This window comes from Escherichia sp. KTE114 (assembly GCF_000407765.1).
In the GTDB taxonomy this organism is placed as follows: Bacteria; Pseudomonadota; Gammaproteobacteria; order Enterobacterales; family Enterobacteriaceae; genus Escherichia; species Escherichia ruysiae.
On the sequence record NZ_KE136626.1, the window covers coordinates 3,644,924 to 3,702,380 of the forward strand.

The following is a 57,457-nucleotide window of genomic DNA, read 5'->3' on the forward strand; positions in this document are numbered from 1 at the left end:
CCATGAAAAAAGCCTTACCGCAGAACGATAAGGCTTTTGTTTTCAAGCAAAAAATTACTTGCTGGTATCCAGTTCTTCGAAACCTTTCACCAGATCATCAATCGCTTTCATCTGCTTGAGGAACGGTTCCAGTTTAGCCAGCGGCAGCGCAGATGGGCCATCGCATTTTGCGTGTTCCGGGTCCGGATGCGCTTCAATAAACAGCCCCGCCAGACCTACCGCCATACCAGCACGTGCCAGCTCAGCCACCTGAGCACGACGACCACCAGAAGCTGCACCAAACGGATCGCGGCATTGCAGTGCGTGGGTCACGTCGAAAATCACCGGCGAGTTGCCAGAAACTTTCTTCATAATGCTGAAGCCCAGCATATCGACAACCAGGTTGTCATAGCCAAAGTTAGCGCCGCGATCGCAAAGAATCACTTTATCGTTGCCGCCTTCTTTGAATTTATCAACGATGTTACCCATCTGACCCGGGCTGACAAACTGCGGTTTCTTGACGTTAATTACCGCACCGGTTTTCGCCATGGCTTCCACCAGGTCAGTCTGACGAGCGAGAAATGCCGGTAACTGGATCACATCCACAACATCAGCAACTGGCTGTGCCTGGCTTGGTTCGTGAACGTCGGTGATAATTTTCACGCCAAAAGTTTGCTTCAATTCCTGGAAGATTTTCATCCCTTCTTCCAGGCCCGGTCCACGATAAGAGTGGATAGAGGAGCGGTTGGCTTTGTCAAAAGAGGCTTTGAACACGTAAGGGATACCCAGTTTCTGGGTCACGGTTACGTAGTGTTCGCAAATGCGCATCGCCAGATCGCGAGATTCCAGCACGTTCATACCGCCAAACAGCACGAACGGCAGGTCATTTGCTACGTTGATGTCGCCAATGCTAACCACTTTTTGTTTCATAGGATCGCCTTAATCTTAAGTAAAATGTCGATTAATTAATGCAGCACAATATGTTTATGCGCGATGTTATTAATTTGCGCACGGATCATTTCGCTGATCGGGTCTTCCGGACACTGTTCAACGAAATAACTTAAATCATTTAACGCAACGTGTTCGCAATCCAGTTGCGCGTAAATCAACCCACGATCGCGAATTTCATACGGATCTTCTGGGTTGAACTGTAATAAGGCCTCGCTGGTGCGTAATGCCAGTTCCATCTGATTTTCTTCCATCAGCGACGCTTTCAGCGTATCCAATAGTTTGCGGATAACCTCAATGTTATCGGCTTCATCCAGGTCTTCATAAAACAGTTCCGCTGACGGGCTGATATTTCCCTTTAACCATACATCCAGCATATGTTCGCTTAACGATTCACCGTTAAAAGGGTTAATCAACCAAATTTCGCCATCCGGACATTCAATGCGCAATATAAGCTGCGTCGGGAATATCACCGGCATCAGCGGCAAATCAAGACGATTAGCGACCCACACCAAAACGGCGCCTAATGATACCGCACTGCCCTGCCGATTTTTTAACACCTGATCCAACCATAATGCATCGGAAAGACGATAAACACCGCGTGAGGCTTTAAATCCCCATTCGCCGTAAAACAACGCGATCAATTTTTCCAGCTGCTCTTCTAAAGGCAGAAGCTGGCTAATTTCTTCCTTCGCCAGATTAACGAGACGCTCCAGTTCGTCGTATACATCTTGCGAGGGAAAATCGCGGCGGATTGCTTCGCAAGCCAGGATCATGCCTTCGCACAGCGGCGCTTTATTAAATTCGAAATCAGCTAACGATCTCATGACTTACCCCAGTAACGGTACTTTTGTGGTGGCGAGTTTAATGATGATGTACAGCACCACCAGCGCCAGCGGGAAGGCAATAATGCGCACCTGCTGACTGTGCACCCGACGATAATCGAGAGCAATAAAACCCAAAACGATATAAATGATAACTCCAAACAGCTTTTCAGTCAGCCATTGTGCCTGCCCGGAAAATGGCAGGATGTGCGCTTTAGCCATTAGCGCAACGCCGCTTAACAATAACACCGTGTCGATAACCGGCGGCGTAATGCGCGTCCAGCGAGCAAATGCCTGAGGATGCTCCTGATAACGTAGCCAGAAACGTAAGGTTAGTAGCCCAACAGAAAGCGCGATGCTAATGAGATGAACGCTAAGCAGCGTAGTAAAACTTGTCATCGATAATAGCGACCAAGCGTCACGCGCTCGTTATCACCGTAGTCCCGGCAGGTTTCGACATTACGATAACCCGCCTGCATAAATGCCTGTCGAACCACTTCGCCCTGCTGCCAGCCATGCTCCAGAAGCAGAAATCCGCCAGATGTCAGTGCGTTACGAGACTTTTCGATGATGTGAACGATATCCGCCATACCGCTGTCTGCCGCAACCAACGCCGACAGCGGCTCAAAGCGGACATCGCCTTGTTGAAGATGGGGGTCCTGCTCGTCAATATATGGCGGATTGCTGACAATCATCGCAAATTGCTGCTCGCCAAGCGCACTAAACCAGTCGCTTTGCAGGATATGGATATTTTTAATCGCCAGATGCTGCGCATTACGCTTCGCAAGGGCAACAGCATCCGGCATTCGGTCAACGGCGGTTACCTCACAATCTGGACGCTCGCTGGCCAGCGCCAGCGCAATTGCCCCGGTGCCCGTACCGAGATCGAGAATACGACAAGACTGTTCAGGCAACCGCGCCAGAGCCTGTTCCACCAGACATTCGGTGTCAGGACGGGGAATTAAGGTCGCTGGCGAAACAAATAACGGCAACGACCAAAATTCACGCACACCGGTTAAATGAGCAATAGGTTCACCCGCACGACGACGCGCCAGCAGTACGTCGAGTTGCTCACACTGCGCATCAGTCAGCAGTGTTTCGCCAAAAGCGAGAATGAAGGTGCGTCCCTTGCCGGTAACATGCTCCAGCAAGATTTCAGCATCGCGACGCGGACTTTCGCTCGCCTGAAGTTGGGTTATTGCGTCACGCAACCAGTGTTGATATTCCATTATTCTTGCTCGGACAACGCCGCCAGTTGGTCAGCCTGATGTTCCTGGACGATCGGCTCAATCAGCATATCCAGCTTCCCTTCCATCACTTCATCCAGACGGTAGAGCGTCAGGTTGATACGGTGGTCGGTGACGCGCCCCTGCGGGAAATTGTAGGTACGGTTACGGTCGCTGCGATCGCCACTGCCCAGCAGGTTACGACGGGTAGACGCCTCCGCCTGCTGGCGTTTTGCCATTTCTGCTGCGTGGATGCGAGCACCAAGTACAGAAAGAGCTTTAGCTTTGTTTTTATGTTGTGAACGTTCGTCCTGACATTCAACAACAATACCGGTTGGTAAGTGGGTAATACGGATTGCCGAATCGGTGGTGTTAACGTGCTGCCCGCCTGCCCCTGAAGAGCGGAAAGTATCAATGCGCAAATCTGCCGGGTTGATATCCGGCAGTTCCGCGTCAGGCAGTTCTGGCATTACAGCAACGGTACAAGCAGAAGTATGAATACGCCCCTGAGATTCAGTGGCCGGAACACGCTGCACGCGATGACCGCCGGATTCAAATTTCAAACGACCATATACACCATCACCACTGATTTTGGCGATGATCTCTTTATAGCCACCATGCTCGCCCTCGCTGGCGCTCATGATTTCCACGCGCCAGCGACGGGCTTCTGCGTAACGGCTGTACATACGGAACAGATCGCCGGCAAATAATGCGGCTTCATCACCACCGGTTCCGGCACGCACTTCGAGGAAGGCGTTGCGTTCGTCATCAGGATCTTTTGGCAGCAAGAGAACCTGAAGTTGTTGTTCCAGTTGCTCGCTTTTTTCTTTAGCTTCGCGCAGTTCATCCTGCGCCATTTCACGCATTTCAGGATCGTCGAGCATCATCTGTGCGGTTTCGATATCTTCCTGAACCTGTTGCCAGTCGGTGAAACAGCGCGAAACATCACTTAGCTGCGCATATTCACGAGATAATGCGCGAAAACGTTCCTGGTCAGCGATGGTTTGCGCATCACCCAGCAGCGCCTGAACTTCTTCATGGCGTTCATGCAGGGCTTCCAGTTTGGCAACGATAGAAGGCTTCATAGGCGTAAATGCACCCTGTAAAAAAGAAAATGATGTACTGCTACTCCAGCCCGAGGCTGTCGCGCAGAATATTCAGGCGTTCGTTATCCCCGTCACGGGCGGCCTGTTGAAGTGATTTCGTTGGCGCATGGATCAGGCGGTTAGTCAGTTTCCATGCCAGATCCTGCATAATGGCTTGCGCGTCTCCGCCCTGCTCAAGGGCGGCTAACGCTTTGGCGGTTAACTCATCGCGAACCTGCTCTGCCTGACTGCGATACTCGCGAATGGTTTCGCTGGCGCTTTGTGCGCGCAGCCACGCCATAAATTCGCTGGTTTCCTGAGCGACGATAGTTTCCGCCTCAACTGCTGCAGCTTTACGCTGCGCCAGGTTATGCGAAATAATACTTTGCAGATCGTCAACGCTATAAAGATAAGCATTCGCCAGTTTGCCGACTTCCGGCTCAACATCGCGCGGAACGGCAATATCCACCAACAGCATCGGTTGGTTGCGACGGCTTTTTAATGCGCGCTCCACCATACCTTTACCGATGATCGGTAACGGGCTTGCAGTGGAACTAATGATGATATCGGCTTCACGCAGACGTTCGTCGATATCGCTCAATGCAATCACTTCCGCACCGACTTCATCTGCCAGAATTTGGGCACGTTCACGAGTACGGTTGGCGATAATCATCTTCTGAACTTTGTGTTCGCGCAGGTGACGCGCCACCAGCTCGATGGTTTCACCCGCACCAACCAGCAAAACCGTTACCGTTGAGAGCGATTCAAAGATCTGCCGCGCCAGCGTACAAGCCGCAAAAGCGACAGATACGGCACTGGCGCCAATATCCGTTTCAGTGCGGACGCGTTTTGCTACAGAGAAAGATTTCTGAAACATGCGTTCCAGCTCGCTCGCCTTCATATGGCCTTTTTGCGAATCAGCAAACGCTTTTTTCACCTGACCGAGAATTTGCGGCTCACCAAGAACGAGAGAATCAAGTCCGCTGGCAACACGCATCAGATGGCTGACCGCGTCGTTATCCTGATGCCAGTAGAGGCTATTACGCAGATCTTCTTCGTTGAGATTGTGGTAATCGCACAACCAGCGAATGAGCGCCTCTTGCAGGTTATCCTGCTCTTCAACGCTAAGATAAAGTTCCGTGCGGTTACACGTCGACAGCACCACGCCGCCCTGCACCATCGGCTGCGCGAGCAGGCTGTCAAGCGCCTGATCGAGCTTGTCCGGCGAAAACGATACACGTTCTCGTAGCGATACAGGTGCCGTTTTATGGTTAATACCGAGTGCTAAAAGGGTCATGTCTGCGGGAAATAATACCAACGTTGATATGGTTAGTCTGCTCGCATCATACAGGATGCGTGGGATCAATAAAAGAGAGCGCCCCCTTTTGGAGTAATTGCCAAAAGCCGTTAGATTCTGGCAATTAAGACAACTTGAACATAGACGATAGCGGACGGTAACGCTAGCATTAAGGGTTATAACTGCAACGTATCTCAAGGACTTGTCATCACTATGCCCCTGCCCGATTTTCGCTTTATCCGCCTGCTACCGCTGGCTGCCCTCGTGCTCACTGCATGTTCCGTTACCACGCCAAAAGGCCCCGGCAAAAGCCCGGATTCCCCGCAGTGGCGTCAGCATCAGCAAGACGTTCGTAACCTCAATCAATATCAGACACGCGGTGCATTTGCGTATATTTCCGACCAGCAGAAAGTGTATGCCCGCTTCTTCTGGCAGCAAACTGGCCAGGATCGCTACCGTCTGCTGCTGACTAACCCATTGGGAAGCACCGAACTGGAGCTGAATGCTCAGCCGGGTAACGTGCAGCTCGTAGATAACAAAGGTCAACGTTACACCGCCGATGACGCCGAAGAGATGATTGGCAAATTGACAGGAATGCCGATTCCGCTCAACAGCTTGCGTCAGTGGATTTTAGGTTTGCCTGGTGATGCGACCGACTACAAACTGGACGATCAGTACCGCCTGAGCGAAATCACCTACAGCCAGAACGGCAAAAACTGGAAAGTCGTATACGGTGGTTATGACACCAAAACGCAACCTGCGATGCCAGCCAATATGGAACTCACCGACGGTGGTCAGCGCATCAAGTTAAAAATGGATAACTGGATAGTGAAATAATGCGGACACAGTGGCCCTCTCCGGCAAAACTTAATCTGTTCTTATACATTACCGGTCAGCGTGCGGATGGTTACCACACGCTGCAAACGCTGTTTCAGTTTCTTGATTACGGCGACACCATCAGCATTGAACTTCGTGACGATGGGGATATTCGCCTGTTAACACCCGTTGAAGGCGTGGAACACGAAGATAATCTGATCGTTCGCGCAGCACGGTTGTTGATGAAAACAGCGGCAAACAGCGGGCGTCTTCCGGCGGGAAGCGGTGCAGATATCAGCATTGACAAACAATTACCGATGGGCGGCGGTCTGGGCGGTGGTTCATCGAATGCCGCGACTGTTCTGGTGGCGCTGAATCATCTCTGGCAATGCGGCCTGAGCATCGATGAGCTAGCGGAAATAGGTCTGACGCTGGGCGCAGATGTTCCTGTATTTGTCCGTGGTCATGCCGCTTTTGCTGAGGGAGTGGGTGAAATATTAACGCCAGTGAATCCGCCAGAGAAATGGTATCTGGTGGCGCACCCTGGTGTAAGTATTCCGACACCGGTGATTTTTAAAGATCCCGAACTCCCGCGCAATACGCCAAAAAGGTCAATTGATACGTTGCTAAAATGTGAATTCGGCAATGATTGCGAGGTTATCGCAAGAAAACGTTTTCGCGAGGTTGATGCGGTGCTTTCCTGGCTGTTAGAATACGCCCCGTCGCGCCTGACTGGGACAGGGGCCTGTGTCTTTGCTGAATTTGATACAGAGTCTGAAGCCCGCCAGGTGCTAGAGCAAGCCCCGGAATGGCTCAATGGCTTTGTGGCGAAAGGCGTCAACCTTTCCCCATTGCACAGAGCCATGCTTTAAGCCGGGCAAGCTGAGTTTCGGTGACAACGTCACCTTGTTCCAGACGTTGCATCGCGCTCTTTAATACACCGCCTGGAAAGAATATTGCCTGGCCCGCACAGTTTTCGGCAGATTCTTTCCACCAATGGACGCATGCCTGAGGTTCTTCTCGTGCCTGATATGAAGCTTTTTGCTGGTAACGCCACCCCGGAACTAGCACAACGTATTGCCAACCGCCTGTACACTTCACTCGGCGACGCCGCTGTAGGTCGCTTTAGCGACGGCGAAGTCAGCGTACAAATCAATGAAAATGTACGCGGTGGTGATATTTTCATCATCCAGTCCACTTGTGCCCCTACTAACGACAACCTGATGGAATTAGTCGTTATGGTTGATGCCCTGCGTCGTGCTTCCGCAGGTCGTATCACCGCTGTTATCCCCTACTTTGGCTATGCGCGCCAGGACCGTCGCGTCCGTTCCGCTCGTGTACCAATCACTGCGAAAGTGGTTGCAGACTTCCTCTCCAGCGTCGGTGTTGACCGTGTGCTGACGGTGGATCTGCACGCTGAACAGATTCAGGGTTTCTTCGACGTTCCGGTTGATAACGTATTTGGTAGCCCGATCCTGCTGGAAGACATGCTGCAGCTGAATCTGGATAACCCGATTGTGGTTTCCCCGGACATCGGCGGCGTTGTGCGTGCCCGCGCTATCGCTAAGCTGCTGAACGATACCGATATGGCAATCATCGATAAACGTCGTCCGCGTGCGAACGTTTCCCAGGTGATGCATATCATCGGTGACGTTGCAGGTCGTGACTGCGTACTGGTCGATGATATGATCGACACTGGCGGTACGCTGTGTAAAGCTGCTGAAGCTCTGAAAGAACGTGGTGCTAAACGTGTATTTGCGTACGCGACTCACCCGATCTTCTCTGGCAACGCGGCGAACAACCTGCGTAACTCTGTAATTGATGAAGTCGTTGTCTGCGATACCATTCCGCTGAGCGATGAAATCAAATCACTGCCGAACGTGCGTACTCTGACCCTGTCAGGTATGCTGGCCGAAGCGATTCGTCGTATCAGCAACGAAGAATCGATCTCTGCTATGTTCGAACATTAATCGAATCCGGCTCAAAGACCCGCTGCGGCGGGTTTTTTTGTCTGTAATATCCATTTGTATGACCTATGCCTCCTTCACCTGCCATTTAGTTGACAGATGATGCGCTCACGGATGAAACATTATTGTGAACAAAATATTCTTCTCACATGTGATGCCTTTCCGCGCTCTGATCGACGCTTGCTGGAAAGAAAAATACACTGCCGCACGGTTTACCCGTGACCTGATTGCCGGGATTACCGTCGGGATTATCGCTATTCCGCTGGCGATGGCGTTGGCAATTGGTAGTGGCGTAGCTCCGCAGTACGGTTTATATACCGCTGCTGTTGCAGGGATTGTCATTGCTCTGACGGGTGGGTCGCGTTTTAGCGTTTCCGGTCCGACTGCGGCATTTGTGGTAATTCTCTATCCTGTTTCGCAACAGTTTGGACTGGCAGGCCTGCTGGTTGCGACGTTGTTGTCGGGGATCTTTTTGATCCTGATGGGGCTGGCGCGCTTCGGTCGCCTGATTGAGTATATTCCGGTTTCCGTTACCTTAGGCTTCACTTCGGGTATCGGGATCACCATCGGTACGATGCAGATTAAAGATTTTCTCGGTCTGCAAATGGCACATGTCCCGGAACATTATCTGCAAAAAGTTGGCGCATTATTTATGGCGCTACCGACCATTAACGTGGGCGATGCCGCAATTGGTATTGTAACGCTTGGGATACTGATTTTCTGGCCGCGTCTGGGCATTCGTTTACCTGGTCATCTTCCGGCCTTGCTGGCTGGTTGTGCGGTGATGGGTATTGTTAACCTGCTCGGTGGACACGTTGCTACCATCGGCTCGCAATTCCACTACGTCCTCGCCGATGGATCTCAGGGTAATGGTATTCCGCAACTGCTGCCGCAACTGGTACTGCCGTGGGATCTACCTAATTCAGAATTCACGCTGACCTGGGACTCCATACGCACACTGCTGCCTGCGGCATTCTCAATGGCAATGCTCGGCGCAATCGAATCTCTGCTCTGCGCTGTGGTACTGGATGGTATGACCGGGACTAAACACAAAGCGAACAGCGAGCTGGTCGGTCAGGGTCTGGGGAATATCATTGCCCCGTTCTTTGGTGGTATTACCGCTACAGCCGCGATCGCGCGTTCTGCCGCTAACGTCCGTGCCGGTGCAACCTCGCCCATCTCGGCGGTGATCCACTCGATTCTGGTTATTCTCGCCCTGCTGGTACTGGCACCGCTGCTCTCCTGGCTGCCGCTTTCCGCCATGGCTGCCCTGCTGTTAATGGTGGCATGGAACATGAGTGAAGCACACAAAGTGGTCGACTTGCTGCGCCATGCGCCGAAAGATGACATCATCGTCATGCTGCTTTGCATGTCGCTGACCGTGCTGTTTGATATGGTTATTGCCATCAGTGTGGGTATCGTACTGGCATCGCTGCTGTTTATGCGTCGCATCGCCCGTATGACTCGTCTGGCACTTGTGGCGGTAGATGTTCCTGACGATGTACTGGTTCTGAGAGTTATTGGTCCGCTGTTTTTCGCTGCGGCTGAAGGCTTATTCACCGATCTTGAATCGCGTCTGGAAGGCAAACGAATTGTTATTCTGAAGTGGGATGCAGTTCCGGTGCTTGATGCCGGTGGCCTTGATGCGTTCCAGCGTTTTGTGAAGCGCCTGCCTGAAGGGTGTGAACTGCGGGTGTGTAACGTGGAATTCCAGCCACTGCGCACCATGGCTCGTTCTGGTATTCAACCGATCCCTGGACGCCTGGCGTTCTTCCCGAATCGCAGCGCAGCAATGGCTGATCTGTAAGAAAGGCATTAAATTGACCAGTCAGCGCAAACTGACTGGTCAGCAAACTACATTATGCGTTAGCTATGACGACGATTATCGTTACGGCGGCAACGTTTGTCATAGTGGCGAACCCACCAGTAACGGTCACACACCTGTTCATGCCCGCCAACACGGGCACCCGCCAGCCAGAGAATGGCACCGACGAAAATACTCAGCACTGCACCATGTGCGAAATACTGGGGCATATTAAACTGTGGTAACTGGTTGAGGATTGAATACCCCACGCCGACCACCATGACCACCAGACCCAACCCCATGAGCACGTTACCGAGTAACGAAGCGTTTTTGCGTTTCATATGTCACCTCCGGAACTTTCTGGGTTGTAACAGGGAATACCCCTCTTCCTTATGTGTAAAGTATAGACAACACCCTGTAGGTTATGTGCGGGCGTGATCACAATTACAACCCTTATTTCAACAAAACTTTACAAATAACCGCCTGAACACCCTGACTTTCTAATAGTTCGCAGAGGCAATGATTGTGTTGTCTGCGTATAAGGTGCTGTTTTTTGTCAAGCGAGGCCACAACCAGTAAACTACGCGCCAGTTATGCACTCACTCAGGACAAAAAACGTGACGATTAAATTGATTGTCGGCCTGGCGAATCCCGGCGCTGAATACGCCGCAACGCGACACAATGCTGGCGCCTGGTTCGTTGACTTACTGGCGGAGCGTTTGCGCGCCCCCCTGCGCGAAGAAGCTAAATTTTTTGGTTATACCTCGCGAGTTACCGTTGGAGGCGAAGATGTCCGCCTGTTAGTCCCGACCACATTTATGAATCTCAGCGGCAAAGCCGTCGCGGCGATGGCCAGTTTTTTCCGCATTAACCCGGACGAAATTCTGGTCGCCCACGACGAACTGGATCTGCCCCCTGGCGTCGCCAAATTTAAGTTGGGCGGCGGCCATGGTGGTCACAATGGACTGAAAGATATCATCAGTAAATTGGGTAATAACCCTAACTTTCACCGTTTACGCATTGGAATCGGTCATCCGGGCGATAAAAACAAAGTTGTCGGGTTTGTGTTAGGCAAACCTCCTGTTAGTGAACAGAAGTTAATTGATGAAGCCATCGACGAAGCGGCACGTTGTACTGAAATGTGGTTTACAGATGGCTTGACCAAAGCAACGAACCGATTGCACGCCTTTAAAGCGCAATAAGTCGTTGTCTGCGGCATTTTTGCCGCGTGCCGTGTATAATAGGCAGAGTTATTTCCATTTCTACAATCTGTTTACGATAACAGGTTGATTATTAAGATATTAAGGTGATTTAAATCATGGGATTCAAATGCGGTATCGTCGGTTTGCCCAACGTCGGGAAATCTACCCTGTTCAACGCGCTGACCAAAGCCGGTATTGAAGCGGCCAACTTTCCATTCTGCACCATCGAGCCGAACACAGGCGTTGTGCCAATGCCCGATCCGCGTCTGGATCAACTGGCTGAAATCGTAAAACCGCAGCGTACGCTTCCCACGACCATGGAGTTTGTCGATATCGCTGGCCTGGTAAAAGGCGCATCGAAAGGCGAAGGTCTGGGTAACCAGTTCCTGACCAACATCCGTGAAACCGAAGCGATCGGTCACGTTGTTCGCTGCTTTGAAAATGACAACATCATTCACGTTTCCGGCAAAGTTAATCCGGCAGACGATATTGAAGTTATCAATACCGAGCTGGCTCTGGCGGATCTCGACACCTGTGAACGTGCGATTCACCGCGTACAGAAAAAAGCCAAAGGTGGCGATAAAGACGCGAAAGCCGAGCTGGCGGTACTGGAAAAATGCCTGCCACAACTTGAAAACGCAGGTATGCTGCGCGCGCTGGATTTAAGCGCAGAAGAAAAAGCAGCTATTCGTTACCTGAGCTTCCTGACGTTGAAACCGACGATGTACATCGCTAACGTCAACGAAGACGGTTTTGAAAACAACCCGTATCTGGACCAGGTGCGTGAAATCGCGGCGAAAGAAGGTTCTGTTGTCGTTCCGGTTTGTGCTGCTGTTGAAGCCGACATTGCCGAACTGGACGACGAAGAACGTGACGAATTTATGCAGGAGCTGGGACTGGAAGAGCCGGGTCTGAACCGTGTGATCCGTGCCGGTTATAAACTGCTGAACCTGCAAACTTACTTCACCGCCGGGGTGAAAGAAGTGCGCGCATGGACCATTCCGGTTGGTGCAACCGCGCCGCAGGCTGCTGGCAAAATCCACACTGATTTTGAAAAAGGCTTTATCCGTGCACAAACCATCGCGTTTGAAGATTTCATCACTTACAAAGGTGAACAAGGCGCGAAAGAAGCAGGAAAAATGCGTGCAGAAGGTAAAGATTACATCGTTAAAGATGGCGATGTGATGAACTTCCTGTTTAACGTTTAATTCCGCGTCATCTCCTGACGGTTAATAATGAGCCATTATGTGAATCGCACATAATGGCTTTTTTACGCCTGCTACGCTGCTTCTTTCAATTCTGAGCTACCAAAACTCATAATCAGACTTCTGGCAATATTAACAATGCGGTCTTTATGTGATAACAATCACAGTGCATTGACTGTTCAAGAGTTTGTCATGAAAAAAACATTTACCTTCAGCCTGTTAGCAATTGTCTTTGCGAGCCTGTTAAGTGCTTGTGTTCCTCACCATCATCACCGCCACAGTGATGGCCTGCGTGGTCCTGCGGCTTCCGGTAAGCCAATGCCACCTTCAAATGGTGGGCCAAATCATGGCAGTCATGGTCGCTATTAATTAGCAAGTCATACGCGGAAGAGTGCATACTCCCGCTATCCCCGGCGCTTAAACTGACCCGCATCAATGCCATATTGTTTCATTTTTCGCCACAGCGTGGTGCGACCAATTCCAAGTAACGCCGACATTTCCAGAATACGTCCGCCAGTCACCTGGGCGGCGTTAATAATCGCTTCTTTTTCGACTTCCGCAAATGACAGACTGGTGGAAAGACGCGTGGCGCTGATATCTTCTGTCGCCTGTTCGGTAAACAGATGCTCAGGCAAATTACTGACGCGAATACGCCCGTTGTCGCTGCTCAGGGCAAGGTTCTCAATGACGCTATACAGTTCAAAATCATTACCGGGCCATGCGCAGGAGACCAAACGAGCAAGCGCATCATCATCAATCTTCAAACGGGTTGAGAAGCGTTTTTCGAGATTACGCAATTTATTATTCACCAGCGCCGGAATACTGCCGCGCCGCATACGCAGAGGCGGGATGGTAATTTCAAATGCATGGAGCGCGTAATAAAGCTGGCGACTAAAGCGATTTTGTTCCACCAGCATTGCCAGATCTGCGGTCGTTGTGGCAATCACTTTGACATCAATCGGGATTAAACGCCGCGCATCCAACCGCGTGATAACGCCCTGCTTGATGACCTGAAGCAATGCTGACTGTAACTCCATCGCCAGATACTCAATCTTTTCGAGAAACAGCGTGCCGCCGTGTGCCAGTTCCAGACGACTCAGACGGCCATTTTTATTCTCCGTGCGATCGCCGCCAATAAATTCTTCCACCAGCGTCGCATCACCATATAACTCGCAATTGACGGCGATATAGGGACCTGCGGCGCGTTCGCTTTCATTATGAATCGCCTGGCTTAACAGGGCTTTACCAACGCCTTCTTCTCCACAAAGTAACACCGGAAAACTGCTGCGCGCCGCCTGACGACCAAAATGAATCAAGCGGCGGGTTTGCGGATCATCCTGTGGCATATGAGCAAAAGTATGACTAACTTTGCCTAATTGACTGGTCATCAATTGCCGCATCTGTTCCACCGGATGCAGCAGCAGAATAAAGCTGGTTCCCTGAGCTTCAACTATCGGTTTAAGGGTAATGACCGTATCAATAAACTGGTGCTGACTTTCAAAGGTCGCTTCCACATGTTTGAGCGGATGTGCCTGTTTTATTGCCTGTTGCAACACGGCGGGTAACGTTAACAGTTCCGTGATTGCTCTTCCCTGACTTGCCGTCACATCCAGACGTAAAACACGCGCCGCCTGAGCATTGATAAATTGCAGATTACCCTGCTCATCCCAGCTAATCACGCCATCGTCCATACTTTCTAACAGGGCGTTAAGCTGATTTAAATGCCGATTAGTTTCAGCCAGCAAACTGTCCGTTAGCAGTAAGTTTCCCACCTCGCGAGCAATTGCCAGCGTCAACGGCAAATCGGCTGCTGTCGATTGTTCCGCCGGACATGCCAGGGCTATCGTCCCCGTCAATCGCCCCTTGCTGTCAAACAGCGGCGTTGCACAAAATGCCCATTTCCAGAGCGCCTGTTTAAAATGTTGATCGGCTATCGTTTTCACCGCCTGACCAGAGATAGCCGCTAACGATAACGCACAAGTACCGATGATTCCTTCGGCACAATAAGTGCCGTCATTAAATCCCAACGCACTAAGCTGCTCCATAGTCTGCGGATCACCATAACGGCTAAGGATGCAGGCAGTTTCATCAAGAATAAGCAAAACGCACGCTCGTGGCGCCATATATTCCAGGGCATCTTCCAGCGCCGCCTGACCAAGTGTCAGCATCGCCTTTTTACGCCGACAGATAGTAGCAAATGTCACGCCCTGGGCCTGGTGCGGTATGCTCCACGCTTCCCGTTTCATCAGTTTGCGGCATCGCTCCCAGGATGCTGCAATCCAGGGAGAGTTAACCTGGTCATCGTTGTGAAAACCGCCTCTCATATTCCACTCGCTTCTGGCAAAAGGTGTTCTGACTCGCAATTTTAAGTATCAGGGCATTCTTATGTTCCATTATGGAACATTTATTAAAACATATGTTTCACCATGAAACATAATTTGTATGAATTTTCTTTTCCTAAGTCTGATGCACAATGGATTCATCGGCAGTCAGTGGTCGCCGTGTCGTTGAACATCATCCATGCCCTACGATAATTGCTGGAGCAAAATAATGAAAAAATTGATCAATGATGTGCAAGACGTACTGAACGAACAACTGGCAGGGCTGGCGAAAGCGCATCCTTCGCTGACATTGCATCAGGATCCGCTGTACGTCACACGAGCCGATGCACCGGTTGCCGGAAAAGTCGCCCTGCTGTCAGGCGGCGGCAGCGGGCACGAACCGATGCACTGCGGTTATATCGGTCAGGGAATGCTCTCGGGGGCTTGTCCGGGCGAAATTTTCACTTCACCGACCCCCGATAAAATCTTTGAATGCGCCATGCAAATTGATGGCGGCGAAGGTGTACTGCTGATCATCAAAAATTACACCGGCGATATTCTTAACTTCGAAACAGCAACCGAATTACTCCACGACAGTGGCGTAAAAGTGACCACGGTGGTCATTGATGACGACGTCGCGGTGAAAGATAGTCTTTATACCGCCGGGCGGCGCGGTGTTGCCAATACGGTGTTAATAGAAAAACTTGTGGGTGCGGCGGCGGAACGTGGCGACTCACTGGACGCCTGTGCGGAACTGGGGCGTAAGCTGAATAATCAGGGGCACTCAATTGGTATCGCTCTCGGTGCCTGTACCGTTCCAGCCGCTGGCAAACCCTCATTTACGCTGGCAGATAATGAGATGGAGTTTGGCGTCGGTATTCATGGCGAGCCGGGTATCGATCGTCGCCCCTTCTCTTCCCTTGATCAAACCGTCGATGAAATGTTCGACACACTGCTGGAAAATGGCACATACCATCGCACACTGCGCTTCTGGAATTATCAACAAGGAAACTGGCAGGAAGAGATACAAACCAAACAGCCGCTACAATCTGGCGATCGGGTGATTGCGCTGGTCAACAATCTCGGCGCCACGCCACTTTCTGAGCTTTACGGCGTCTATAACCGTCTGACTACGCGTTGTCAGCAAGCGGGGCTGACTATCGAACGTAATTTAATCGGCGCGTATTGCACTTCACTGGATATGACCGGTTTTTCCATCACCTTACTGAAGGTTGATGACGAAACGTTGGCGTTATGGGATGCCCCAGTCCACACCCCGGCGCTGAACTGGGGTAAATAAGGAGATAACGATGTCACTGAGCAGAACTCAAATTGTTAACTGGCTTACTCGCTGTGGGGAAATCTTCAGCAAAGAGAGCGATTATCTTACCGGACTGGATCGTGAAATTGGCGACGCTGACCACGGGCTAAATATGAATCGAGGATTTAGCAAAGTGGTGGAAAAACTACCCGCCATTGAGGACAAGGATATTGGTTTCATCCTCAAAAATACCGGTATGACGCTGCTTTCCAGCGTCGGTGGTGCCAGTGGTCCGCTATTCGGTACATTCTTTATTCGCGCCGCGCAGGCAACTCAGGCGCGCCAAAGCCTGACGCTGGAAGAGCTTTATCAGATGTTCCGCGATGGTGTGGACGGCGTAATCAGCCGGGGGAAAGCCGAACCTGGCGATAAAACCATGTGCGATGTCTGGAAACCAGTGGTTGAGTCGTTACGCCAGTCCAGCGAGCAAAATCTCTCTGTTCCGGCGGCGCTCGACGCAGCCAGCGGAGTGGCTGAATCCGCTGCACAAAGCACGATTACGATGCAAGCTCGCAAAGGCCGTGCCAGTTATCTCGGTGAACGCAGTATTGGTCACCAGGATCCTGGCGCGACCTCAGTGATGTTTATGATGCAAATGCTGGCGTTAGCCGCGAAAGAGTAAGGAATTGGTGATGGTAAACCTGGTCATAGTTTCACATAGCGCCCGGCTGGGTGAAGGTGTCGGTGAATTAGCCCGTCAGATGTTAATGAGCGATAGTTGTAAAATCGCCATTGCCGCAGGGATTGATGACCCGCAAAATCCCATTGGTACTGATGCCGTCAAAGTGATGGAAGCCATCGAATCCGTTGCTGATGCCGACCATGTGCTGGTTATGATGGACATGGGAAGCGCGTTATTGAGTGCAGAAACCGCTCTGGAATTGCTGGCGCCAGAGATCGCCGCAAAAGTACGTTTGTGTGCAGCGCCATTGGTCGAAGGAACTCTGGCGGCAACGGTTAGCGCGGCATCGGGTGCAAGTATCGACAAAGTTATTCATGATGCTATGTCTGCGCTGGAAGCCAAACGCGAACAACTGGGTTTACCGTCATCCGCCACTGAGATATCTGACACATGCCCGCCGCACGATGAAGAAGCCCGTTCCCTCGCTGTGGTGATTAAAAACCGTAACGGCCTCCACGTACGCCCGGCCTCTCGACTGGTCTATACCTTATCGGTATTTAATGCAGATATGTTGCTGGAGAAAAACGGCAAATGCGTCACGCCGGAAAGTATTAACCAAATTGCGCTATTACAAGTCCGCTATAACGATACTCTGCGCCTGATCGTGAAAGGGCCAGAAGCTGAAGAGGCGCTGGCCGCTTTCCGCCAGTTGGCTGAAGATAACTTTGGTGAAACAGAAGATATTGCGCCACAAACTCTGCGCCAGGTTAATTCTGTCACTGGTAAAGCCTTTTATTATCAACCGGTTTTATGCACAGTACAGGCGAAATCAATCCTGACAGTGGAACACGAACAGGAACGATTACGCCAGGCAATTGACTTTACGTTGTTAGACCTGATGACGTTAACGGCAAAGGCAGAAGCAAGCGGGCTTGACGATATCGCCGCGATCTTTTCCGGTCACCATACTCTGTTAGACGATCCTGAACTGCTGGCGGCAGCAAGCGAACTTCTTCAGCATGAACATTGCACCGCAGAGTATGCCTGGCAGCAGGTTCTTAAAGAACTTAGCCAGCAATATCAGCAGATTGATGATGAATATCTGCAGGCGCGCTATATCGATGTGGATGATCTTCTGCATCGCACCCTACTCCATCTGACACAGACGAAAGAAGAACTACCGCAATTTAGTGCACCGACCATTTTGTTGGCAGAGAACATTTATCCCTCCACCGTGCTGCAACTGAACCCGACGGTCGTTAAAGGCATCTGCCTTAGTGCCGGAAGTCCGGTATCCCACAGCGCCTTAATTGCCCGTGAACTGGGTATTGGCTGGGTTTGCCTGCAGGGGGAAAAACTGTACACGGTACAACCTGAAGAGACATTAACTCTGGACGTAAAAACCCAACGTTTTAGCCATGATGGCTAAAACAGTGTTCGGATGGCATCGCTACGATGCCATCCGAAAAAGCCGTACGCTATTAGCCAGCGTACTGACCATGTTGTAAATCCTGTACTACTTTGTTCATTTTCGCTTCATTCAACAGATAAAACTTAATAGAAATTGCAGTCAGGAAGTAGAAGAATGCCGGCAGGAGGGTAAACAGTAACACTACGCCCTGTACTGAATTAGCGGATTGAGTTGTGCTACTGGTTGCATAACCATAATAAGCCAGTACCCAACCAATCACCGCCCCACCTACCGCAACACCCAGTTTGATGACAAAAATATTCGCAGCAACGTTCATCCCCGTAATACGACGACGCGTTTTCCATTCACCATAGTTATTCGCATCGGTAATCATTGACCACTGGAGCGCACCATTTCCGCCCTGAATAATCTGAATTGCCAGATGAGCCAGTAATGGAATAATCCAGTATTCCACCGGCAGGAAATAACAGAGCACGCCCAACGCTGCGTTAATAATATTAACCCAGAATGAAAGTTTAATTTTACAAAAGCGAGTACCAAATGGTTTCGCCAGTACAGAACCTAACATAGAAGCAAACATTCCGCCGAGCATAAACCACGTAAGAATATCTGAACCTTTATTTAAAACGGTATTAACATAATAAACAACAGCACCGCCACGGATAACCACCGCCACCAGCATCATAAAATTATAAACAGAGAGAATGCGCCACTGATCATTCTTAAAAAGAATCTTCAAATCGCGCGCGATATTCAGATTTTCTTCCTGAATAGGTTGTACACGCTCTTTGGTGGTCAGGAAACAAATTAAGAACATAATGCAGCCAATAACGCCAAAAACCGCCATCGCAATCTGGATACCAGTAGCCCGGTCCCCAGGAGAGAGGAAGTCAGCGACAGGCAGGATAAATGCAGTACCTAACGCACCACCAATAGGCGTGATGGCAAAACGCCAGGATTGCAGTGACAGGTTTTCACGCGGATCGGACGTCAACGCCGCGCCCAATGAGCAGTAAGGGATATTAATGGCCGTATACATTAATGTCATAAATATATAGGCGGCAACCGCATAGACAACCTTACCGCTGTCAGAGAAATCAGGAATGGAGTAAACCAGCACGCAACTGACCGCAAACGGTACACAGATGGCTAACAGCCACGGACGGAAACGCCCCCAACGAGATGAGGTTGCATCGGCGATTGCCCCCATAATCGGATCGGTAATTGCATCCAGTAGACGCACCAGTAAAAACATGGTTCCCATTACGGCTGGCGGCAGACCATAAATATCGGTATAGAAATAAGCGAGGATGGCAACAGAAGAATCAAAGACGATATGGCTGGCAGCATCACCCAGGCTATAGCCTATTTTTTCTTTTATTGGCAATTTTTCCACATTAGACATGTTTTATCCTTATCTATAAATTTACTTCACGTAATACCTTTCACTGGCGCAATTCTTCACGGAAGTTTTTGGTCGGTCTATTATGTTTTTTCATTAAATTCTTATGATTTTTTTCTTCTGTGATCGCACAGCAAAAGTCACTGCCCATTTAATAAACAACATATATTTTGTGAATATATTGCAACACTATTTATGCCTTTAATTACACCATCCATATGCCTGACACTTCGCAGAATGAGATTTCAATCATGCAGTTGCCGCGATCCTGAACTAAGGTTTTCTGATACTTGATTACCGTTTTGTTCGGTATCGCCAAAGGAGAATGATTGATGAAACCACGTGTCCCTCGTCACCTGCAAAGAATGGCGTTAATTCCCACCACCGTTTTATTGTGTTTTGCCACGCTATCGGCACAAGCGGAAGAAATCGCTGTCACACCACAATCGCCTGATATTTTGTTGGGACCGTTGTTTGACGATGTGCAAAACGCCAAACTTTTTCCTGATCAAAAAACCTTTGCCGACGCCGTGCCCAACAGCGACCCGCTAATGATCCTCGCTGATTACCGGATGCAGCAGAACCAGAGCGGGTTTGATTTACGGCACTTTGTGAAAGTTAATTTCACTCTGCCAAAAGAAGGCGAGAAGCATGTCCCACCGAAGGGACAGTCGCTGCGTGAACATATTGATGGACTTTGGCCGGTATTAACCCGCACAACGGAAAGCACCGAAAAATGGGACTCTCTGTTGCCATTGCCGAAACCCTATGTCGTGCCAGGAGGCCGTTTTCGGGAAGTGTATTACTGGGACAGTTACTTCACCATGCTGGGGCTTGGCGAAAGCGGTCACTGGGATAAAGTGGCGGATATGGTGGCGAATTTTGGTTATGAAATAGATACTTATGGACACATTCCCAACGGGAACCGCAGCTACTATTTAAGCCGTTCGCAGCCGCCTTTCTTTGCGTTGATGGTGGAGTTACTGGCGCAACATGAAGGCGACGCCGCGTTGAAACAGTATCTGCCGCAACTACAAAAAGAATATGCTTACTGGATGGACGGCGTTGAAAATCTGCAAGCCGGGCAACAGGAAAAGCGCGTTGTAAAGCTCAAGGATGGCACCATTCTTAACCGCTACTGGGACGACCGCGATACACCTCGTCCGGAATCATGGGTAGAAGATATCGCTACCGCTAAAAGCAATCCAAATCGTCCTGCCACTGAAATTTACCGTGACCTGCGTTCTGCCGCCGCATCTGGCTGGGATTTCAGCTCGCGCTGGATGGACAATCCACAGCAGTTAAGTACATTACGCACCACCAGCATCGTACCGGTCGATCTCAATAGCCTGATGTATAAAATGGAAAAAATCCTTGCCAGCGCCAGTAAAGCCGCCGGGGATAATGCGATGGCCAGCCAATACGAAACGCTGGCGAATGCCCGTCAGAAAGGGATCGAAAAATACTTGTGGAATGATCAACACGGCTGGTATGCCGATTACGATCTGAAGAGTCATAAAGTACGTAATCAGTTAACTGCCGCCGCCCTGTTCCCGTTGTACGTTAATGCAGCAGCGAAAGATCGCGCCAGTAAAATGGCAACGGCGACCAGAACGCATCTGCTGCAACCTGGCGGACTGAACACCACCTCGGTGAAAAGTGGGCAGCAATGGGATGCGCCAAATGGCTGGGCGCCGTTACAATGGGTCGCTACTGAGGGATTGCAAAACTACGGACAGGAAGATGTGGCGATGGACATTAGCTGGCACTTTCTGACCAATGTTCAGCACACCTATGACCGGGAGAAAAAGCTGGTGGAGAAATATGATGTCAGCACCACCGGAACAGGTGGCGGTGGTGGCGAATATCCGTTGCAGGATGGTTTTGGTTGGACCAACGGCGTAACGCTGAAAATGTTGGATTTGATCTGCCCGAAAGAAAAGCCGTGTGACAACGTTCCGGCAACGCGCCCGACCAGTGCTTCCGCAACGCAGCCAACAAAAGTCACAGAACCCACACCTTAATCTTTTCTTCTCCCGACAGCGTCATTCTGCTTATCTGGATGACGTTGCCGTTTTATCTGGTTTTCAAACACCGTGAGATTTACACATAATTTGAAAGCGGATAGTGATGCCTGCACCGCTATCCGCCAGAAAGATTACGTTATTCTCTTCGCAGGAGGCGGAATACCCCCAGCACCAGGATAGCGCCGACCACCGCCACCAGGAAGCTATGTAAATTAAAACCACTGATGGAGCCGCCAATGCCAAACATGGTCGCCAGCCAGCCGCCGACAACCGCACCGACTATCCCGAGAATGCAGGTCAGGAAAAATCCACCACCATCACGCCCTGGCATGATCAGCTTGGCGATAATGCCGGCTATCAGGCCAAAAATAATCCAGGCAATAATTCCCATGTTCAGGCCCTCGTTTCGATGAATCGGACGCAAGAAATGCTTACGTCAACGCTCTAAGTATAGGCAAGCACAGGATCAATGGTGGGAGGCTGTCGGTTGAATTAGTCGTAAGTTGTAAAAAAAATTCACGCATTTGTATTAAGTTTTGTTAGTCCCTACCGATAAACCAAAGACAGTTTGTCGGTCAGGAGTTTTTCCGCGTGAGTCATTACCATGAGCAGTTCCTGAAACAAAATCCGTTAGCAGTCCTGGGCGTTTTACGCGATTTACATAAAGCCGCAGTACCACTGCGTATCAGTTGGTCAGATGGTCAGTTGATCAGCAATATACTGGCGATAAGCCCTGATAAACTGGTGCTGGATTTTGGTAGTCAGCAAGAAGACAACAATGCCGTGCTTAAAGCGCGACAAATCACTATTACCGCCGAAACGCAAGGCGCCAAAATCGAATTTACCCTTGCTCAATTACAGCAAAGTGAATATTTGCAGCTTCCGGCGTTTATCGCCACTCCCCCTCCCGCATTATGGTTTGTGCAACGACGCAGATATTTCCGCATCTCCGCCCCACTTCATCCGCCTTATTATTGTCAGACCAAACTGGCGGATAACAGTACGTTACGTTTTCGCCTGAGTGATTTATCACTAGGTGGCATGGGTGCATTACTGGAAACGGAAAAACCGGCCGGATTGCACGAAGGTATGCGCTTCGCACAGATTGAAGTCAACATGGGACAATGGGGCGTTTTTCACTTTGACGCCCAGTTACTGACCATCAGCGAGCGCAAAGTGATTGATAGCAGAAATGAAACTATCTCCACTCCCCGCCTGAGCTTTCGTTTTCTTAACGTCAGCCCGACGGTGGAGCGGCAATTACAGCGGATTATATTCTCACTCGAACGGGAAGCCCGGGAGAAAGCGGACAAAGTGCGCGACTGAGTTACATCGCGTCCAGCGCCTGCTCAAGTTTGTAGATATAGCGTGGAGCCTGCGGTGCAGGGTGATTTCTTGCTACGTGATCGAGGAACTCATCAGCATCCAGATCATTAATTTTACTGATCGCTTTTTTCCGATCTGATGAGAAAGTCCGCAGCAACGCACCAGCCCCGTTAGCGTATGACACCACCAGCGCATATTGCAGTACCTTCGGATCTTCAATGCCTGCCAGCGGGCCGGTTTCCAGAATATTCAGGTAAGCCGCCCCCATTGAGATATTACGCTCCGGGTTTTTCAGCTCGCTGGTCGTCGGCTCGCCACTCCAACCCATACGGCGATAAACATCACGACCGGAGGTTGAGGCTTTTAACTGCATTAAACCAATAGCATTCGATTTACTTACCGCGTTCGGGTTACCACCCGATTCGATAGCGATAATTGCCGTGATCAATTGCGGATCAACGCCCCATGCCGCTCCGGCTTTCTGACTTATTGGCATCCACTGCATCGCACGTTGTACCGGGACTTTCGCATTCCATGGCGGGTTCGTATAGTCATGCTTTGAAGAACAACCCGCTAATAACACAATCAAAAAGGCAAACCATCTCAATTTCACTTCATCAATCCTTATAGCCTGGAATCGCCGTTGAGGTGACAACGGCACACCTAAGCGGCATGATATACATTTCGTTTCTGTTGTCAGCAAGGAATTGCCATGTCTCTGTTTCACTTAATTGCCCCGTCGGGTTACTGCATTAATCAGCACGCCGCACAGCGCGGCGTTCAGCGCCTTACCGATGCGGGGCATCAGGTCAATAACGTCGGGGTTATCACCCGTCGCTGTGAACGTTTTGCTGGTACGGAAACGGAGCGTCTGGAAGATCTCAATTCCCTTGCCAGACTGACCTCACCCAACACCATCGTGCTGGCAGTACGCGGCGGTTACGGTGCCAGTCGCTTACTGGCGGATATTGACTGGCAGGCTCTGGTGGCTCGCCAACAAAATGATCCGTTGCTTATCTGCGGGCATAGCGATTTTACGGCCATTCAGTGCGGTCTTCTGGCACAAGGCAATGTCATCACCTTTAGCGGCCCGATGCTGGTGGCAAATTTTGGCGCAGATGAGCTGAATGCCTTTACCGAGCACCACTTCTGGCTGGCGTTACGCAATGAAACGTTCAGCATTGAATGGCAAGGGGAAGGCCCGGCGTGTCAAACAGAAGGAACATTGTGGGGAGGCAACCTCGCGATGTTGATTTCGCTTATCGGTACGCCGTGGATGCCACAAATTGAGAACGGTATTCTGGTACTGGAAGACATCAACGAACATCCGTTCCGTGTCGAACGCATGTTGTTACAGCTTTATCATGCTGGAATTTTACAGCGCCAGAAGGCGATTATTCTCGGTAGCTTCAGTGGCAGCACGCCCAATGATTATGATGCGGGTTACAACCTGGCGTCGGTGTACACGTTCTTGCGTTCCCGCCTGTCGATTCCGCTGATTACCGGCCTCGACTTTGGTCATGAACAACGCACAGTGACGCTGCCGCTGGGTGCACATGCTATCCTCAAAAACGACAAAAACGGCACACAATTGACAATTAGCGGTCATCCTGTTCTGAAAGCGTAAAAAAATCACGCTTCCGGGCTAACTAAAACGCTGTTTCTGCCGTGAATATGGTAGGTTTATAGCACGAGACAGCGTAATCAGGAGTAACCGACCGTTGGATGCCGCAACAATTATTAGCCTTTTTATCTTAGGCTCCATCCTTGTCACCAGCAGTATTTTACTTAGTTCATTTTCTTCCCGCCTTGGCATTCCGATTCTGGTTATTTTCCTGGCGATCGGTATGCTGGCTGGAGTCGATGGTGTCGGCGGCATTCCGTTTGATAATTATCCTTTTGCCTACATGGTAAGTAACCTGGCACTGGCGATTATTTTGCTCGATGGCGGAATGCGCACCCAGGCCAGTTCATTTCGCGTGGCGTTAGGACCTGCACTTTCACTGGCGACGCTGGGCGTGCTTATCACCTCCGGTTTAACCGGCATGATGGCGGCATGGCTGTTTAATCTTGATTTGATTGAAGGCTTATTGATTGGCGCAATTGTCGGCTCCACCGACGCCGCAGCGGTCTTTTCTCTGCTGGGCGGCAAAGGGCTTAACGAACGTGTTGGCTCGACGCTGGAAATAGAGTCCGGCAGCAATGATCCGATGGCGGTCTTTCTGACAATAACCCTGATTGCGATGATCCAGCAGCATGAAAGCACTATTAGCTGGATGTTCGTTGTCGATATCCTGCAACAATTTGGCCTGGGGATCGTAATCGGTCTTGGCGGGGGTTATTTACTGCTGCAGATGATTAACCGCATCGCCCTGCCTGCGGGCTTGTATCCATTGCTGGCATTAAGCGGCGGTATTTTAATTTTTGCTTTAACCACGGCGCTGGAAGGCAGCGGCATTCTGGCAGTTTATCTGTGCGGTTTTCTGCTGGGTAATCGTCCGATTCGCAACCGCTACGGAATTCTGCAAAATTTCGACGGCCTCGCCTGGCTGGCACAAATCGCTATGTTCCTGGTGCTGGGGCTGTTGGTTAACCCGAGCGACCTGTTGCCTATTGCCATTCCGGCGCTCATTTTGTCTGCATGGATGATTTTCTTCGCCCGCCCCCTTTCGGTATTTGCTGGATTGCTACCGTTCCGTGGCTTCAATCTGCGCGAGCGCGTGTTTATTAGTTGGGTTGGATTACGCGGCGCAGTGCCGATCATCCTGGCGGTGTTCCCGATGATGGCGGGGCTGGAGAATGCGCGTCTGTTCTTTAATGTCGCCTTCTTCGTAGTTCTGGTTTCACTGCTATTGCAGGGAACATCGCTGTCGTGGGCAGCGAAAAAAGCCAAAGTGGTGGTTCCGCCAGTGGGGCGTCCGGTGTCACGCGTTGGACTGGATATTCATCCGGACAATCCGTGGGAGCAGTTTGTTTACCAATTGAGTGCCGATAAATGGTGCGTGGGCGCGGCGCTGCGCGATCTGCATATGCCAAAAGAGACGCGCATTGCGGCACTGTTTCGTGATAACCAGTTGCTTCACCCCACCGGCAGCACCCGACTGCGCGAAGGCGACGTGTTATGCGTGATTGGTCGGGAACGCGATCTTCCGGCACTCGGAAAACTGTTTAGCCAGTCGCCGCCGGTCGCGCTTGATCAACGCTTCTTTGGTGACTTCATTCTCGAAGCCAGCGCGAAATATGCCGATGTGGCGCTGATCTATGGTCTGGAAGACGGTCGGGAGTATCGCGATAAACAGCAAACGCTGGGTGAAATTGTTCAGCAATTGTTAGGTGCGGCTCCGGTTGTCGGCGACCAGGTGGAGTTTGCCGGGATGATCTGGACGGTGGCTGAGAAAGAAGATAACGAAGTGTTGAAGATTGGCGTTCGGGTGGCGGAGGAAGAAGCCGAATCTTAAGTTTGATGCGGCTGATATCGCCGGATGCGATGCTTACGCATTTTATCCGGCTTGCCACAAGTTACACCGTCACAACAGGTACACGTAGCGCCAGCGCGCACATCAACTCATAGCCCACCGTTCCGGCAGCGGCGGCGACATCATCAATTTTGATCTCCTTGCCCCACAGCTCAACTGGCGTACCAATACCCGCCTGCGGGCAAGGCGTCAAATCGACCGCCAGCATATCCATCGAGACTGTCCCCACCGTCATGGTGCGCACGCCGTCCACTAAAACAGGTGTTCCGGTTGGTGCATGACGCGGATAGCCGTCGGCGTATCCGGCGGCGACAATGCCGATTCGCTGCTCATCGAGCGCAGTATAGCGACCGCCATAGCCCACACGTTCGCCCGCTTTTAGCGTCTGAACACCAATAATCTCACTGCTTAACGTCATTACCGGACGTAATCCGGTATTGGCGATATCGCGCCACTGACCGGACGGCGAAGCACCATATAAAATAATGCCAGGTCGAACCCAGTCAAAATGCACTTCCGGATGCCACAGGGTTGCCGCCGAATTAGACAACGAGCGCCGACACTCCAGCCCTTCCGCTGCCTGCTCAATACGCGCCATCGCGCCGGAAATCCCATCAGGATGCTCCGCATCGGCAAAATGCGACATCAGCGTCATTTCGCCAACGTTCGCCATCGCCCGCAGCTGCTGCCAGACAGTGAGCACGCGATCGGGCTGGAACCCCAACCGATTCATCCCACTATTCACCTTAAGGTAAATATCCAGCGGCGCTTTTAGCCGCGCATTTTGCAGTGCTTTGAGCTGCCAGTTACTGTGCACGCAGGTGGTCAGGCGGTACTGGTCATAAATTTCCAGATCCTGAGCGTGAAAAAAACCCTCCAGCATCAGGATTGGCCCTTTCCAGCCGCGCTCGCGCAGGATAATAGCCTCTTCAAGATTAAGTAACGCAAAACCATCGGTCGCCCCGAGCGCGCTCCAGATACGCTCGATACCGTGCCCGTAAGCGTTCGCTTTTACCACCGACCAGACGCGCGCGTGCGGCGCGGCCTGGCGGACAATGGTCAGATTTTGTTTTAATGCCTGCAGATCGAGGCTGGCCTGTATCGGACGAGTCATCTCGATTCCTTAACTGTGCGCGCCATGTAAATGGCCTGGACGTGATAGCGTAAATCCACGACTGTAGCGCGCTACACTTAGATCCTCATACGGGATCGCTGGCGTGCGCCCTGACAGCAGATCGCTTAACAACTGACCGGAACCGCAAGCCATCGTCCAGCCAAGCGTGCCGTGACCGGTATTCAGCCACAAATTTTTAAAGCGTGTACGCCCCACAACCGGCGTGCCATCTGGTGTCATCGGGCGCAGACCGGTCCAGAAAGTAGCCTGCTCGACATGACCGCCGCGCGGATAGAGATCGCGCACCACCATTTCCAGCGTTTCACGACGCGGCTGCAATAACTCAGTATTAAAACCAACGATTTCCGCCATGCCGCCGACACGAATGCGATTATCGAAACGGGTAATGGCGATTTTGTAGGTTTCATCAAGAATGGTGGACACCGGCGCACCGTCTTCATGCGCAATCGGAATGGTCAAAGAATAACCTTTCAGCGGATAAACCGGGATATCGACAATGCCCTTGAGCATCGCCGTCGAGTAAGAGCCAAATGCCATAACATACGCATCGGCCTTAATCACCTCATCACCACACTTCACGCCATAGATCTGCTCGCCGTCACAAAGCAGTTGATCGACTGGCGTATTAAAGCGGAATTTACCCCCCGCCTGTTCCGCCATTCGCGCCAGATTCTGGGTAAAGAGCTGACAGTCACCGGTTTCGTCATTGGGTAGTTGCAGGCCGCCAGTCAGTTTGTGCGCAACTTCCGCCAGCGCAGGTTCCACTTCCGCCAGGCGACTGGATTCCAGCAATTTATATGGCACGCCTGCATCTTCCAGTACGGCGATATCGCGAGTGGCGTTTTCATACTGTTGTTCAGTGCGGAACAGTTGCAGCGTCCCGCCCTGCCGGCCTTCATACTGGATATTGGTTTCGGCGCGCAATGCTTTCAGGCAATCACGGCTGTATTCCGCCAGGCGCACCATCCGCCCTTTGTTTTCCATATAGTGGCTGGTGTCACAGTTACGTAACATTTGCCACATCCATTTCAACTGGAATTGCGAACCATCGAGACGAACCGCCAGCGGCGCATGGCGCTGGAACATCCATTTGATCGCTTTTAAAGGCACACCTGGTGCCGCCCACGGTGCAGCATATCCGGGGGAGATTTGCCCGGCATTCGCGGCGCTGGTTTCCAGGGCGACCCCCGGCTCCCGATCAATGACGGTGACCTCATGTCCTGCCTGATTTAAATACCAGGCGCTGGCAACGCCTACCACACCACTTCCCAGTATGACAACTCGCATAGCCACTCCGATAACGGTAGATACAGTAAAAGAACAATAATCTAATTACATCTTGATAACCCAGATGAAAATATTATTCAACATATGGCTTTTTTATGGTGAGCTGGCTCACATCTCCCTGACTCTGCGGGAATATGGCGTCTTTGGTATCTCCTGCTGGTCGAGCTTTATATCCAGCAGAAAATTCCGTTCAGAAGCTAATTACTGGCACTCCGATAATAAGAAATCGCAAAGAAAAAAATTCTCCAGCGACGCGGTTTTTAACTGGTGTTCTATGCTTGAAATGAGGTGCTCCACACAGAGAGCGCCGACAACAATGAGGTGCGCGTATGGCGACGATCGATTCTATGAATAAGGACTCCACACGTTTGAGCGATGGACCTGACTGGACGTTCGACCTGCTGGATATTTATCTGGCAGAGATAGACCGGGTGGCAAAACTCTACCGGCTTGATACCTACCCGCACCAGATTGAAGTAATTACATCAGAGCAAATGATGGATGCCTACTCCAGCGTCGGGATGCCAATTAACTATCCGCACTGGTCGTTTGGCAAAAAGTTTATTGAAACCGAGCGTCTGTATAAGCACGGTCAGCAAGGGCTGGCCTATGAAATCGTTATTAACTCTAATCCGTGCATCGCTTACCTGATGGAAGAGAACACCATTACCATGCAGGCGCTGGTGATGGCTCACGCCTGTTATGGCCATAACTCTTTCTTCAAAAACAATTACTTATTCCGTAGCTGGACCGATGCCAGCTCGATTGTCGATTACCTGATTTTCGCCCGCAAATACATTACCGAGTGCGAAGAACGCTATGGCGTTGATGAGGTAGAAAAGCTGTTGGACTCGTGCCATGCGCTGATGAACTACGGTGTGGATCGTTATAAACGCCCACAAAAAATCTCGCTGCAAGAGGAGAAAGCCCGGCAGAAAAGTCGCGAAGAGTATCTGCAAAGCCAGGTCAATATGCTCTGGAGAACGCTGCCTAAGCGCGAGGAAGAGAAAACCGTTGCCGAAGCGCGCCGCTATCCATCCGAGCCACAAGAAAACCTGCTCTATTTTATGGAGAAAAATGCGCCGCTGCTGGAATCATGGCAGCGTGAAATCCTGCGCATTGTACGTAAAGTGAGCCAGTATTTTTATCCGCAAAAACAGACTCAGGTGATGAACGAAGGCTGGGCGACCTTCTGGCACTACACTATCCTTAACCATCTGTATGATGAAGGGAAAGTGACCGAACGTTTTATGCTGGAGTTCTTGCATAGCCACACCAATGTGGTCTTCCAGCCGCCCTATAACAGCCCGTGGTACAGCGGAATTAACCCGTATGCCCTCGGATTCGCTATGTTTCAGGATATTAAACGGATTTGTCAGTCGCCAACAGAAGAAGACAAATACTGGTTCCCGGATATCGCCGGTTCCGACTGGCTGGAAACGCTGCATTTCGCGATGCGTGACTTCAAAGATGAGAGCTTTATCAGCCAGTTCCTGTCACCGAAAGTAATGCGTGATTTCCGCTTCTTCACAGTGCTGGATGACGATCGGCATAATTATCTGGAGATTTCCGCCATTCATAACGAGGAAGGTTATCGGGAGATCCGTAACCGTTTATCGTCGCAATATAACTTAAGTAATCTTGAGCCGAATATTCAGATCTGGAACGTAGATTTACGCGGCGACCGTTCGCTGACGCTACGTTACATTCCACATAACCGCGCACCACTGGATCGGGGGCGTAAAGAAGTGCTGAAGCATGTACATCGCCTGTGGGGGTTTGATGTGATGCTCGAACAGCAAAACGAAGACGGCAGCGTTGAGTTACTGGAACGTTGCCCGCCAAGAATGGGAAATCTGTAAATATCCCTCCTCGTTTGAGGAGGGTTTATTTTGCCGGATGCGGCGTAAACGTCTTATCCGGCTTATAGAACATAGCAAATTCAATATATTGAAGGCCTGATAAGCATAGCGCATCGGGTAACTATGCATTAGTCATCAGTATGGATGGATTATCGCCCCTGAATGGCTAAATCACCCGGCAGGTTTTTCTGCATCCGGTGCCAAATCTCGCCACTCTCATGCCCATAGCGGCGTACTGTTTCGTAAACCTGGTCGTGGGCGCCTTCACTGCACAACGCAGACAGCTTGTGGTAGAAGCCCAGCGCCAGACTACGCGCTTCCGGATTGGCGAAATAGTGACGACCAATGCGCGTATACAACCCTTTCATTCCGTTAAGGATCAGACCATAAATCGGGTTACCAGAGGCAAACGCCAGACCGCGAAAAATGTTGTAATCCAGATCAGCAAAAGCGTCTGCGTGATCGGCCACTTCATTAGCCGTTGCCAGCACTTCCTGCGCTTTATCAGGATGCTGGCGAAACGCGGTACGAATAAAAATGGTCGAAATATTGGTACGCACTGACAGCAAATTATCTATGAGTTGCGGTACACTTTCGTGATCCAGTCGCGCCAGCGTCTCAAGGATATTCAACCCGGAGGTTTCCCAGAAATTATTCACCTTCGTCGGTTTGCCGTGTTGAATGGTCAGCCAGCCGTCTCGCGCCAGGCGCTGTAACACTTCGCGTAACGTCGTTCTCGTTACACCAATTAATTCCGAAAGTTCACGTTCTGCGGGCAAAATAGTCCCGGGTGGGAAGCGGTTATTCCAGATACTTTCAATAATGTACTCTTCCGCGAAACCCGCCGGGCTTTGCGCCTTAATGACCATAGTGAGATTTCCATAACACAGCAAAACAAAGTTGGACTCATCATACCAGAGGGCTAACAACGCTGATAGCAGACAAAAAGAAGAAAAAAGGGATCAAGGCTTCATTTTCTGTATCTCTTTCCCCTTGACTATCAAGACTTGCCTCGATCCCCCCCGACCGTTAAGCTTTGCGTTCTAACATAAAAACATCATTTATTATTTGTAAGGTAAGGGAAACCATCATGGAGATCTCCTGGGGCCGCGCGTTATGGCGCAATTTTTTGGGTCAGTCACCTGACTGGTACAAACTTGCCCTTATTATTTTCTTAATTGTTAACCCGTTAATTTTCCTCATCAGCCCTTTTGTTGCTGGCTGGCTGCTTGTCGCGGAATTTATTTTCACTCTGGCGATGGCTCTGAAATGCTATCCGCTGCTCCCCGGCGGTCTATTGGCTATCGAAGCTGTCTTCATCGGCATGACCAGTGCGGAACACGTCCGTGAAGAGGTGGCGGCAAATCTTGAAGTCTTACTGTTACTGATGTTTATGGTGGCGGGCATCTATTTTATGAAACAGCTTCTGCTGTTCATATTTACCCGTTTGCTGTTAAGCATTCGCTCCAAAATGCTGCTGTCACTCTCTTTTTGCGTGGCGGCGGCGTTTCTCTCTGCGTTCCTCGATGCCTTAACCGTAGTTGCTGTGGTGATCAGCGTTGCTGTTGGTTTTTATGGTATTTATCACCGCGTAGCTTCTTCCCGCACCGAAGATACCGACCTGCAAGACGACAGCCATATCGACAAGCATTACAAAGTGGTTCTGGAGCAGTTCCGTGGCTTTCTGCGTAGCCTGATGATGCATGCGGGTGTCGGCACTGCATTAGGCGGCGTGATGACCATGGTAGGCGAACCACAGAACCTGATCATTGCCAAAGCTGCTGGCTGGCATTTTGGCGATTTCTTCTTGCGCATGTCACCGGTGACCGTCCCTGTCCTGATTTGCGGTCTGTTAACCTGCCTGCTGGTGGAGAAGCTGCGTTGGTTTGGCTACGGCGAAACGCTGCCGGAAAAAGTCCGCGAAGTGCTGCAACAGTTTGACGATCAAAGCCGCCTCCAGCGTACACGTCAGGATAAAATTCGTCTGATTGTCCAGGCGATTATCGGCGTCTGGCTGGTCACCGCGCTGGCTTTGCATCTGGCAGAGGTCGGCTTGATTGGTTTGTCTGTCATTATTCTGGCGACATCACTGACCGGTGTAACTGATGAACATGCAATCGGCAAAGCCTTCACCGAATCTCTGCCATTCACCGCACTGTTGACGGTCTTTTTCTCGGTAGTGGCGGTGATTATCGACCAACAACTGTTCTCCCCAATTATCCAGTTTGTATTGCAGGCATCAGAACACGCTCAGCTATCGCTGTTTTATATCTTCAACGGTTTGCTGTCTTCAATTTCGGATAACGTCTTTGTAGGGACGATTTATATCAATGAAGCAAAAGCGGCAATGGAGAGCGGTGCTATTAGTATGAAGCAATATGAACTGCTGGCAGTCGCCATTAACACCGGAACCAACCTGCCCTCCGTCGCCACGCCGAACGGACAGGCAGCGTTCTTATTCCTGTTGACCTCAGCACTCGCGCCATTAATACGTCTTTCTTATGGCCGCATGGTGTGGATGGCTCTGCCCTACACTCTCGTACTGACCCTCGTCGGATTACTCTGCGTAGAGTTTACGCTTGCTCCTGTAACTGAATGGTTTATGCAAATGGGGTGGATTGCAACGCTTTGATAACAACTTACCGGGCATATTTATGCCCGGTTTGCCTTTCCGCCCGATAATTGTTCAATTACATCCTATTTTTACTCCCTCCTGGTGGCGCAACGAATGAATTGGTTTAAACTGCGCATTCGATGCATATTGCAGGGAAATTATTATGTTGCGATTTTTGAACCAATGTTCACAAGGCCGGGGGGCGTGGCTGTTAATGGCGTTTACCGCTCTGGCACTGGAACTGACGGCGCTGTGGTTCCAGCATGTGATGTTACTTAAACCTTGCGTGCTCTGTATTTATGAACGCTGTGCGTTATTCGGCATTCTGGGCGCCGCGCTGATTGGCGCTATCGCCCCGAAAACTCCGCTGCGTTATGTGGCGATGATCATCTGGCTGTATAGTGCTTTTCGTGGCGTGCAATTAACTTACGAGCACACCATGCTCCAGCTCTATCCTTCACCGTTTATGACCTGTGATTTCATGGTCCGATTCCCGGACTGGCTGCCGCTGGATAAATGGGTGCCACAAGTGTTTGTCGCCTCTGGTGATTGCGCTGAGCGTCAGTGGGATTTTTTAGGTCTGGATATGCCGCAGTGGCTGCTCGGTATTTTTGTTGCTTACCTGATTGTCGCAGTGCTGGTGGTGATCTCTCAGCCGTTTAAAGCAAAAAAACGTGACCTGTTTGGTCGCTAATCAATTCGGCGCTCCTGCGGGAGCGCCTGTCTGGCTTCATCTTGTCGATAGCTTAATGTTGGATACGGCGTGGACGCCTTGCCCGACCTACGGCATTTCTGGCGGCGTAATCCCGAAGTGGTTCCACGCCCGCACTGTCGCCATACGCCCGCGCGGCGTGCGCTGCAAAAAGCCCTGCTGAATCAAATAAGGTTCCAGCACATCTTCAATGGTTTCACGTTCTTCGCCAATGGCCGCTGCCAGGTTATCCAGGCCTACCGGCCCACCGAAGAATTTATCAATTACCGCCAGCAATAACTTGCGGTCCATATAATCGAAACCTTCCGCATCAACGTTCAGCATATCCAGCGCCTGAGCAGCGATATCTGCCGAGATGGTGCCATCATGCTTCACTTCGGCGAAATCTCGCACACGACGCAGCAGGCGGTTGGCGATACGTGGCGTACCTCGCGCCCGGCGAGCCACTTCCAGCGCGCCATCGTCACTCATCTCAAGCCCCATAAACCGTGCGCTACGACTGACGATATATTGCAGATCAGGCACTTGATAAAACTCAAGACGCTGCACAATACCGAAACGATCTCGTAGGGGGGACGTCAGCGAGCCAGCACGCGTGGTCGCTCCAATAAGGGTGAACGGGGGAAGATCGATTTTAATTGAACGCGCTGCCGGGCCTTCACCAATCATAATATCCAACTGGTAATCTTCCATGGCCGGATACAACACTTCTTCCACCACAGGCGAAAGGCGGTGGATCTCATCAATAAACAACACATCGTGTGGTTCAAGGTTGGTGAGCATCGCCGCCAGATCGCCCGCCTTTTCCAGCACCGGGCCAGAGGTGGTGCGTAAATTGACGCCCATTTCATTAGCGACGATGTTGGCAAGTGTGGTTTTACCCAGACCCGGAGGACCAAAAATCAATAGATGATCAAGGGCATCGCCGCGCAGTTTCGCCGCTTTGATGAAAATTTCCATCTGTGAACGAACCTGCGGCTGACCAACATACTCTTCCAGTAATTTGGGGCGAATGGCGCGATCTACCACATCTTCCGGTAAAGTCGTACCGGCAGAAATCAGACGGTCTGCTTCAATCATCCTTTACCTCATAACGCGGCGCGCAGGGCTTCGCGGATTAATGTTTCACTGCTGGCATCAGGGCGAGCGATTTTGCTCACCATGCGGCTGGCTTCTTGTGGTTTATAGCCCAGCGCCACCAGCGCAGCAACAGCTTCCTGTTCGGCATCGTCGGTTGCTGGGCTTGCCGGTGAGGTCAATACCAGATCGGCAGCCGGTGTGAACAGATCGCCATGCAGACCTTTAAAGCGATCTTTCATTTCAACGATCAGGCGTTCAGCAGTTTTCTTACCAATGCCAGGTAATTTCACCAGTGCACCCAGTTCTTCACGCTCAACGGCATTCACAAACTGCTGCGCTGACATACCCGAGAGGATCGCCAGTGCCAGTTTCGGTCCCACGCCGTTAGTTTTGATCAACTCTTTAAACAACGTGCGCTCTTGTTTATTGTTAAAACCATACAGTAGCTGCGCATCTTCACGCACCACAAAGTGAGTGAAAACAATCGCTTCCTGGCCCGCTTCAGGGAGTTCATAAAAACAGGTCATCGGCATATGCACTTCATAGCCTACGCCGCCCACTTCAAGTAACACCAGCGGGGGTTGTTTTTCCAGAATGATGCCTCTCAGCCTGCCTATCACATGACGCTCCTGCGTAATGAATCAAAGATAATGTTGTATGATAAAAAAATGCTGGATAGATATCCAGCGAAGGATGAAGAAAAATTGCGAGGCGTCTCCATGAACTGAAAAATGACGCAGTATAATTGATCCGCTAAGTCATCTTTAAAATAAATATTGTAATGTTAAATATTTAGAGGATAAATCCACTAAAAAAATAAACCTTTCCGTTCCTGCAAAAAAATATTTTTTATGGTATTACGTATATTCATATTTATTTCAATGGAATGACAAAGTGAAAATTAATTACCCTTCTGAATATGAAATTGGCGATATTGTATTTACATGTATAGGTGCTGCCTTATTTGGTCAAATATCTGCCGCATCAAATTGCTGGAATAATCACGTCGGGATCATTATCGGTCATGACGGCGATGATTTTCTGGTCGCAGAAAGTCGTGTTCCCCTCTCCACCATCACTACACTGTCCCGCTTTATTAAACGCTCTGCTAACCAACGCTATGCAGTAAAGCGATTAGGTATCGGGTTAACAGAACAGCAAAAACAACGGCTGGTAGAACAGGTTCCCTCCCGGCTGCGCAAGCTCTACCATACCGGTTTTAAATACGAATCTTCCCGCCAGTTCTGTTCAAAATTCGTTTTTGATATTTATAAAGAGGCGCTATGTATCCCGGTGGGTGAAATAGAGACATTTGGAGAACTGTTAAACAGCAATCCGAATGCAAAGCTTACTTTCTGGAAATTCTGGTTTTTAGGTTCGATTCCGTGGGCGCGTAAAACCGTCACGCCAGCGAGTTTGTGGCATCATCCGGGTCTGGTGTTGATTCATGCAGAGGGAGTAGAAACACCTCAGCCAGAATTGACTGAGGCGGTATAACTTAACGCAGTCGCCCGCGAGCCAGGTTCAGCCTCGATTCGCTCATCTGCATCGCATTCTGGCTGACATGGCAGTGGGTGATGGCAATCGCCAGCGCATCGGCGGCGTCCGCCTGTGGGTTAGCGGGTAGTTTTAGCAAGGTGCGCACCATATGTTGCACCTGGCTTTTTTCAGCACTACCAATACCTACCACCGTTTGTTTGACCTGACGGGCAGCATATTCAAACACCGGCAATTCCTGATTAACCGCTGCCACAATCGCCACGCCGCGTGCCTGCCCCAGTTTCAGGGCAGAGTCGGCATTCTTCGCCATAAAGACTTGTTCGATTGCGAAATAATCGGGCTGGAACTGGGTGATGATTTCCGTCACGCCCGCATAGATGAGCTTCAGACGAGACGGTAAATCATCCACTTTGGTGCGTATGCATCCACTGCCCAGGTAGGACAGTTGCCTGCCCACCTGACGGATAACGCCGTAGCCGGTAACGCGCGAACCCGGGTCAATACCGAGAATAATAGACATCACGCGTCTCCGTTTTGTTGGTTAGCCGGCCTCATCAGAGGGTCGCAGCAACCTCATCAGAGATCTCACCGTTATGGTAAACTTCCTGCACGTCGTCACAGTCTTCCAGCATATCGATCAGACGCATCAGTTTCGGTGCAGTTTCTGCATCCATATCGGCTTTGGTTGACGGGATCATGGAAACTTCTGCGCTGTCTGCTTTCAGACCAGCCGCTTCCAGAGCATCACGTACTTTACCCATCTCTTCCCACGCAGTGTAGACGTCGATTGCGCCGTCATCATAGGTCACAACGTCTTCTGCACCTGCTTCCAGCGCCGCTTCCATGATGGTGTCTTCATCACCTTTCTCAAAGGAAATCACACCTTTTTTGCTGAAAAGATAGGCTACGGAACCGTCAGTACCAAGGTTGCCGCCACATTTGCTGAATGCGTGACGCACTTCAGCAACAGTACGGTTACGGTTGTCAGACAGACATTCAATCATTATTGCAGTGCCGCCAGGACCGTAACCTTCGTAGATGATGGTTTCCATGTTCGCATCATCATCACCGCCTACACCACGTGCAATTGCGCGGTTCAGGGTGTCACGAGTCATGTTGTTAGACAGTGCTTTATCAATGGCTGCACGCAGACGCGGGTTAGCATCCGGATCGCCGCCGCCCAGTTTAGCTGCGGTCACCAGCTCACGAATGATTTTAGTGAAGATTTTACCGCGCTTAGCATCCTGCGCAGCTTTACGATGTCTGGTGTTGGCCCATTTACTATGACCTGCCATAAAAATATCTCCAGATAGCCCTGCCTGTTCAGGCAGCGTTAATTACAAACTGTTCAATCGCCTGCCGGTTGCTCCATGACTTAGTGAGCGCCGCTGCAGCGGGCGCATCAAGCCACTTGTAGGCCAGATGTTCAGTAAAAACAATCTGACGTTCGTGGGGGAGCGCAAGGCAGAACCATGATTCTGTATTGCGCGTCACGCCCGGCGCATAGCGATGACGTAAATGTGAAAAAATTTCAAACTCTACCGTGCGCTGACAGTCAATTAAGGTCAGTTGTTCAGCGACAACATCTATAGTGACCTCTTCCTTTACTTCGCGCATGGCAGCTTGCGGCGCGGTTTCACCCTCTTCCACGCTGCCGGTTACCGACTGCCAGAAATCGGGATCGTCACGCCGCTGCAACATCAGCACCCGTTTCGTATCTTGTGCATAGATGACCACTAAGATCGAAACGGGACGCTTATAAGTCATATCAATTATTCTCAGCCTTCTTTACAACCTGAATGCTCAGCTCAGCCAGAGCAGTCGGGTTGGCAAAGCTCGGAGCTTCAGTCATCAGACACGCTGCCGCCGTGGTTTTCGGGAAGGCGATAACGTCACGGATGTTGTCGGTGCCAGTCAGCAGCATGGTCAGACGGTCAAGGCCAAATGCCAGACCTGCGTGCGGCGGAGTACCGTATTTCAGGGCGTCGAGCAGGAAGCCGAATTTCTCGCGCTGTTCCTCTTCGTTGATTCCCAGAATACCAAACACCGTCTGCTGCATATCACCATTATGGATACGCACAGAGCCACCGCCTACTTCGTAACCATTGATGACCATATCATAAGCGTTCGCCACCGCATTTTCCGGCGCCGCTTTCAGCTCGGCAGCAGTCATGTCTTTCGGTGCGGTGAACGGATGGTGCATCGCGGTCAGGCCGCCTTCGCCGTCGTCTTCAAACATCGGGAAGTCGATAACCCACAGCGGTGCCCATTTGCTTTCGTCAGTCAGACCAAGGTCTTTACCCACTTTCAGACGCAGTACGCCCATCGCGTCGGCAACAATTTTCTTGTTGTCGGCACCGAAGAAAATCATATCGCCATCTTGCGCGGCAGTACGATCCAGGATGGCTTCGATGATTTCAGCGTTGAGGAACTTCGCTACCGGGCTGTTGATACCTTCCAGACCTTTCGCGCGTTCGTTGACTTTGATGTAAGCCAGACCTTTCGCGCCGTAGATTTTGACGAAGTTACCGTATTCATCGATCTGCTTACGGGTCAGCGATGCACCGCCCGGAACACGCAGAGCAGCGACGCGGCCTTTCGGATCGTTCGCCGGACCCGCGAATACCGCAAATTCAACAGATTTCAGCAGGTCTGCAACGTCGGTCAGTTCCATCGGGTTACGCAGATCCGGTTTATCGGAACCGTAACGGCGTTCGGCTTCCGCAAAGGTCATTACCGGGAAATCGCCCAAATCCACGCCTTTCACTTCCAGCCACAGATGACGCACCAGGGCTTCCATCACTTCACGCACTTGCGGCGCGGTCATGAAAGAGGTTTCCACATCGATCTGGGTAAATTCTGGCTGACGGTCAGCACGCAGGTCTTCGTCACGGAAGCATTTTACAATCTGATAATAACGGTCGAAACCGGACATCATCAGCAACTGTTTGAACAACTGCGGCGATTGCGGCAGCGCATAGAATTTACCTTTATGCACACGAGAAGGCACCAGGTAGTCACGCGCACCTTCCGGCGTCGCTTTGGTCAGCATCGGGGTTTCGATGTCGAGGAAGCCATGGTCATCCATAAAACGGCGCACCAGGCTGGTGATTTTTGCGCGGGTTTTCAGGCGCTGAGCCATTTCCGGGCGACGCAGATCAAGATAGCGGTATTTCAGACGCGCTTCTTCGGTGTTGACGTGGTTAGAGTCCAGCGGCAGAACGTCTGCGCGGTTGATGATGGTCAGCGAGGACGCCAGCACTTCGATTTCGCCGGTCGCCATATCGCGATTGATATTTTTTTCGTCACGCGCACGTACGGTGCCCGTTACCTGAATGCAGAACTCATTACGCAGTTCAGAGGCCAGCTTTAACGCGTCCGCACGATCCGGATCGAAAAATACCTGCACGATACCTTCGCGGTCGCGCATATCGATGAAGATCAGGCTACCAAGATCACGACGACGGTTGACCCAACCACACAGAGTCACCTGCTGCCCCACGTGGGACAAACGGAGCTGTCCACAATATTCTGTACGCATGAGATATCCCTTAACTTAGCTGCCGGCGGACGTCCCCTGCTGCGCAGGTGACCTAAGTCGCAGCGTTAGCTGTATGTCACAACTGAATGAAAAAAGGCGGCTATTATACTGGAAATTCTGCCGCACCGTAAGAGTCTGGCCCGCTCTGGAACGACTCGTTACCACTTTATATCAGGCCTGAAATTAGACTCTACCCTTGTTTGCTATAAAGGTGTTGCCTGAGCACATAAAAATTAACAAAATTTGTCGTTCTGCCATCGGCTAATCGCATTAAGGTGAGAGGCTCGATTTTGTTTTATCTGGAGTCATCATGCTTGAACTGAATGCTAAAACCACTGCGCTGGTGGTGATTGATTTACAAGAAGGCATCTTACCGTTTGCCGGTGGTCCGCACACTGCTGAAGATGTCGTTAATCGCGCCGGGAAGCTGGCAGCGAAATTTCGAGCTAACGGACAGCCTGTGTTTCTGGTGCGCGTCGGCTGGTCTGCCGATTACGCCGAAGCATTAAAACAGCCAGTTGATGCACCCTCACCTGCCAGAACGTTGCCGGAAAACTGGTGGCAACATCCTGCGGCGTTAGGTGCAACCGACAGCGATATCGAAATCATCAAGCGTCAATGGGGTGCGTTTTACGGTACGGATCTGGAGTTACAATTACGCCGTCGTGGCATTGACACCATCGTCTTATGTGGGATCTCAACCAATATTGGCGTCGAATCAACCGCCCGCAATGCCTGGGAACTCGGCTTTAATCTGGTGATAGCCGAAGACGCCTGCAGTGCAGCCAGCACCGAACAGCACAATAACAGCATCAACCATATCTACCCGCGCATTGCCCGCGTGCGTCGCGTGGAAGAGATCCTCAACGCATTATGATTTACATCGGTCTGCCGCAATGGTCGCATCCCAAATGGGTGCGGTTGGGGATCTCCAGCCTGGAAGAGTACGCCCGCCATTTTAACTGCGTGATACGGGATTTTTAAAAATCACTAAAGAACGCCCAAGAGCATGTGTTTTCTTTAGAGTAATCAAAGCGTTGGATTGCCATGTCATATGAAAATCGGCAAAGTTCATATGTAACAAAGTGTCCCAATCATGCCCCAAAATGCCCCACAACAAATATTTTTGCCCCATGCATGCCCCAAAAAATCACTTTCCCTCACTCTTGACACTGTTCATCCATACAGTTAAAAATAACACTGTATACAAACACAGTATAGAGGGACTTTTATGCGTATTGAGATCTGCATAGCCAAAGAAAAAATGACTAAAATGCCAAACGGTGCTGTGGATGCGTTAAAGGAAGAATTAACCCGACGCATCAGTAAACGTTATGACGATGTAGAGGTGATCGTAAAAGCCACCAGCAACGATGGCCTTTCTGTTACGCGCACCGCCGATAAAGATTCAGCTAAAACTTTTGTTCAGGAAACTCTGAAAGATACCTGGGAGTCTGCTGACGAGTGGTTTGTTCACTAATTAGCACGTAAAATCAGTAACGGCTGGAAATCATTCAATACTCGCACTATCGAAAGTTAACCAGCCAGCCGCAGTATCCTATCATGACAAGTTACTGCGGCTTTTTACTTTTTATATTTAACGGATCAACATCCAGATCAGCAGACACGGCACCACCGGCACAGCAAAATCCATCAGGCTTGCCACATCCCACGCGCGCGGATCAAAACCGCCCCACCACGGCATATTCATTCGCTTGCCATGCCCGAACATTTCAATCCAGCGATATTCTGCCTGGGTGTGTTCACGCGCAATGAAGAACGTACAACCGGCTATCGCCCCGTAAACCCAGTTCCCGGTAAAAAGACCAATCAGTAGCTGCGCAGCCACAGCACAAAGCGCATGAAGGAAAGGTGTTATATCCATTTTCATCCTACCCAATAAAACGGGGCGCTCTGCCCCTTGATATTATTTAGACGCAAGCGCCGCCTCAATTGCAGATAATCTTTGTCTTAATTCTGCGTTTTCTTCTTCCAGTGCTGTTATCCTGTCGTCTGACTCTCTGGCTACCTGAACAAGCAAACCCGTTACGCCTGAGTAATCGACGGTATAGTATCTTTCTCCCTCTTCTCCATCAGACCCATTGTCCCCGCTCTTGTACTTTATTGTGCTACCAACTGATTCAGGGATTGCATTAAGTGCCTCTTGCGCAATAACGCCAGCATAAGGCATACCATTAGACTTGAGACGGTAAGTATACCCATTCATTAATCTGATGCGCTCAGTGGCATTATCAATAACCTGAATGTTTTCTTTAAGATCTCTGTCCGACACCTGGTCGAATGATGTAGCCTTGCATGGCCCGTTTATCTCAAGCTGATAGGTTTTATCTGGGTTCCTTTGTGCATAAAACAAAAAAAGCCCGCCATCATCCCTAATTTCATAAACAACTGGACGACTGGAATTTCCCCATAATAACGTCGACACACCAGAATACGCCGTACCTTGCGTGTTTAATGTCATGGTTGACCCATGATTGGCATATTTGATCTGTAATGTGTCTGTATTATCAAACTTAATAAGCGCGTTACTTCCCCGCACACCATACGACATGAGACAGTTCCCCATTTTCAGATAGCCTGAAGTTCCAGGGAAGATCATTGTTCCGCCGTAAAGGTTGGTAAAATCCCAGCAAATATTTTCACCGTTATCGTTCAGGTTAAGGCGCGCCATTGCGTTACCTGGACTGTCTATCCATTTTTTGAGGTATAGTTCGCAATACGCATCCTCAACACCTGCCGTCCTGTGAGTTGAGCGGAGTTTTCTCCCAAATATAGCTCCGCTAGTTGGCAATACCTGCTGATACCATGAAGCAGACCAGTCACCAACGATTTCATCTTTGCTGTCTACATATAATTTTGTTGCGTAGCTTCCTTGATCGTTTTTTAATTTGCTAACGTCGGATTTTAGCGTTTTGATGTCATCAGGAATTACTGTCGATGTAGCCATTTTTCTTCCTCACATCCAGCCACGAAGTTGATGCTCAACAGCAACCACGTATTCATCGAATAATGACGATATTTGCGTATCATTAATGATGCGTACGTTTACAAAATATCCGTCTTCCTTAACACATACCGGCTCGCCATCTTCGGTAAGTTCTCCGGTTTCTTTGTACACGTTACCTATCACATCAATGAGAACATTGTTCTGCATCGACTCGTCATCATAATAGCCAGTGCTCTCCATAAAGGCCGAAAAGTCGGCTCTGTCGGCAAATTTGAGGGTTAAGTCTCGCATTATATTTTTTCTCCCTGCTGCGCTGCTGTTAATTCCCTGTGCCAGATACGCAAATTTCGGACGTGCCCGAACAGATGGCGGCTGCCACTGGACGCCTTTCCACCGATAGTGATGAATCCACCAGTGTACTTCTGATTTTGATATGCTGAAGTTGTCAATGCCCCGAAAACACCATTGACAACAACTTGCAACCTTCTGTCTTCCGAAAATAAAAAACCAACGATATTATGGCGCTTAGTTCTTGCAAGAGTACTATTATACTCTTTAATGGCATTTGAGTCGCCGTTTGTGATTATCGCTTTATTACCACGAGTAGCAAAACCAAGGTACATATAACTTTGATTTATTATATCTGTGGAATCTCCCGTTGTTGTTATATCCAGAATCCTTGCTCCACCAGTAATATTAGGCATAAAGCCAGGTTCCCATAGTGTATTTACTTCAACAAGACAACTTATTGCAGGAGTTGACCAGTTTAATTTTACAGGGACAGTAACCATATCACTGGCTCTTGTTGCACCAGTTCCCGACGTAATGATAAATGATGACGCATGAGTTCCCTTTTCAAACTGAGGGGTGGTCATCATTATCTGGTCTCCGGCCTGTATGGAACGCCCGTCCGCAGCTATCTCAAAACGAGCGTGAATACTTTTCGGTTCTGGTGATTTATATGTAAATTCGATGCGTAACCATCCGTTAGCTTCTCTGTATATGACATGATTGACAGCATCCTCACCATTCGGAATTTTTAATATTTCTCCGGTGCCGCAATCTATATATGACTCAGCAACCAGTGTGTTGCTTGTTCCGTCATCGTTCACATAAGCTACGCGAGGTCTGATTAATATATCAGTCCCTTTAACACGGCACGAAAGTGTAACTGATTCATTTGCATCAACACTGATTACACGGGGATAACCACTCGTAATTAATGTCGCCCGGCCATCCAACGGAGTTCCCGTAACCGTGAATGTTCCATATGTAAACCCATACTCGTCAGTTTCACTAGTCACCGATAATGCAGATTTCAGATAATTCCATAAGGATGGTGTATTACTATAATAAAGTGTGTTTGTTCTCTGCCCCTCTATTAACAACCCCATTTTTTCAAATCTGGGTTCATCTACAGACGCAATACAAAGCCCCCCGGATTTATCAATATATGTCGCTTCAGATGCCCGCTTAAACTTAACAATCTTGTCGCCAGGCATTGTTATTTCATCATCACCAATAACAATCTTTTTATATGATGGCGAAAAGCCCGTAATCATATCCAGTGAATCGTTAAACGGTATCCACACATCAGGCAGCGGTTGTAAGACATATTTATACGGCTCTGCTGCCTGGCTTGCATACTCTCTGGCTGCATCTTCACTTGCTTTAGCTGCCGTCTGGCTTGCTGCCGATGCTTTCGCTGAGTTCGCAGCCGCTGTTTCGCTCACCTTTGCGTTGGTTTCACTGGTTTTTGCTGCTTTTTGGCTGTTGGCTGATGCAGTGGCAGAAGCATCCGCCGCACTTGCAGAACCAGCTGCGGCACTCTCGCTTTGGGCCGCTGCATCCTGACTGTTTTTCGCCGCAGTTTCGCTGGCTTTGGCATTCGTTTCACTCGTCTTCGCTGCTTTCTGGCTGTTAGCCGCAGCAGTTGCTGATCCAGCAGCTGAAGTCGCAGAACCGGCAGCGGCACTCTCGCTTTCAGCTGCTGCAACCTGGCTGTTTTTTGCCGCAGTTTCACTGGCTTTGGCATTCGTTTCGCTGGTCTTCGCTGCCGTCTGGCTGGACTTTGCGTTGGTTTCGCTCGTCTTTGCGGCTGTCTCGCTGTTTTTCGCGTTGGTTTCTGATTTTTTGGCTGCTGTCGCGGAGTTTGCCGATGCAGTCTGCGAGGTCGCTGCCGCCTGTGCGCTGTTAGCTGCATTCGTTTCTGAGGTTTTCGCCGCGTTCTTCGATGATGCCGCTGCAGTTTCGGATTTCTTTGCCGCCGCTGCGCTCTGAGAGGCGGCTTCGGCGTTGCGTGCCGCTTCTTCCACCATTGCCTCAAAACGGCGCAATGCCTCCGGCATGACATCATCTTCCGTCATGGCACCGAGAAAATCATTCAGCGTACCTGGTCTGGAACCTTCATAGACGGTAATGGTCCCGGCATGTGAAGGCGGAAAACCTTCAACCAGCAGGGTGACGCTGTACTGGCCATACTCAACATCCATGCTGTAACGTCCGGCTTCATCCGGATTTTCAGAAGCCACCGTGTTCACCAGTACCGTGGTGCTGTTACGCTTTGCCTTCAGTTGAATAGTGCAGTTCTGTATTGGTTTTCCCGCACCATCTTTCAGCACACCTGAGATTTTTACTGCTGCCATATCCACTCCACAAAAAAGCCCGCCTGAACCGGCGGGCTGTCATAACACTGTGTTACCTGGCTAATCAGAATTTATAACCGACACCCACGATGAAACCGTCAGTGCGCCAGTCACCACTGCCGGAGCCTTCATAAGCAATATCAATGGCCACGGATTCGGTCGGGTTAAACTGCACGCCAGCTCCCCACGCCAGAGACGTGTTGCTGTGGCGATCATCATCACTTCCGGTCAGCACATCGTTCGTTTTCCCCTTGCTGTCAGTTACGCGGAGATAATCACCGGAAAAAGTCGAAACACGGCTGTAAGCCACACCTGCCATCGCATAAGCACTGAACCATTCATTCACGCGTACAGATGGCCCCGCCATCATGCTGAACCAGCGGTTACGCACTGAATCTTCATGCCAGCGGGTATCGCTGTAATGCGTTTTTTGCTCATCTTTGGCATTGGCATAACTGAATGACGTCACCAGCCCCAGCGTGTCCGTAAATTCATAACGGTATTTCACGTTAATGCCCTTCAGGTCATCACTGCCTGGCATATCAGTATGGGCCTGAAGATACCCGGCGCTTAGTGTGGACTGATGCTCTGCTGCGCTCGCTGGCGTACCAGCGGCAACCAGCCAGACTACTGCGGACAGAATAACAGCACATAATTTACGCATAATTACCTCTCGCTTTTCTGCAATAAAAAAGGCGTCATTTCTGACGCCCGTATTGGGGTTATAAAATTCAGCTGATACTGATGCCTGCGGTGGCTTTCTTCATCACCACAACCAGCAAATCGCTGATACTTGCTGTGGGATACCAGCCATTTACCAGCCATGCCGATACAGAAAATTCCAGTGTCATTACACCACTGCCTGCAGGCATATCAATAACACCCGTATATATCAGCGTATTATCCAGAGCCGTTCGGTTATAAATTTCAGCACCGTTTTTTCGTACTATCAGACGGCATGAGGAGTAGATATCAGTATGATCTTGCTCATGTTTAGCGCCACTGAATGCCACCGCCGGAATAACAATTTGCCGGTCAAACGGCTGATCGTCATAAACCCTGACGGTAATGGTCCCTGATGGCCACCGCTCCGGTGCACGGGAGTCCCGGGGGAAAGCTTTGCCCACCGTTTTAACAATATCGCCTTCAATCTGGTTGGCTGACAGTTTTCCCAGAATCCGGCAGTTCTGATTAATCGTGACATTGTTGAGCGTCCCGGAGTTCGCATTCACGTTACCGCTGATATCGGCATTTTTCGCCGTCAGCCGCCCGTCCGGTGTCAGGGAAAATGCCGGAGGATTACCGCCGCTGGTAATGGTGGGAGCCGTCAGGTATTTCAGGAACACTTCGTTCATAAATATCTGATCGCCCTGACCAACAAACATCGGCTTTGTGTTGCCATTCGCAGGATTAATCATCGCAATCCTGTCTGCCGCCAGCAGCACCTGACTCTGCATGCCGTCAGGGGTGTTTTCAATACCGGCACCAATACCCGCGATATAAAGGCGTCCGTCCTGCATCTGCTGCAGCTTCACAGCCCACATGCTGTTCAGGTTATTATTTGTATCAACCTGAACCTTCTGTATCTGCTGAATTGCCGCACTCTGGTCTTCCAGTTTCTTATTGACGGTCTGCGTGATTTCATTACTGACATCCGTGATGGACGTTCTGATTTCCGCCAGGTCAGGCGCAAGCTGACCGTTATCAATCTGCGTCCACAACTCCTGAGCCAGATGGGTTTTCCCTATCTCTCCTTTGAAAAAATCCAGATAGCCGGATGCATCATCACTCGGCTGGCCAACAGCCTCCACGAATGCAGATTTGCCAACGGTGTTCACACTGCGGATGTAAAAATAATAATCATGGCCCGGCTTGATATTGATACTGGCAGCTATCCAGTACAGCGCCGTGCCAAGATAGCGGGCTGTGGTTTCAACCTGCCTGATATCCGCAATCCGCTTTTCTGAGAACCAGAACTCAAACTGTACCGTCGGATCATAAACGGCGAGATGCGGCGTGGCGGTTATCTGAAAATAGCCCGGCGTCAGCTCAATCCGCGATGGCGCTGCCGGTGCGGCAATCCGGAACGATACCGATGCCGGATCGCCCTGCTGCCCCCAGGCATTTGCCGCCCGGACTGTCAGCCTGTAATTTCCCAGCGCCAGTTGCCTGAAGCGGTATGTGGTTTCCGTCGTCCGGGCCGTGCTGACCAGCCGCTCACTGCCGTCATCCGCTGCCACGGTCAGGCGAAGCAGGAAGCTCACGCCCTTCACCACCTTCGGCGTGTCCCAGCGCGCCAGCACCTGATATTCCCCGCTGTCTGCGGTGACTTCGGCGGTCAGGTGCTGCACCGCTGGCGGCGTGACACCGTTCACCGTTCCGCTCTGGTCGCCGTCAAAGTGCGCCCCGTTATCCACGATGGCTTCTTTCTCCGGCACATGCTGCACGGCAGTGATGGCATACGTGCCGTCATCGTTCTCACGGATACTCACACAGCGGAACAGGCGCTGGCGCAGCGTCGGCAGCTTCAGCCCCCATACGCTGTATTCGGCAACACCGTCAGGAACACGGCTCACTTTTACCTTCACGCCGTCGGTGACGGACTGAACCTCCACGCTGACCGGATTGCCACTTCCGTCAACCAGGCTTATCAGCGTGGTACCGGAGGATGGCAGCGTGATTTCACGGTCGAGCGTCAGCGTCCGGGTCTGGCTGTTCACCGCCAGCACGCGACCACCGATGCTGATACCGGCATAGTCATCATCACAGATTTCAATGACATCGCCCGGTACATGGCGAAGCCCTTCGGCACCCACGCTGAAGTCCACGGTCTGCGTTTCCAGCAGTTCCGTTTTAATCAGCCACAGCCCGGCGCGGTGCGCCTGCCCCCGGCTGGTACAGCCAAAGGCATCCATCTTCGTGACGTTACGACCGTAACGGAGAATGGCCTGCGTATCTTCAACAAGCTCTGTCGCCGTCTCCCAGCCGTTATCCGGGTCAATCCAGTTCACCTCAACGGCATTATGGCGGTCCTTCAGGGCGCTGAAGCTGTAGCGGAACGGCGCGCCATCATCCGGCATAACCACATTACTGTGGTTATAGGTCCACACCTTATCCGACGGTCGGTCCTGCACGAACGTCAGCGTCTGCCCGTTCCATACCGGCATACAGCGCATCGCCGAACAGAAATCACTGAGCACATCCCACGCCTTACGCTGTGTGGTCAGGTAAGCGTTACAGGTGATGCGCGGCTCCGTGCCACCAAAGCCATCCGGCACTGACTGATCGCAATACTGGCCGATGACATACAGCGCCCATTTGTCCACATCCGCCGCACCAAGACGTTTCCCCATGCCGTAGCGCGGGTGGGTCAGCATATCCCACAGACACCAGGCCATGTTGTTGCTGTATGCCGGTTTAAACGTCCCGTCCCAGATACCGCTGTATTGCCGCGTCTGCGGGTTATAGTTCGATGGCACCTGCAGAATGCGCCCGCGAAGATGATAATTACGGCTCACCTGCTGGCTGCCGAACTGTTCCGAGTCCACCTGCACGCCGACCAGTGCCGTGTTCGGGTAGCACTGTTTCACATCGATGATTTCAGTGTATGACGACCAGAGCGTTTTGTTCTGCAGCTGGTCTGTGGTGCTGTCCGGCGTCATCCTGCGCATCCGGATATTAAACGGGCGCGGCGGCAGGTTACCCACCACCACCGAGGCCAGATACTGCGAGGTGGTTTTGCCCTTAATGGTGATGTCTTTTTCCGTCACCCAGCCACCGTTACGTTGTATCTGAACCAGCAGGCGGACTTCCGACGGATTCCTGTCACCCTTTGAGGTGGTTTCCACCAGTGCCTGCACACCGAAGGTAAAGCGCAGACGGTCGATGTTTGCAGACGTGATGGTCCGGGTGATCGGCGTGTCGTATTTCACTTCCGTACCCAGCACCGTCTCGGAACCGGAGGATTCAAATCCCTCCGGCGGTGTCTGCTCCTGCTCACCTGCCCGGAACACCACCGTGACACCGGAGATGTTGGTATTCCCCTCACTGTCCAGCACCGGTGTACTGTTCAGCAGCACGCTTTTTAATCCATCCACCGGACCTTCTATCGGCCCTTCGCTGATGGCATCGATCACACTCAGTAACTGCGTGGATTTCAGGTTGTCCTTCGCTTCGCGCGGGGTATGCCCCTTACTGCTGCCTTTACCCATTCGTCATGCTCCATAAACGACAAAACCGCCCGCAGGCGGTTTCACATAAAACATTTTGCATCAGCGACCAATCACCACAACCTGACCACCATCCCCTTCGTCTGCCGTGCTGATCTCCTGAGAAACCACGCGTGACCCCACGCGCATTTCACCGTACAGAACAGGCAGAACATTGCCCTGGGCAACCATGTTATCCAGTGACGAGAAATACGTGTTCTGCTTACCGTTATCCGTTCTGTGTGTACTGGGCGTCCGGGCTTTCGGTGCCAGCATCTGCGCCACTCCGCCCAGGATCATACTGGCCCCTGCTGCATACATACCCGATACAGCCGCGGCCCCCAGCCAGCCCACAGGGTTCCACCATGCCACCGCAATCAGCGCCGCACCCAGCACTGCCTGAAAAACACCGCCACTTTTAGCTCCCGCCAGACGCGGCACAATGTGGATCACGGCACCATTTGCCAGCGGCTCATTAAGACGGGCAGATAATTCATTTTCGCCTGCATCACGCCCGGCAATGCGTACCTGGTACCAGCCGTCGCTCAGTTTCTGACGAAACGCCGGGATCTGCATGGCCAGCGCCCGGATGGCTTCGGCCCCCGTTTTCACACGAAGGTCGATGCGGCGGCCAAATCGTTGTAAATCCCCGTAAAGGCAGATGCGTGCCATGCCCGGTGACGCCAGAGGGAGTGTGTGCGTCGCTGCCATTTGTCTGTATACCTCTCTCGTTTGCTCAGTTGTTCAGGAATATGGTGCAACAGCTCGCCGTCGCCACAGTAAATGGCGGCATGATTCGGCACCGATGAACCAAAACAGCACAGCAGCACATCGCCCGGCTGGGCCGATGACAACGGCACCTGATACAGCCCTGTGGCCTCCAGATTATCCAGATAGAGATTCTGGCCGTTACGCCACCAGTCATCCTCGCGGTGAAAATCCGGCATCTCAATCCCCGCCAGATGGTAAGCGTCCCGGAACAGCGTGTAACAGTCCGTCACCCCGTGCTCAAAGCGCCGCCCGGTGAGATACGGCACACAGCGGAATTTATGAATCTCCCCGCGGCAGACCAGCCACCACGGTAAATCACTCTGCACCTGCAGCCGCCGGTCGGCTTCACTCAGCCAGGACAGACCACCGGGATGGCTGTGGACCAGCGCCACAATCTCACCCTGCATTTCTGCCTGCAGCCAGTCCTCCGGCGACATCCGGAAATACTCCTCCGGCTCACCGGAGATATTCACGCAGGGAAAATATCTTTCCCCCTCCGACGTTCTCACCACGAAGCCGCACGACTCCGCTGGCGCACATCGCCGGGCGTGCGCCAGAATCGCTGATTCTGTCTCTGTCATGGGATTTACTGCGAAAGTTTGTTAATGGAAAGGAAGCCGCCAAAGTTGCCGACGTTATTGCGAAACTTACAGCCACTCAGGCATTTGCTACATTTATCCTTCGTGATATCGGACGTCGGCTGGTCATATTCATCCGCGACAGCCGGACCATTATAACCGCACTCATCACCGCGATAGGTCCAGGTGCAGGTGTTGGCCAGCATGGTGCGCCCCGGAAAAACGGCACCATCCGTTTCCGTCGGTGTGGACAACACAAAGGAGGCACTGACCGCGCTCAGTTCGCTGCACTGCTCGATGCGCCAGCGGCTGATCACCTCCTGCTCCGGATCGGCGTCACTGTTTCCGTTGACGAAGTTCACCGCATCCAGAAAACGGGCGTAAACCTTACGCCTGACCACCGTTCCGCCGACCAGACTTTGCAGGTCTTCCGCCATCCCGGTGACCATGCCGTGCAGGTTAGAGACTTTCAGCGTTGGTCTTGCACTGGCTCCTTTGCCGTTCATCTCAAAGCCGCTTCCCTGAATAGGGTACGCCTGATACTGTCGCCCCTGCCAGGTGACTGACTCACCTTTTTCGTTCTGCTCATTACAGAAAAAATAACGCTCTCCGCCGACTTCTGTCAGATCGACTTCCCAGAGCACGACCAGCGCGGATTGCTCCGCTTTTGTACACTCATTCAGTGTTTCCTGCTGTATATCCTGCATCAGTGAGTGACCTCTTCAAAGGTACAGTTAAAATCGGTATACATGGCATTATCCGAAATACTCCACTCCCTGCAGACAACCCGGACGGTTCTGTTGTGTTTTGGCGGACGCCACAAAAAAGCACGTATCCCGGCATGACGGGATAAAAAACTGTCCAGCGCAGCACGGGAATATTCATCTGTGACACGAAACACCGGTTTAAACGTTTTCAGATCCGCATTCAGACCACCAGCCCGCCGCTGTTCATATCCGTCACCGAACTTTACCGTAATAACAGATGGCTTTCGTGTCGTCTCCATCCCCTCGCGGGGGATCCAGTTAAAAACTTCAGGCTCAGGCACTGTATAATCCTCCGTCCCGACGTGATGACTGCATAATTGACACAACCCTGCTGTCGATCAGATCCACCAGCCCCCTGGCTGACTGCGTATCTATCTCGCCATTGCTCCCTTTATTCTGAATACTGATGTGATACACGGGAGAATAAACAAATCCCCCGCCACCATTCACATTGCCAATGGCTCTGACTCCAAGAGAGCCGTCCGCTGCCCGGGTCAGTGGCATGATAGCTTCAGGCCCGGCCTCGCCCATCAGCCCGGCACCTTTCGCAAAAGCAAAATACGTCGGGGTATCCACAATGGTGTTACTGTAAGCACTCAGATTTGCAGATGTATAAACACCACCTTTTGCGTTTGCCACTGCACCGGAAAGCCAGTCGCCGACCGTACCAAGCCATCCTCCGGCACCGGACATGCTTTTGGAAAGTGACTTCAGCCCGTTAACGATGGCAGCGTTCATCAGAATTTTTGAAACTTCCTGGAGAATTGAACTCCCCCAGTTTCGCCAGTCCACAACATTTCCGGCCAGTGCATCGGAAATATTTGATACCAGCCCGTCCATAGTGGAAACGACAGCATCTGCCGCCTGCGAAGCATAATCGGTGGCACTGTCTGCCCAGTTCGTCAGTCCCTCCTGGAGGCCGGCATTCCAGTCACTGCGTAAAGCATCAGCCTTTGCATAATAATCCTGCTGATCGCTGAGACGCTCTTCCAGATATTTTTCATTCAGCGATTTTTCCTGTTTCCACAGGGCTTCTTCAATTTCTCCGGCCTGATACTGTCTCAGTAGCTCGTTATTTTTCTGCTCAAACGCCTGCCGGATACTCCACATTTCCTGGAGTCGTTCACGCATCCGTGAGCCTTCACCATATCCCAGCAACTGCGCGTCGTCAGATGCCCGGGCACTGGCATTACTGTCCGCCAGACTGCTTTCATACGCGGCAAGCTGCTCACGAATCTTTTTCTGGTCGATGAGTGCCGCATTCTGTAAAAGCGTTTTTTTCTGCGCTTCTGACAGGGTTGATAATTCGCCCTGACTGACCTGATATTTCATCTTAGCCAGTTCAGTATTCTGCCCTGCCAGTGCTATTTGCTCTTTCTGCTGTTTAATCAGCCGTTTATAAATATCTTCTGTTTTTTCCGCTTCGGTCTTTTTATGCGCTTTGGGTTTATTTGCCTGGTTATTTCGCCATGCATCCAGTGAGTTATTGATATAATTCAGTCTTGCTGTCTGATATGCCTCTCCCACAAAGCCGAGATCATCCGCAGCATAACCCAGGCGGGCACGCTCACGGTCTTCCCCCTTCAGGCGGGACAGAGCCAGTTCGCGCTCGCTGTTATTCAGTGCGGTCTGCTGTTTATCATCCAGGGTTGCCTGTGGTAGCCGTAACGGTACATTCACCAGCCCCTGTCGCTGCTGAAGTAATTCATTACCGAGCCCGAGAAGGCGATTAAACTCGGTATGCTGCCCATTCATGATCAACAGGGACTGATACGCTTTGTTTTGTTCCGCGGCCTGTTGACGGATCAACGCCACCCGTCGCTCCTCCAGCCCGGCAAGCACATCCTGAATGGATTGCGCTTTGCCCTGCATTTGTGTGAGACGGGACTGTTCAACTGCCAGTTGATTTGTTGCTTCGGCAAGCCCTTTAAGGATGATTTCAGCACCCGAACCACTCTGCGAACTTTCATCAAGCCAACGTTGATAATCAGCAATTTGATTTTTCAGTCCGCGAATTTTTCCTTCCTGTTCGCTAATCAGGCGATTTTGTTCCTCCAGTGCCTGCCGCGTCTTTTCCTCATTATCTGACGCTTCAGGAAGCGACATTGCCGACGTTTTCTGGCGAATTTCGTCGATTGTTGCGGCATACTGGCGTGCAGATTCTCTGGCCTGCTCCTGATTCTGATACATCGTGTACCAGGCCGCGGCCCCCAGCATGACAAGCCCCGGCACCCCACCAACCAGTCCCAGTGCTCCACTTAACAGACGACTTCCCACTGACGTGACAGTATTCAGCGTTGTCTGTGCTGCTGTTCTGGCCGCAATATTACGGGTAAGTGATGCCTGGGCAGCAGCCAGTTTCGCTTCTGCGGCTGCCTGCCTTTCGGTACCGCGAGCAGCAACAACCGCCTGTTGCGCACGATAAACCGCCGCACGCGCCCTGGCTGTTGCTATCTGTGTCCCCCGGAGCTGCGCTTCCGCAAGAGCCACTTCGTTTCTGGCTGCAGTAATTAATCCGGCAGTTGCAGATCCAGCAGAAGACGCCATATTGCCAAAATATCGGGCTACCCCGACGGCAACCAGAGCACCGGCAGCGGTTGCCACAGTGTCAATATGGCCTGCAATACCATTCAGCACACCGGAGAGCGTCTTCGTCACTCCGCTTGCCTCGTTCGCACCACCAACCCAGGCCATAAAGGCGTTTTCAACTTTGGTTGCAGAGGATGAAACCGTATCAGGCATTGCCGCATATTCATCACGTAATGCCCCAAGCTGACTAATCAGTGCAGGAACAACCTTATCGGCGGTCAACTTTCCGTTATCCGCCATGGCCTTCAGATCCTTACGGGCAACCCCCATTCCCGCAGCCAGCGCACGAATAACACGATCGCCGTTCTCATTCACCGAGTTAAACTCTTCACCGCGCAGCACTCCCTGCGCCAGTGCCTGACTGAACTGCGTGATCACCGAACTGGCTTCTGCTGTACTGGCACCGGATAATTTCAGGCCCGTGGAGATCGCCTCGGTGACTTTCAGTACCTCCTCAGAACTGTAACCATACTCCCGCATGGAAGCTGCAGAACGGGCAAAAAGGCTGGCGTTATCAGAAAACGCCGTCCCCGTTCTCTGGCTGATCGCCATTAATTCACGCTGTGATGCCTGAAAATCATCACTGGACTGTGAGGCCTGCTTCAGACGGGCATTTACTGAATTCCACTCATCGGCGAGAGAAATAAGATGACCGGTAGCAAAAGCCCCGGCAAATGCCCCCGCCATATTCAGTGCCGAAGATTTAGCTGTATTTATCTGATCCGTCACTTCTGCCAGTGCACGCCGCATTTCACGGGATGCCGCAGCGGACTGCCGGCCTCCGTTCTGCATGGTACGGTAGTAATCCTGCCCCAAACGCGAAGCCCGGGAGATCTCTGACTGGAATGACCGGGAATTTGCCGAGATTTTAATAATCAGTTCACGTAATGTCGCCACACTCATTCTCCGGACGAAAAAAAACCGCCGAAGCGGTTATGTTGACTCACTGAGACACTATTAAAAGCGCGTTTTCCAGTCCGGCAAATGGATCTGATACGCCTTCTGTCTGCTCCTTCTCCCACTGAAGAAGCGCATCATTCAGTGGCACTTTGACCCCCTGCGCACCGTAAACAGCTGAAACAATCTGGGCAGCCCGGATATCAGCCCGTTCGTCCCCCAGCGGGCTGAACCTGTCAAATTCTGCCCACATCATGATTTCTGATGCGGACATTTCCCGGCGTAACTCTGACAATGTGCGCCCCATCCTGAGCGCCAGCATCATCAGAAAACGCATCCCCGGAAGCGCTACTTTTTTTTAACCTCGCCGGCATCACTGATCAGTTCCAGAGACTGCCGAAGAAGCCGCGCATGCACCGGGCCATACACGGCAATCACCTGTTCACGATCATCCTCTGAAAATACAGGTTGCAGTCCGGTATCACACAGAACATCAATGAACAGTTCAACGTCCGCCTCCAGATTTCGGCGGGCACGCTCTGCAACAGATGGCGATGTATCATCTTCCCTGGCTTTAACGATCTCCTGCCAGCGCAACCAGGCTTCTGCAGAAGGTTCCCGTAACACAACCGTTGCTCCCTCCCATTCAGGCACATCAACGGTTTTATGGCGAAACCCCGACATCGTTGCCAGTGCCAGATTACGGATATTTTTAGTCATCACATCCATCCTCATTAACTGACGGTTACAGTGCAGGAAATGGAGGTCACTTTGTTAACCGGGCTTGCTGAATCAGAAATCTCGCAGGTATACGCACCGGCATCACCGGATGCTGCTGATGCCTTACTGAACGTTGCCGCCGTCTGTCCGGAAACAGGAGAACTACCTTTCTTCCAGACATAAGAATAAGGCGGCACACCACCGGCAGCCTCAACCACCATTTCGAGTTTCGCTCCGGCAGAAACCTGCAGCGTGCTGTTTAAATCGACCTTCACTTTCAGCGGCTCTGTCGTCAGCACAGGTTTACCTTTCAGGCGCAGGGAAAACGTTGCAGCCACAACACCATTGGTTCCTGCAGACCTGGTATGCTGACGCACCTCTGCCATAAAGGTAAATCCGTTTCCTGACGGAAAAATAACTTTAAAGCCATACGTGGTGTCATTGTCATAGGCACTGCGCAACGCGTTCTGGGCAGCATTGAGGTAAAAGTTGCCTGACATGGAAATCTCTGACGCGGCACCAAGACCGTTAATATTTTCCTGCTCAACAGAACACAGCGTGGTGACATCAATATCCTGCTTTTGTCCTGCGGTAAACTGCACCTCTTTGATTGTACAGCTCAGGCCAAGATAGCTGGCAGAATCCAGGGTTTCTGCTGTTACCGGTGCAGACGAAATCATAATTTTCGTCAGTTGCGAACGCTCAAAATTAGAGGACATACTCGTCTCCTGAAAATAAAAAACCCGCCAGCGGCGGGTGGGTAAAATCATTAACGACCTCAGGCTATTACCTGAAATTCAAGCGTGGCTCTGCTCAGACGGGAGTCAGGATCATAACCCTGCGTTTTAGAAATAACGGAGGGTGCCAGTTTCCTTACTGTATCAAGCGCCTGCTCACGAATATCATCTGCGTCATCAGGTACTGTCGCCCAGACATCGATCTGCACGACAATTCTGGATTCAGCCTGACCATCAAGCACATCAGACGCCGTGTCAGACACCACAGAAAACACCAGCCACGGCGGAGATACCGCAGGCTTTCCCTCCGTCAGCGGGACCACATAAGGATATACCTGTCCTCCGGCCAGCTGAGACAGCAGGGAATACAGTGTGGCCTCCCTCATTTACTTAAGACCTCATCAATAGCCTGATTCATTCGCTGTATGGCAACCTGCGCCGCCAGCTCCTCTGTCGTATCGAAAGCCGGGCGAATGAATGGATGCGCGGGCATGTTTATCGTTCCCAGCTCCACAAAGCGCCAGTAAAACGCATTTCGGGGATCGCTGGCTTTCATGCTGTTATCA

The 57,457-nt window shown here is 51.1% G+C and carries 56 protein-coding genes and 4 pseudogenes (1 of these 60 only partly in view); 21 read left to right on the forward strand and 39 right to left on the reverse strand.

Going from position 1 to position 57,457, the window contains the following annotated elements; genetic code table 11:
* Positions 1-54 precede the first annotated feature (54 nt).
* The 6 genes from kdsA to hemA are packed head-to-tail and all read right to left on the reverse strand — an operon-like array spanning position 55 to position 5,359.
* Positions 55-909 carry a 3-deoxy-8-phosphooctulonate synthase gene (gene kdsA / locus WC5_RS03965; protein WP_000811058.1) on the reverse strand — a complete coding sequence of 285 codons (855 nt, stop codon included), beginning with the start codon at positions 907-909 and terminating at the stop codon, positions 55-57.
* A 35-nt stretch (positions 910-944) separates the two neighbouring features.
* The gene (gene sirB1, locus WC5_RS03960) at positions 945-1,754 is read right to left on the reverse strand and encodes an invasion regulator SirB1 (RefSeq protein ID WP_001257033.1); all 810 of its coding nucleotides are present in this window, start codon (positions 1,752-1,754) and stop codon (positions 945-947) included.
* Positions 1,755-1,757: 3 nt separating this feature from the next.
* A complete protein-coding gene (gene sirB2 / locus WC5_RS03955; RefSeq protein ID WP_000200409.1) occupies positions 1,758-2,150 on the reverse strand; it encodes an invasion regulator SirB2 in 393 nt (130 codons plus the stop codon).
* Positions 2,147-2,980, reverse strand: coding sequence for a peptide chain release factor N(5)-glutamine methyltransferase (prmC, locus tag WC5_RS03950; protein WP_000456437.1), 834 nt, complete (start codon positions 2,978-2,980; stop codon positions 2,147-2,149). The genes sirB2 and prmC overlap by 4 nt, the downstream gene beginning before the upstream one ends.
* Positions 2,980-4,062: a peptide chain release factor 1 gene (gene prfA / locus WC5_RS03945; RefSeq protein WP_000804729.1), complete on the reverse strand. Its 1,083-nt coding sequence runs from the start codon at positions 4,060-4,062 to the stop codon at positions 2,980-2,982. The genes prmC and prfA overlap by 1 nt, the downstream gene beginning before the upstream one ends.
* 40 nt (positions 4,063-4,102) lie before the next feature.
* Positions 4,103-5,359, reverse strand: a complete 1,257-nt coding sequence (gene hemA, locus WC5_RS03940; protein WP_010352454.1) for a glutamyl-tRNA reductase — start codon at positions 5,357-5,359, stop codon at positions 4,103-4,105.
* A gap of 213 nt (positions 5,360-5,572) precedes the next feature.
* Between hemA and lolB the strand changes: the two genes are divergently transcribed.
* From lolB to dauA, 4 genes are all read left to right on the forward strand, one after another.
* On the forward strand, positions 5,573-6,196 hold the full coding sequence (gene lolB / locus WC5_RS03935) for a lipoprotein insertase outer membrane protein LolB (protein ID WP_001130678.1): 624 nt from the start codon (positions 5,573-5,575) through the stop codon (positions 6,194-6,196).
* Positions 6,196-7,047, forward strand: a complete 852-nt coding sequence (ispE, locus tag WC5_RS03930; protein ID WP_001260348.1) for a 4-(cytidine 5'-diphospho)-2-C-methyl-D-erythritol kinase — start codon at positions 6,196-6,198, stop codon at positions 7,045-7,047. The genes lolB and ispE overlap by 1 nt, the downstream gene beginning before the upstream one ends.
* 150 nt (positions 7,048-7,197) lie before the next feature.
* Positions 7,198-8,145: a ribose-phosphate diphosphokinase gene (gene prs, locus WC5_RS03925; protein WP_001298109.1), complete on the forward strand. Its 948-nt coding sequence runs from the start codon at positions 7,198-7,200 to the stop codon at positions 8,143-8,145.
* 124 nt (positions 8,146-8,269) lie between these two features.
* Positions 8,270-9,949, forward strand: a complete 1,680-nt coding sequence (gene dauA, locus WC5_RS03920) for a C4-dicarboxylic acid transporter DauA (RefSeq protein ID WP_001033162.1) — start codon at positions 8,270-8,272, stop codon at positions 9,947-9,949.
* 59 nt (positions 9,950-10,008) lie between these two features.
* Here the strand turns inward: dauA and ychH are convergent, their stop codons facing one another.
* Positions 10,009-10,287, reverse strand: coding sequence for a stress-induced protein YchH (ychH, locus tag WC5_RS03915; protein ID WP_000823884.1), 279 nt, complete (start codon positions 10,285-10,287; stop codon positions 10,009-10,011).
* 276 nt (positions 10,288-10,563) lie between these two features.
* On the opposite strand from ychH, the gene pth reads away from it, so the two are divergent.
* The 3 genes from pth (at position 10,564) to WC5_RS03900 (ending at position 12,722) form a co-directional block, all read left to right on the forward strand.
* The gene (gene pth / locus WC5_RS03910) at positions 10,564-11,148 is read left to right on the forward strand and encodes an aminoacyl-tRNA hydrolase (RefSeq protein WP_000152950.1); all 585 of its coding nucleotides are present in this window, start codon (positions 10,564-10,566) and stop codon (positions 11,146-11,148) included.
* 116 nt (positions 11,149-11,264) lie between these two features.
* The gene (gene ychF, locus WC5_RS03905) at positions 11,265-12,356 is read left to right on the forward strand and encodes a redox-regulated ATPase YchF (RefSeq protein ID WP_000505865.1); all 1,092 of its coding nucleotides are present in this window, start codon (positions 11,265-11,267) and stop codon (positions 12,354-12,356) included.
* A 189-nt stretch (positions 12,357-12,545) separates the two neighbouring features.
* Positions 12,546-12,722 carry a hypothetical protein gene (locus WC5_RS03900; protein WP_016231740.1) on the forward strand — a complete coding sequence of 59 codons (177 nt, stop codon included), beginning with the start codon at positions 12,546-12,548 and terminating at the stop codon, positions 12,720-12,722.
* A gap of 35 nt (positions 12,723-12,757) precedes the next feature.
* Here WC5_RS03900 and dhaR read toward each other — a convergent pair whose 3' ends face one another.
* Positions 12,758-14,677 (reverse strand): dihydroxyacetone kinase operon transcriptional regulator DhaR, encoded by a 1,920-nt coding sequence (gene dhaR / locus WC5_RS03895; RefSeq protein ID WP_016231741.1) that lies wholly within the window; start codon positions 14,675-14,677, stop codon positions 12,758-12,760.
* A 226-nt stretch (positions 14,678-14,903) separates the two neighbouring features.
* On the opposite strand from dhaR, the gene dhaK reads away from it, so the two are divergent.
* From dhaK to dhaM, 3 genes are read left to right on the forward strand one after another with little or no spacing between them, the layout of a single operon-like run.
* Positions 14,904-15,974 carry a dihydroxyacetone kinase subunit DhaK gene (dhaK, locus tag WC5_RS03890; RefSeq protein WP_016231742.1) on the forward strand — a complete coding sequence of 357 codons (1,071 nt, stop codon included), beginning with the start codon at positions 14,904-14,906 and terminating at the stop codon, positions 15,972-15,974.
* A gap of 10 nt (positions 15,975-15,984) precedes the next feature.
* Entirely contained in the window at positions 15,985-16,617 is a 633-nt protein-coding gene (dhaL, locus tag WC5_RS03885) for a dihydroxyacetone kinase subunit DhaL (RefSeq protein WP_000059414.1), read from the forward strand.
* A gap of 10 nt (positions 16,618-16,627) precedes the next feature.
* Positions 16,628-18,046, forward strand: coding sequence for a dihydroxyacetone kinase phosphoryl donor subunit DhaM (gene dhaM / locus WC5_RS03880; protein ID WP_010350940.1), 1,419 nt, complete (start codon positions 16,628-16,630; stop codon positions 18,044-18,046).
* Between the two features lie 52 nt (positions 18,047-18,098).
* On the opposite strand, the gene WC5_RS03875 is transcribed toward dhaM, so the two are convergent.
* Positions 18,099-19,454 (reverse strand): glycoside-pentoside-hexuronide (GPH):cation symporter, encoded by a 1,356-nt coding sequence (locus WC5_RS03875; protein ID WP_000072948.1) that lies wholly within the window; start codon positions 19,452-19,454, stop codon positions 18,099-18,101.
* A 329-nt stretch (positions 19,455-19,783) separates the two neighbouring features.
* On the opposite strand from WC5_RS03875, the gene WC5_RS03870 reads away from it, so the two are divergent.
* A complete protein-coding gene (locus tag WC5_RS03870) occupies positions 19,784-21,475 on the forward strand; it encodes an alpha,alpha-trehalase (RefSeq protein ID WP_000804566.1) in 1,692 nt (563 codons plus the stop codon).
* A gap of 139 nt (positions 21,476-21,614) precedes the next feature.
* On the opposite strand, the gene WC5_RS03865 is transcribed toward WC5_RS03870, so the two are convergent.
* Positions 21,615-21,869 (reverse strand): GlsB/YeaQ/YmgE family stress response membrane protein, encoded by a 255-nt coding sequence (locus tag WC5_RS03865; RefSeq protein WP_000511315.1) that lies wholly within the window; start codon positions 21,867-21,869, stop codon positions 21,615-21,617.
* 200 nt (positions 21,870-22,069) lie between these two features.
* On the opposite strand from WC5_RS03865, the gene ycgR reads away from it, so the two are divergent.
* Positions 22,070-22,804, forward strand: coding sequence for a flagellar brake protein YcgR (gene ycgR / locus WC5_RS03860; protein WP_000020171.1), 735 nt, complete (start codon positions 22,070-22,072; stop codon positions 22,802-22,804).
* A 1-nt stretch (position 22,805) separates the two neighbouring features.
* Here the strand turns inward: ycgR and emtA are convergent, their stop codons facing one another.
* Entirely contained in the window at positions 22,806-23,417 is a 612-nt protein-coding gene (gene emtA / locus WC5_RS03855; RefSeq protein WP_001295616.1) for a membrane-bound lytic murein transglycosylase EmtA, read from the reverse strand.
* 99 nt (positions 23,418-23,516) lie between these two features.
* Here emtA and ldcA point away from each other — a divergent pair, with 99 nt between their 5' ends.
* On the forward strand, positions 23,517-24,431 hold the full coding sequence (gene ldcA, locus WC5_RS03850; RefSeq protein WP_000051595.1) for a muramoyltetrapeptide carboxypeptidase: 915 nt from the start codon (positions 23,517-23,519) through the stop codon (positions 24,429-24,431).
* A 94-nt stretch (positions 24,432-24,525) separates the two neighbouring features.
* Positions 24,526-26,196 (forward strand): annotated as a pseudogene (locus WC5_RS03845) (potassium/proton antiporter); the annotation flags it as partial.
* Here the strand turns inward: WC5_RS03845 and WC5_RS26205 are convergent.
* From WC5_RS26205 to dadA, 3 genes are read right to left on the reverse strand one after another with little or no spacing between them, the layout of a single operon-like run.
* Complete coding sequence (locus WC5_RS26205; protein ID WP_423779532.1) at positions 26,134-26,280, reverse strand: hypothetical protein; 147 nt, start codon at positions 26,278-26,280, stop codon at positions 26,134-26,136. The pseudogene WC5_RS03845 and the gene WC5_RS26205 overlap by 63 nt on opposite strands.
* 43 nt (positions 26,281-26,323) lie before the next feature.
* Complete coding sequence (gene dadX / locus WC5_RS03840) at positions 26,324-27,394, reverse strand: catabolic alanine racemase DadX (protein WP_000197886.1); 1,071 nt, start codon at positions 27,392-27,394, stop codon at positions 26,324-26,326.
* 9 nt (positions 27,395-27,403) lie between these two features.
* Positions 27,404-28,702 carry a D-amino acid dehydrogenase gene (gene dadA, locus WC5_RS03835; protein ID WP_016231743.1) on the reverse strand — a complete coding sequence of 433 codons (1,299 nt, stop codon included), beginning with the start codon at positions 28,700-28,702 and terminating at the stop codon, positions 27,404-27,406.
* A 329-nt stretch (positions 28,703-29,031) separates the two neighbouring features.
* On the opposite strand from dadA, the gene WC5_RS03830 reads away from it, so the two are divergent.
* On the forward strand, positions 29,032-30,564 hold the full coding sequence (locus WC5_RS03830) for a SpoVR family protein (protein WP_000190825.1): 1,533 nt from the start codon (positions 29,032-29,034) through the stop codon (positions 30,562-30,564).
* 149 nt (positions 30,565-30,713) lie between these two features.
* Here WC5_RS03830 and fadR read toward each other — a convergent pair whose 3' ends face one another.
* Positions 30,714-31,433, reverse strand: coding sequence for a fatty acid metabolism transcriptional regulator FadR (fadR, locus tag WC5_RS03825; RefSeq protein WP_010350948.1), 720 nt, complete (start codon positions 31,431-31,433; stop codon positions 30,714-30,716).
* Between the two features lie 221 nt (positions 31,434-31,654).
* Here fadR and nhaB point away from each other — a divergent pair, with 221 nt between their 5' ends.
* Positions 31,655-33,196 carry a Na(+)/H(+) antiporter NhaB gene (nhaB, locus tag WC5_RS03820; protein ID WP_000406399.1) on the forward strand — a complete coding sequence of 514 codons (1,542 nt, stop codon included), beginning with the start codon at positions 31,655-31,657 and terminating at the stop codon, positions 33,194-33,196.
* A 145-nt stretch (positions 33,197-33,341) separates the two neighbouring features.
* The gene (gene dsbB, locus WC5_RS03815) at positions 33,342-33,872 is read left to right on the forward strand and encodes a disulfide bond formation protein DsbB (protein ID WP_000943445.1); all 531 of its coding nucleotides are present in this window, start codon (positions 33,342-33,344) and stop codon (positions 33,870-33,872) included.
* Positions 33,873-33,959: 87 nt separating this feature from the next.
* On the opposite strand, the gene ruvB is transcribed toward dsbB, so the two are convergent.
* Together ruvB and ruvA are read right to left on the reverse strand one after the other, a co-directional pair.
* Positions 33,960-34,970: a Holliday junction branch migration DNA helicase RuvB gene (ruvB, locus tag WC5_RS03810; RefSeq protein ID WP_000568526.1), complete on the reverse strand. Its 1,011-nt coding sequence runs from the start codon at positions 34,968-34,970 to the stop codon at positions 33,960-33,962.
* A gap of 8 nt (positions 34,971-34,978) precedes the next feature.
* Positions 34,979-35,590: a Holliday junction branch migration protein RuvA gene (ruvA, locus tag WC5_RS03805; RefSeq protein ID WP_000580341.1), complete on the reverse strand. Its 612-nt coding sequence runs from the start codon at positions 35,588-35,590 to the stop codon at positions 34,979-34,981.
* A gap of 274 nt (positions 35,591-35,864) precedes the next feature.
* Here ruvA and WC5_RS03800 point away from each other — a divergent pair, with 274 nt between their 5' ends.
* Positions 35,865-36,467 carry a YebB family permuted papain-like enzyme gene (locus WC5_RS03800; protein ID WP_000701079.1) on the forward strand — a complete coding sequence of 201 codons (603 nt, stop codon included), beginning with the start codon at positions 35,865-35,867 and terminating at the stop codon, positions 36,465-36,467.
* Between the two features lies 1 nt (position 36,468).
* Here WC5_RS03800 and ruvC read toward each other — a convergent pair whose 3' ends face one another.
* Genes ruvC through aspS form a run of 4 tightly spaced genes read right to left on the reverse strand, consistent with a single transcriptional unit; the run spans position 36,469 to position 40,011 of the window.
* The gene (gene ruvC / locus WC5_RS03795) at positions 36,469-36,990 is read right to left on the reverse strand and encodes a crossover junction endodeoxyribonuclease RuvC (protein ID WP_010350951.1); all 522 of its coding nucleotides are present in this window, start codon (positions 36,988-36,990) and stop codon (positions 36,469-36,471) included.
* Positions 36,991-37,024: 34 nt separating this feature from the next.
* Complete coding sequence (locus tag WC5_RS03790; RefSeq protein ID WP_000907234.1) at positions 37,025-37,765, reverse strand: YebC/PmpR family DNA-binding transcriptional regulator; 741 nt, start codon at positions 37,763-37,765, stop codon at positions 37,025-37,027.
* Between the two features lie 28 nt (positions 37,766-37,793).
* Entirely contained in the window at positions 37,794-38,246 is a 453-nt protein-coding gene (nudB, locus tag WC5_RS03785) for a dihydroneopterin triphosphate diphosphatase (protein WP_077629253.1), read from the reverse strand.
* Complete coding sequence (aspS, locus tag WC5_RS03780; RefSeq protein ID WP_001258669.1) at positions 38,239-40,011, reverse strand: aspartate--tRNA ligase; 1,773 nt, start codon at positions 40,009-40,011, stop codon at positions 38,239-38,241. Before aspS ends, nudB begins: the two co-directional genes overlap by 8 nt.
* A 310-nt stretch (positions 40,012-40,321) precedes the next feature.
* On the opposite strand from aspS, the gene WC5_RS03775 reads away from it, so the two are divergent.
* The 3 genes and pseudogenes from WC5_RS03775 (at position 40,322) to WC5_RS03770 (ending at position 41,491) form a co-directional block, all read left to right on the forward strand.
* Positions 40,322-40,888, forward strand: coding sequence for a hydrolase (locus tag WC5_RS03775; protein WP_000891640.1), 567 nt, complete (start codon positions 40,322-40,324; stop codon positions 40,886-40,888).
* Positions 40,885-40,980, forward strand: a pseudogene (locus tag WC5_RS25925) (DUF72 domain-containing protein); the annotation flags it as partial. The gene WC5_RS03775 and the pseudogene WC5_RS25925, both read left to right, overlap by 4 nt.
* Positions 40,981-41,242: 262 nt before the next feature.
* A complete protein-coding gene (locus WC5_RS03770; RefSeq protein WP_001217539.1) occupies positions 41,243-41,491 on the forward strand; it encodes a DinI-like family protein in 249 nt (82 codons plus the stop codon).
* On the opposite strand, the pseudogene WC5_RS25930 reads toward WC5_RS03770, so the two are convergent.
* From WC5_RS25930 to WC5_RS03690, 18 genes and pseudogenes are all read right to left on the reverse strand, one after another.
* Positions 41,488-41,568 (reverse strand): annotated as a pseudogene (locus WC5_RS25930) (capsid protein); the annotation flags it as partial. The gene WC5_RS03770 and the pseudogene WC5_RS25930 overlap by 4 nt on opposite strands.
* Before the next feature lie 40 nt (positions 41,569-41,608).
* The gene (locus WC5_RS03765) at positions 41,609-41,896 is read right to left on the reverse strand and encodes a hypothetical protein (RefSeq protein ID WP_016231745.1); all 288 of its coding nucleotides are present in this window, start codon (positions 41,894-41,896) and stop codon (positions 41,609-41,611) included.
* Positions 41,897-41,938: 42 nt separating this feature from the next.
* Positions 41,939-42,979 carry a tail fiber domain-containing protein gene (locus tag WC5_RS03760; protein WP_000235968.1) on the reverse strand — a complete coding sequence of 347 codons (1,041 nt, stop codon included), beginning with the start codon at positions 42,977-42,979 and terminating at the stop codon, positions 41,939-41,941.
* A gap of 9 nt (positions 42,980-42,988) precedes the next feature.
* Positions 42,989-43,270: a hypothetical protein gene (locus WC5_RS03755; protein ID WP_016231746.1), complete on the reverse strand. Its 282-nt coding sequence runs from the start codon at positions 43,268-43,270 to the stop codon at positions 42,989-42,991.
* The gene (locus tag WC5_RS26210; protein WP_414030345.1) at positions 43,270-44,541 is read right to left on the reverse strand and encodes a phage head spike fiber domain-containing protein; all 1,272 of its coding nucleotides are present in this window, start codon (positions 44,539-44,541) and stop codon (positions 43,270-43,272) included. Before WC5_RS26210 ends, WC5_RS03755 begins: the two co-directional genes overlap by 1 nt.
* Positions 44,542-45,257: 716 nt before the next feature.
* Positions 45,258-45,624, reverse strand: a pseudogene (locus tag WC5_RS26215) (prophage tail fiber N-terminal domain-containing protein); the annotation flags it as partial.
* A 64-nt stretch (positions 45,625-45,688) separates the two neighbouring features.
* The gene (locus WC5_RS03745; RefSeq protein ID WP_016231748.1) at positions 45,689-46,288 is read right to left on the reverse strand and encodes an Ail/Lom family outer membrane beta-barrel protein; all 600 of its coding nucleotides are present in this window, start codon (positions 46,286-46,288) and stop codon (positions 45,689-45,691) included.
* A gap of 67 nt (positions 46,289-46,355) precedes the next feature.
* On the reverse strand, positions 46,356-49,835 hold the full coding sequence (gpJ, locus tag WC5_RS03740) for a phage attachment tail tip protein J (protein WP_016231749.1): 3,480 nt from the start codon (positions 49,833-49,835) through the stop codon (positions 46,356-46,358).
* 60 nt (positions 49,836-49,895) lie between these two features.
* Complete coding sequence (locus WC5_RS03735; protein ID WP_032159907.1) at positions 49,896-50,543, reverse strand: tail assembly protein; 648 nt, start codon at positions 50,541-50,543, stop codon at positions 49,896-49,898.
* The gene (locus WC5_RS03730) at positions 50,441-51,184 is read right to left on the reverse strand and encodes a C40 family peptidase (protein WP_032159909.1); all 744 of its coding nucleotides are present in this window, start codon (positions 51,182-51,184) and stop codon (positions 50,441-50,443) included. The genes WC5_RS03735 and WC5_RS03730 overlap by 103 nt, the downstream gene beginning before the upstream one ends.
* Before the next feature lie 5 nt (positions 51,185-51,189).
* Positions 51,190-51,888 (reverse strand): phage minor tail protein L, encoded by a 699-nt coding sequence (locus tag WC5_RS03725; RefSeq protein ID WP_016231752.1) that lies wholly within the window; start codon positions 51,886-51,888, stop codon positions 51,190-51,192.
* Entirely contained in the window at positions 51,888-52,229 is a 342-nt protein-coding gene (locus tag WC5_RS03720; protein ID WP_001114907.1) for a phage tail protein, read from the reverse strand. The genes WC5_RS03725 and WC5_RS03720 overlap by 1 nt, the downstream gene beginning before the upstream one ends.
* Positions 52,222-55,434 carry a phage tail tape measure protein gene (locus tag WC5_RS03715; protein ID WP_016231753.1) on the reverse strand — a complete coding sequence of 1,071 codons (3,213 nt, stop codon included), beginning with the start codon at positions 55,432-55,434 and terminating at the stop codon, positions 52,222-52,224. The genes WC5_RS03720 and WC5_RS03715 overlap by 8 nt, the downstream gene beginning before the upstream one ends.
* A gap of 46 nt (positions 55,435-55,480) precedes the next feature.
* On the reverse strand, positions 55,481-55,759 hold the full coding sequence (locus tag WC5_RS03710) for a phage tail assembly protein T (RefSeq protein WP_000978930.1): 279 nt from the start codon (positions 55,757-55,759) through the stop codon (positions 55,481-55,483).
* Between the two features lie 23 nt (positions 55,760-55,782).
* Complete coding sequence (locus tag WC5_RS03705; RefSeq protein ID WP_016231754.1) at positions 55,783-56,154, reverse strand: phage tail assembly chaperone; 372 nt, start codon at positions 56,152-56,154, stop codon at positions 55,783-55,785.
* A gap of 14 nt (positions 56,155-56,168) precedes the next feature.
* Positions 56,169-56,873, reverse strand: a complete 705-nt coding sequence (locus WC5_RS03700; RefSeq protein ID WP_024192238.1) for a phage tail protein — start codon at positions 56,871-56,873, stop codon at positions 56,169-56,171.
* 59 nt (positions 56,874-56,932) lie between these two features.
* Positions 56,933-57,277 carry a tail completion protein gp17 gene (gene gp17, locus WC5_RS03695; protein ID WP_016231756.1) on the reverse strand — a complete coding sequence of 115 codons (345 nt, stop codon included), beginning with the start codon at positions 57,275-57,277 and terminating at the stop codon, positions 56,933-56,935.
* Positions 57,274-57,457 carry the 3' portion of an HK97-gp10 family putative phage morphogenesis protein gene (locus tag WC5_RS03690; RefSeq protein ID WP_000347791.1) on the reverse strand. The gene runs 263 nt beyond the window's last position, so the window shows 184 of its 447 coding nt (coding positions 264-447); its start codon lies beyond the right edge, outside the window; the stop codon is at positions 57,274-57,276. The genes gp17 and WC5_RS03690 overlap by 4 nt, the downstream gene beginning before the upstream one ends.

What these genes read in the sequence shown, in the direction of transcription:
- kdsA (WP_000811058.1), bottom strand. Translation starts at nt 909, where the DNA reads ATGAAACAAAAAGTGGTTAGCATTGGCGACATCAACGTAGCAAATGAC.
- sirB1 (WP_001257033.1), bottom strand. Translation starts at nt 1,754, where the DNA reads ATGAGATCGTTAGCTGATTTCGAATTTAATAAAGCGCCGCTGTGCGAA.
- sirB2 (WP_000200409.1), bottom strand. Translation starts at nt 2,150, where the DNA reads ATGACAAGTTTTACTACGCTGCTTAGCGTTCATCTCATTAGCATCGCG.
- prmC (WP_000456437.1), bottom strand. Translation starts at nt 2,980, where the DNA reads ATGGAATATCAACACTGGTTGCGTGACGCAATAACCCAACTTCAGGCG.
- prfA (WP_000804729.1), bottom strand. Translation starts at nt 4,062, where the DNA reads ATGAAGCCTTCTATCGTTGCCAAACTGGAAGCCCTGCATGAACGCCAT.
- hemA (WP_010352454.1), bottom strand. Translation starts at nt 5,359, where the DNA reads ATGACCCTTTTAGCACTCGGTATTAACCATAAAACGGCACCTGTATCG.
- lolB (WP_001130678.1), top strand. Translation starts at nt 5,573, where the DNA reads ATGCCCCTGCCCGATTTTCGCTTTATCCGCCTGCTACCGCTGGCTGCC.
- ispE (WP_001260348.1), top strand. Translation starts at nt 6,196, where the DNA reads ATGCGGACACAGTGGCCCTCTCCGGCAAAACTTAATCTGTTCTTATAC.
- ychH (WP_000823884.1), bottom strand. Translation starts at nt 10,287, where the DNA reads ATGAAACGCAAAAACGCTTCGTTACTCGGTAACGTGCTCATGGGGTTG.
- ychF (WP_000505865.1), top strand. Translation starts at nt 11,265, where the DNA reads ATGGGATTCAAATGCGGTATCGTCGGTTTGCCCAACGTCGGGAAATCT.
- WC5_RS03900 (WP_016231740.1), top strand. Translation starts at nt 12,546, where the DNA reads ATGAAAAAAACATTTACCTTCAGCCTGTTAGCAATTGTCTTTGCGAGC.
- dhaR (WP_016231741.1), bottom strand. Translation starts at nt 14,677, where the DNA reads ATGAGAGGCGGTTTTCACAACGATGACCAGGTTAACTCTCCCTGGATT.
- dhaK (WP_016231742.1), top strand. Translation starts at nt 14,904, where the DNA reads ATGAAAAAATTGATCAATGATGTGCAAGACGTACTGAACGAACAACTG.
- dhaL (WP_000059414.1), top strand. Translation starts at nt 15,985, where the DNA reads ATGTCACTGAGCAGAACTCAAATTGTTAACTGGCTTACTCGCTGTGGG.
- dhaM (WP_010350940.1), top strand. Translation starts at nt 16,628, where the DNA reads ATGGTAAACCTGGTCATAGTTTCACATAGCGCCCGGCTGGGTGAAGGT.
- WC5_RS03875 (WP_000072948.1), bottom strand. Translation starts at nt 19,454, where the DNA reads ATGTCTAATGTGGAAAAATTGCCAATAAAAGAAAAAATAGGCTATAGC.
- WC5_RS03870 (WP_000804566.1), top strand. Translation starts at nt 19,784, where the DNA reads ATGAAACCACGTGTCCCTCGTCACCTGCAAAGAATGGCGTTAATTCCC.
- WC5_RS03865 (WP_000511315.1), bottom strand. Translation starts at nt 21,869, where the DNA reads ATGGGAATTATTGCCTGGATTATTTTTGGCCTGATAGCCGGCATTATC.
- ldcA (WP_000051595.1), top strand. Translation starts at nt 23,517, where the DNA reads ATGTCTCTGTTTCACTTAATTGCCCCGTCGGGTTACTGCATTAATCAG.
- dadX (WP_000197886.1), bottom strand. Translation starts at nt 27,394, where the DNA reads ATGACTCGTCCGATACAGGCCAGCCTCGATCTGCAGGCATTAAAACAA.
- dadA (WP_016231743.1), bottom strand. Translation starts at nt 28,702, where the DNA reads ATGCGAGTTGTCATACTGGGAAGTGGTGTGGTAGGCGTTGCCAGCGCC.
- WC5_RS03830 (WP_000190825.1), top strand. Translation starts at nt 29,032, where the DNA reads ATGGCGACGATCGATTCTATGAATAAGGACTCCACACGTTTGAGCGAT.
- fadR (WP_010350948.1), bottom strand. Translation starts at nt 31,433, where the DNA reads ATGGTCATTAAGGCGCAAAGCCCGGCGGGTTTCGCGGAAGAGTACATT.
- nhaB (WP_000406399.1), top strand. Translation starts at nt 31,655, where the DNA reads ATGGAGATCTCCTGGGGCCGCGCGTTATGGCGCAATTTTTTGGGTCAG.
- dsbB (WP_000943445.1), top strand. Translation starts at nt 33,342, where the DNA reads ATGTTGCGATTTTTGAACCAATGTTCACAAGGCCGGGGGGCGTGGCTG.
- ruvB (WP_000568526.1), bottom strand. Translation starts at nt 34,970, where the DNA reads ATGATTGAAGCAGACCGTCTGATTTCTGCCGGTACGACTTTACCGGAA.
- ruvC (WP_010350951.1), bottom strand. Translation starts at nt 36,990, where the DNA reads ATGTCTATTATTCTCGGTATTGACCCGGGTTCGCGCGTTACCGGCTAC.
- WC5_RS03790 (WP_000907234.1), bottom strand. Translation starts at nt 37,765, where the DNA reads ATGGCAGGTCATAGTAAATGGGCCAACACCAGACATCGTAAAGCTGCG.
- aspS (WP_001258669.1), bottom strand. Translation starts at nt 40,011, where the DNA reads ATGCGTACAGAATATTGTGGACAGCTCCGTTTGTCCCACGTGGGGCAG.
- WC5_RS03775 (WP_000891640.1), top strand. Translation starts at nt 40,322, where the DNA reads ATGCTTGAACTGAATGCTAAAACCACTGCGCTGGTGGTGATTGATTTA.
- WC5_RS03770 (WP_001217539.1), top strand. Translation starts at nt 41,243, where the DNA reads ATGCGTATTGAGATCTGCATAGCCAAAGAAAAAATGACTAAAATGCCA.
- WC5_RS03765 (WP_016231745.1), bottom strand. Translation starts at nt 41,896, where the DNA reads ATGGATATAACACCTTTCCTTCATGCGCTTTGTGCTGTGGCTGCGCAG.
- WC5_RS03760 (WP_000235968.1), bottom strand. Translation starts at nt 42,979, where the DNA reads ATGGCTACATCGACAGTAATTCCTGATGACATCAAAACGCTAAAATCC.
- WC5_RS03755 (WP_016231746.1), bottom strand. Translation starts at nt 43,270, where the DNA reads ATGCGAGACTTAACCCTCAAATTTGCCGACAGAGCCGACTTTTCGGCC.
- WC5_RS26210 (WP_414030345.1), bottom strand. Translation starts at nt 44,541, where the DNA reads ATGATTACGGGCTTTTCGCCATCATATAAAAAGATTGTTATTGGTGAT.
- WC5_RS03745 (WP_016231748.1), bottom strand. Translation starts at nt 46,288, where the DNA reads ATGCGTAAATTATGTGCTGTTATTCTGTCCGCAGTAGTCTGGCTGGTT.
- gpJ (WP_016231749.1), bottom strand. Translation starts at nt 49,835, where the DNA reads ATGGGTAAAGGCAGCAGTAAGGGGCATACCCCGCGCGAAGCGAAGGAC.
- WC5_RS03735 (WP_032159907.1), bottom strand. Translation starts at nt 50,543, where the DNA reads ATGGCAGCGACGCACACACTCCCTCTGGCGTCACCGGGCATGGCACGC.
- WC5_RS03730 (WP_032159909.1), bottom strand. Translation starts at nt 51,184, where the DNA reads ATGACAGAGACAGAATCAGCGATTCTGGCGCACGCCCGGCGATGTGCG.
- WC5_RS03725 (WP_016231752.1), bottom strand. Translation starts at nt 51,888, where the DNA reads ATGCAGGATATACAGCAGGAAACACTGAATGAGTGTACAAAAGCGGAG.
- WC5_RS03710 (WP_000978930.1), bottom strand. Translation starts at nt 55,759, where the DNA reads ATGATGCTGGCGCTCAGGATGGGGCGCACATTGTCAGAGTTACGCCGG.
- WC5_RS03705 (WP_016231754.1), bottom strand. Translation starts at nt 56,154, where the DNA reads ATGACTAAAAATATCCGTAATCTGGCACTGGCAACGATGTCGGGGTTT.
- WC5_RS03700 (WP_024192238.1), bottom strand. Translation starts at nt 56,873, where the DNA reads ATGTCCTCTAATTTTGAGCGTTCGCAACTGACGAAAATTATGATTTCG.
- gp17 (WP_016231756.1), bottom strand. Translation starts at nt 57,277, where the DNA reads ATGAGGGAGGCCACACTGTATTCCCTGCTGTCTCAGCTGGCCGGAGGA.